This window comes from Nostoc sp. (genome assembly GCF_036917655.1).
Classification (GTDB): domain Bacteria; phylum Cyanobacteriota; class Cyanobacteriia; order Cyanobacteriales; family Nostocaceae; genus Nostoc.
Map to the genome: position 1 here is coordinate 345,669 of NZ_JBALCY010000009.1, position 57,671 is coordinate 403,339.

The following is a 57,671-nucleotide window of genomic DNA, read 5'->3' on the forward strand; positions in this document are numbered from 1 at the left end:
TTTGAACCGACATCTACGGCTAATAATCATATTCTTGAAGACGACGGAAACATATATAAAACCCGTAAGTTAAATGATAGTCAAGAATTTAAAATTGTCAAAATTTTTTATCAGCCTGAACAACTTCAAGATCAGCTAAATAAAATAGGTTTTCAGGCTGAGGTAAAGGTGACAGATAACTATTTTATCTATGCACATGGGAGAAAGATTTAAATAATTTGTAATGGGCTAAGTCGCGCTACGCTATCGGAATTCGTAATTAAATGCTACAGAACAAGCACTAAATATGCAGATTTAATGCTCAACAAGACAGTAGAGAGTTCAAACTTCCACTGATTGTAACTACAAGTTACGTTAGTGTAGCGCATTAGCAATTACGAATTCTTGTGACACACCGCTCAAGCTAAGTAGGGGATTTCATCAACTCGTAACAAATCAAATTTAAAAACTCTGCGTTCCCACCGTTCGCGCAGGGTCTTTGAAGGAGAAGTTCAGATGCCAACGGCGGAAAGCTTTGCCCTCCAACCCTGCGGGAAGGCGAAGCGCCTATGCGTTTCAGTTTCACACCTGAATTCGCTACGGTTTAACGCAAAGTTGTACCAAGTACTGATGCACCATCATGTATATATATTGGTGATAGCTATACAGATGACTTTTGTGGGGTTAAAGGAGTAGAAATGAAATGTGTTTTGATTGATAGCGAACAACGTTATCTAAAGCTAGGTGAACAGAGAGTTGAAGACCTTTTTCAAATTGAAGATAGACTATTTCTTGATCAATCATAGTTAACTAAGATTGCCGAGTAAGCACAATAAAATACACTAGCTGCCTAATAGACAGTTTGCAATGCAAATTATTAAAGTACTAACCAGAGTTTATCTTAATCCGGTAGACTTGGATGAAGCGATCGCTTTCTATGAAAACCTCTTTACAGAAAAATGTTGGTTGTGGTTTCAATATTCAGAGTCTGAGTTGGAACTCGCAGGTGTGGGTTCTATTCTTTTAATTGCTGGTTCGGCAGAAGCACTCTCTTCATTCAAGAGTACACAGGCAACATTTCTCGTTGACTCACTCAATGATTTTAAAGAAGCACTTATTCAGCAGGGTGCAGTGATTCTGGCGGAACCTAACAAAGTTCCCACTGGAGTCAATATGCGAGCGATGCATCCTGATGGAACAATTATTGAGTATGTTGAGTTTACATAATTAATTTTTAGCCAAAAAGGATCTGCTGTGAAGGCTGCAATCAGACTAGCTAATGAAAGTGATACCTTAAAAATGCTGGCAATTTATGCGCCAGTTGTGCGGGAAACTTCAATTTCTTTTGAGATAGAGCCTCCCAGCAAAACGGAATTTCAGCAACGCATCCAGAATTATCAACAGCAGATGCCTTGGCTAGTGTGTGAAATTAACGGTGAACTTCTAGGCTATGCCTATGCTACTCCCTACCGGACTCGTGCCGCTTACCAATGGTCTGTGGAATCATCCGTGTACGTAAATATTGAGCATCACAGAAAAGGAGTTGCTAAAGCTTTGTACACTTCCCTTTTTGGGTTGCTTCAACTCCAAGGATATTACAACGTTTTTGCTGCTATCGCTTTACCTAATCCAGCAAGTGTCGCTGTGCATGAGGCTGTCGGTTTTTCGCCTGTAGGTGTATTTCGCAGAGTTGGGTATAAATTTAGGGCGTGGCACGATGTTGGATGGTGGCAATTATCTCTGCAACAACAGCCACCGCTATCAGTAAATCCGCCTCTTTCTTTGCTAGAAGTTCAAAAATCGCCTCTGTGGAATGAAGCTTTAAGAAGTGGACTATTGCTACTTCGCGTTTAACTTGGTGTTGGCATTAGCTACTTAACATTTGTATATAATTTACCCTAAATTTATCTGCAATAAGACATTCTGATACCAACCATAGACAGAAAACTTGTCTCAGAAGCGTGGCTGTATTTGCTGCTTGATTCTTGCAGAATTCTATGATACTATCCGTGCAATTGAAATAATCCTGTAACTTAGTCTATTTACCGTAGTTTTAAATATGACCGAGATGATGCGCTATTTGTAAAGCTGTTTAATTAAATTTTTCAGCTACAACTTTCATTTCACTTTCCAGCTAATTGCCAGTAGCGCAAAGGGCACACATTTAGTATTAAAGAAACGAAAATATTAAAGAATTACTACTGCATTATGGTAGAAATATCGAGCAAATCTCACTTCAAGCTATTCAATTACTTTCTACTATTCTTAGTAGGTGGAGTATTCACCTTATCCACGACTTTAGTTAGTTGTAAAGCACCAAGTACACCAGAGCAAGCCGCTAACGCCTCTAATAGCACCAAGATAAAGGTCTTACACATGGGCTATATGACAGATGGAGACTTACTCAAGATTAAAGGACTGTTAGAGAAACGTTTAACTCCACTGGGTATTTCTGTAGAGTGGTCAAAATTTGCTGCTGGGCCGCAACTTCTAGAAGCGATGAATGTGGGAAGTGTCGATTTCGGCTTTGTCGGTGAAACTCCGCCTATCTTTGCCCAGGCGTCCGGCGTTCCTTTCGTTTATGTTGCTAGCAGCAAACCTGGGACTGGTGAGGAAACTGCTGTTGTAGTCGATAAAGATTCTCCAATCAAGACAATAGCTGACCTCAAAGGTAAAGGGCTTGCCTTTCAAAGAGCCACTGCACAGCAGTATTTCGTTCTGAAGGTTCTGGAAGAAGCAGGACTGAAACTGAGCGATATTAAACACATCAATCTCACACCATTAGAAACTCGTGCAGCATTTGAACGTAAAAGTGTTGAAGCAGCTGTAATTGGTGATCCCCATCTTGCCCTATTTCAAAAAACTGGTAGGGTTCGTATTATCCGAGATGGTAAGGGAATTTCGACCCAAGGAGGCTACTGGTTAGGGTCACGTAATTTCGTCAAAGATAATCCTGACCTAGTTAAAGTCATCTTGGAAGAGGTCAACAACATCGGCAAATGGGCTGAAGCCAACCCACATCAAGTAGCTGAACTGATTTCGCCCGAAGCAAAAATTGATGTTCCAACACTAGAACTGGTATCCAAACGCAGGCGTTACACATTAAGACCTCTTAGTGAACAAGTTTTGTCAGGACAGCAGAAGATTGCTGACTTGTTCTATGAGCAGAAATTCATCACTAAGAAAATCAATGTTAAAGAGGTGACACTTTCCTCTGAACAATATGCTGCTTTAACCCCACCAGGAATCAAGCCTTGAGCATTTGCAGTAAACGTTAAATTTAATAAAATTGGTAGCACATTATGGTAGCCAAAACATGCAACTTTCTAATGTTATTAATGGCTGGATATTTACAGACATGAGTAAATTAGGAGATCGTGAAAGCATCATTTTCGATTTAGACGATACGCTAATTGTCGAGGTGGGAGTTGTAGAGGCAGCATTCTTGGCAACCTGTGAGCGATCGCACGAAAAATACGGCATCAAGCCTCAAAAATTATACCATGCGGTCAAAAGTCGCGCTTGCTCAGTGTAGCAGTTGTGCCAAGCAAGACCGTCTAACGTACAATTGCAGATTATTTTTGTCCGACAGAACAACTGCTTAAAGCTTTTTGTGACATTACTGCTATATAAATCCTAGACTTGTCTAGACAATCTTTCTGCTCTCCAGCGACAAATTATTTTACTGATGAAATTGCCAGAATCTTTTTATCACCTACATCTCAGACCCTGTAAGACTTAATTCCCTCCCACTTCTTGAAAATGAGCGAACGTACAGTATGTGAACTTTTTACTACTTTGAATACAAAGACTGAATCCACCGCCATTCCTGTGTCAAACCCTCTCTCAGAGATACTTGCGGCTGATATCCCAGAATTCTCTGCGCTTTAGATACATCAGCAGCGGTGTGACGGGCATCTCCCATCGACTTTTCTATGTGGTTTCTTTTGATTGATTTCCCGACGATTTCTTCAATCGTATCCAAGACTTCTGCTAAAACTACCCTGCTACCACCACCGATATTAAAGATTTCTCCCACTGCTTGGGGTGCGGTGGCGGCGGCTAAATTGGCGGCGATGATATCACTAACAAACGTAAACTCCCGCGTTTGCTGGCCATCGCCGTAAATAGGAATTGCTTCATCCTGCAAAATCGATTTAAAGAACTTATGAAATGCCATATCTGGGCGCTGTTTGGGGCCATAAACTGTGAAATAGCGCAATGTCACACAGGGCACGCCAAAGTTTTTGTAATAAAGTTCACACAAAAACTCCGCTGCTAGCTTCGTAATGCCGTAAGGAGAAACTGGTTGAGGACAAATTCCCTCGTGGGTAGGTAATGTTTCTGCATCGCCATATACACTCGATGAAGAGGCAAACACTAACCTTTTCAGGTGTTTAGCATCCTTGGCTGCTTCTAACAAAACTTGTGTAGCATTAATATTTCGTTCTGTATAACCTCGAAAAGCTTTACCCCAACTTGCTCTAACCCCTGCTTGGGCCGCTTGATGGTAAACTACATCAACATCTTTTAGGAGTTTCTGCCAATCTAAAAACTGAATATCTCCTTCAATTAATGTAAAGCCAGGTGACTGATGTAAGTGTGCAACATTCTTAAGCTTTAACATCGGATCGTAGTAATCATTGAATTCATCAATCCCGATTACTTCTTCTCCTTGTTGCAGCAATGTTTCTGCAAGATGTGAACCAATGAAGCCGGCGGCTCCAGTAACGATAATTTTAGCCATATTGCTTATTTTTTGATATTTTCATTAATTTTCATGAACCTAATCTCACTATTCTAAAAATGCCTACTTCTTTTAATAAAATGTGCTTGGAAAGCTTGATTTTTCGTTTTTAGTCATCAATAAGCTTAAGCTTGTTAGCATAAATCTTATTATTGGATAGGTTCATATTCACAGGTTAATACTTATAATCAATGATCGTCATTATCTGAAGATAATTTTTTTACTCAATTATTTCAATGCTTCAAAAAATCATCATAAATACTTAAACCTTCTAATTATATAGAAAGAACCTCAGTATATTTATGTAATTATTGCTCTTAATAACATCTCTAATTAGACTAACTCACTAAATTGTATTATAAGAATAAATATAATATAAATTCAATAGCTATATTTCTTCTTGCCCCCTGCTCCCCAGCCTTTTTAGTCATGAGGGGGCTTGCACAAGTGTGATAATTGATGAAAAAATTGATCCGCGAGAGCTACTAAGGTATTCTCGTTTTGCAAGGGACGCACGAGGAAATCAGTGAAAGTTTTAGTTGTAGGTAATGGGGGGCGCGAACATGCTCTGGCATGGAAACTGTTGCAATCTAAGCAAATTGGGCAAGTTATCTGTGTACCAGGCAATGGGGGCACAGCAAGTATGGAACGTTGCCAGAACTTGCCCCTGGCAGTAGATGATTTTGAGGGTATGAGCCGATATGCTCTAGAACATGGGATAACTCTTGTGATAATTGGGCCAGAAGTACCCTTGGCGAAGGGAATCACAGATTATCTCCAAGACAAAGGACTGATGGTATTTGGCCCAGTCAGAGCGGGAGCGCAAATTGAAGCAAGTAAAGCTTGGGCAAAAGCTCTGATGCAAGAAGCAGGGATTGCGACGGCACGGGCTGCGGTATTTACGCAGGCAGCAGCAGCAAAATCTTACGTCAAATCTCAGGGAGCGCCAATTGTCGTCAAAGCTGATGGCTTGGCGGCTGGTAAGGGTGTAACGGTGGCTGAAACAGTTGAACAGGCAGAAAGTGCCGTTGATGCGATTTTTCAGGGACAGTTTGGCAGTGCTGGTAAATTTGTCGTCATTGAAGAATGTTTAATTGGGCAAGAGGTGTCAGTTTTAGCGTTGACCGATGGGTTAACAATTCGACCCTTGCTGCCAGCTCAAGACCATAAGCGGATTGGTGACGGCGATACAGGGGAAAATACTGGTGGGATGGGAGCCTATGCCCCAGCACCTATTGCTACGCCAGAGTTGATGGCACGCATTCAAACAGAAATCTTAGAAAGAGCGATCGCAACCTTACGAGCTAAAGGCATTGACTACCGAGGCGTGCTGTATGCTGGATTAATGATTGCACCCGATGGCGACTTGAAGGTTTTGGAATTTAACTGTCGTTTTGGCGATCCAGAAACCCAGGTGATTTTGCCACTGTTAGCAACACCCCTAGAAGAGTTGATTCTAGCCTGTGTACAGCAGCGATTAAGTGAATTGCCGCCCATTGCTTGGAAAGGAGGAGCATCTGCCACTGTCGTTGCAGCTTCAGGTGGTTATCCAGGAGAATATGAAAAAGGCCAGGTCATTACTGGCATTGGCGAGGCAGAGGCAACAGGAGCAACTGTATTTCATGCAGGTACGAAGTTGAACCAGCAACAAGAAATAGTGACAGATGGGGGTCGAGTATTAAATGTGACTGGAATCGGAGAAAATTTTGAGCAAGCGATCGCCCAAGCCTACGCAGGGATCAAATATATTCAGTTTGAGGGGATATATTACCGGAGAGATATAGGTTATAGAGTTAGGAGTTAGAAGTTGGGAGTTAGGAGTTAGGAGTGCTGAATGTGAGGGAATAACTAATACCGAATACAACTCTTGGAGAGGCTGCGCCAATAGCTTCTCTACGAGACGCACTCGCGTTCGCTCAGTACAAGTGCCCAATGCCCCATTCCCAATGCCCCTAACATGTTTGTCAAATTAACTGTTAATTTTTTAGTTGTTGGGCTTTATAACAAAGACTACTAACAACTTTATTTAAGATGCTAAGTCTGTTAAAAACAATTCGAGATGCGATCGCTAGTTGGTGGTCGGACTTCACACTCCAGACTAAACTGCTGGCAGTGGCCACAATGGTAGTTTCGTTGGTGATGAGTGGTTTGACCTTCTGGGCTGTGAATACAATTCAGCAGGATGCGCGGATGAATGACACCCGCTTCGGCCGTGACTTGGGGCTGCTGCTTGCTGCCAACGTTGCTCCCCTAGTCGCTGACAATAATCTCACTGAGGTTGCCCAATTTTCTCAACGCTTCTATAGCAGCACCTCTAGTGTGCGTTATATGCTCTACGCCGATGAAACCGGGGAAATCTTTTTTGGCATTCCTTTTTGGGACGCCGAGGTAGAAAACTCCCTCACCATTAAACGGCGGATACAACTGCCAGAAGATTACCCTGGTGATGGGGAAAAGCCGATGGTACGGCAACATACAACCCCAGATGGGATAGTCACCGATGTATTTATTCCTCTGCTCGTCAATAAAAAATACTTAGGTGTATTAGCGATCGGGATCAACCCCAATCAGACTGCTGTCATTTCCACCAATTTTACCCGCGATGTCACCATTGCCGTTTTTATTACGATTTGGGTAATGGTGATTTTGGCAGGAGTGATTAACGCTTTGACGATTACTAAGCCAATTAAAGAACTGCTGGTGGGGGTGAAGCAAATTGCTACCGGGAATTTCAAACAGCGCATTGATTTACCTTTAGGGGGCGAACTGGGGGAGTTAATTTTAAGTTTTAATGAAATGGCAGAGCGATTAGAACGCTATGAAGAACAGAATATTGAGGAACTGACCGCAGAAAAAGCCAAGCTAGAAACCTTAGTTTCGACGATCGCCGATGGTGCTGTGTTGATTGATAACAACATGCAGGTGATTTTAGTCAACCCCACAGCAGAGAGAATTTTTGGCTGGGAAGCTGCTGATGTGGTAGGACACAATGTGTTACATCACTTGCCCTCATCGGTACAAATGGAAATCACCCGTCCCTTGTACGAAATGGCAGCAGGCGAATGCGAAAGCGCCGAATTCCGAATTTTTATTAACCAACCCACCCCCCGAACGATCCGCATTCTCTTGACTACAGTACTTAACCTGCAAAGAGAAAGTATCAAAGGTATTGCGATTACTGTGCAAGATATTACCCGCGAGGTGGAATTAAACGATGCAAAAAGTCAATTTATCAGCAACGTTTCTCACGAACTGCGAACGCCTCTATTCAACATCAAAACCTATATTGAAACCCTGCACGACTATGGCGAAGACTTAGCTTTACAAGAACGGCAAGAGTTTCTCCAAACTGTCAACCATGAAACCGATCGCCTAACCCGCCTAGTTAACGATGTTTTGGATTTGTCAAAACTCGAATCTGGTCGCCAGTACAACTTCGATGGCGTAGATTTAGCCCAAGCGATCGAGCAAACACTACGTACTTACCAACTTAATGCTAAAGATAAAGGTGTTGAACTTGTTCCAGAAGTTGCTCATAATTTGCCCTTAGTAATGGGTAATTATGATCTATTAGTACAAGTGTTTGGCAACCTGATTGGTAATGCCCTCAAATTCACCAAAGCCGGTGGTAAAGTGGCAATCCGCGCCTATCAACTAGATTTCAAGCCCAGTCATACCCAATCTTCTCCAGTGCGGATTGAAATTTCCGATACTGGAATTGGCATCGCCACAGAAGATCAACACTCAATTTTTGAACGCTTCTTCCGCGTAGAAAACCGAGTTCACACCTTAGAAGGCACGGGTTTAGGTTTATCGATTGTCAGAAATATCATCGACAGACATCATAGTAAAGTCCATCTAGTGAGTGAAGTTGGCATTGGCACCACTTTTTGGTTTGATTTAGCCGCATTTGAGGAAAAAGCGCCACCGATACAAGTTGAACCTATTGCTGAAGCATCCAAAATCACCACAGTCTGAAGGTTAGGAATTGGGCATTGGGCATTGGGCATTGGGGAAGAATTCTTATAACTCCTAACTCCTAACTCCTAACTCCCCATTCCCCATTCCCCACTCCCTACAAAACACCACTCAAGACCTTAATATAACGAACAACAAACAGACCAATAATAAAGCTAATAGCAACAGCAAAGCCTGATTGCGTTTTACCCAAGTTTTCACAGTTACTGCAAAACCCTTAGTGTAACGCTGCTGTTGAAACTCTAACTTTGTCTCTTCAATATTTTGGTAGAGAGTACAGTTTTTGGCGTAGGGACGCTGGGGAAAATTGCAAGTATCATCAGCGTGATAAGTGCAGGTGTCGCACAGATACCCATCCCCAGTGGCGCGGTGCAATGGAATACCAGGATGACCGTAAGCTTTGAGTGTTGTCCGGCAATAGGGACAACTAATAGCTTGACTATCAACGAGTTGATGGCAGCGAGGACAAGATACAGTAGCCAAAACCTTTAGCGCAAATAGGTTGAGTAAACTCTTTGATTCTAGCCATTTACAGGGTTAATGGGGAAATACATACATACATAGCTTGTTAATTTTGATTATGGCTAGCTCTCAAAATTGGTTATTCTATCAGCAAAAGTAGTAATTTTATGATGATTTTTTATATTATTCTAAGTGATTTATATCACTCAAAATAATTAAGGATATGTCATAATCTAGCAAATATGAGGTTTTGTCCTAAGTCCAATAATTATTTAGAGGTATAAAAATATTGCCTTTTAATCCTGAGCTGTGCCGTAACGAAAGCGAAGTTGAAAGCAAACTCATAGTGCAATATTTGCTACCGCAGCTAGGTTATACTCCTGACACGTGGCATCAAGAAGTTGCCATTGGTAGCATCCGCTTAGATTTTTTAGCATTTGCCGCACAAGTGATTCCTTTTGTCTTAGATGCAAACTCACCTCTGAGTGTCGTCATGGAGGCAAAGCATCCCAAACAAAACTTAAATAATCATGTCCCCCGACTCAGGCATTATTTAACCAGTTTGAATGTTAGGTATGGATTGCTGACTAATGGGAAAGAAATTAGAATTTATCAAAAATTGCAGACTGATATTCAGTTAATATTTCAATGCTCTGGGAAAGATGTTGAGACTAAGTTAAAGAATATTAAAGGTTTAATTGGTAGAGATAGCCTGAAAGAAGGACACTTGGTAGATAAAGTTGAAGTTCAAATAGAAAAAGAAAATAATTTAAATTTGGAAATAAAGAGGCAACATTCAATGAAAACGATTGCAATCTACCACAATAAAGGCGGCGTTGGTAAGACTACTGTTGCAGTTAACCTTGCAGCAGCATTGAGTAAAAAAGGTAAAAGGGTACTTTTAATTGATATAGATTCCCAGGCAAATACTACTTTTGCTACAGGATTAATCAAATTTCAATTTGATGAAGATGATGATTTACGCGATTCTAATATCTATCATTTATTAGAATCAGGTGATTTTTACTTAATACCCGATGTTATCCGAAAGTCACATTATTTTAACAATCCTGAATTAGATGTTATTCCTGCACATATTAATTTAATAGAAGGACAGTATAAACTTAATCAAATTGATGCTAGTAAGACTAGATTAGTTACGAAATTAAAAAAAGTAGAGCAAGAATATGACATTGTTATTATTGATACGCCTCCATCCAGAGATTTATATGCTAAAGTCGCACTTGTCGCTGCTGATTACCTGATAATTCCTTCAGATTTAAAGCCATTTGCAAACCAAGGATTGTTAAGTGTCAGAAACTTTATTATAGAAGTTAATGAATTTAGAGAAATGATCGGAAAACCACACATTATATTAATGGGTATCCTCGCTTCAAAAATATCTACCAATTCTAAATTTTTACAATATACTTTTCCTAAGCAAAGGAGCGTGATTTCCGAACGTTACAATCTGCCTTTGATGGAAGCAGTAATTTATGATAGAACCGTATTATCCGAATGCATGAATCAGACTATAACAGTTGGAGATTTAGAATATCCTGACCCCAAATCTGTTGTTAAATATGCAGAAGAAGTAAAATCAGATGCTCAAAAATCTGCTATGGAATTTGAACTTTTAGCAGATGAAGTGTTAATAGGAATAGGGCTAAATAAATGATGAATTTTTCTTTGGTAGATGTAAAAAGTATTTCTTGTAATGAACCTCGATCAAATTTTTCAGAGGCTGATTTGGAAAACCTCGCAGACATAATTATAGAAACTGGAGGAATTATCAGACCATTAGTTGTGAAAGTGACAGGAGTAGAGAGCTATACAGTAGTTGATGGACATTTTGAATATTATGCTGCTGTCAGAGCAAGAGAAAAAAATCCTCGGCTAGGTGAAATGGTTAATGCCTTTGTCATCGCCCCAAAATTAGAGGATTTAGTAGTAAAGCAAGTTGCATCTCTCAAAGGAATTGATTCTTCTGGTAAACCAGTAACCCCACAGCCTGAAACAGCAAAGTTAGAGCCACGTCTGACAAATCTAGAATTACGTCTTGAGAAGCAATTCAATGAATTTAAGTCAGAATTTATACAAGAAAGACAGAGAATAGATAGTCAGTTCAAGCAACTTGAAAACCTTATTCCCCAAAAGGGTGAACAAAGTAATCCACTTAGTTTATTGAACTCTTTGGATAAAGACGAGTTATCTATAAAGTTACAACGCTCTAGAATTCCTGGGGCGGAAAAACTTGCAAAAGGCATATTTGATGCTCGACGCAAGAAACCGAAGCAAGAGTTTGAAGATTACCGGGATGTAGTAAAGTCTGTTAAAAACTTGGGTGATAAAACAATAAAGTTGGGTGATAAAACAATTTTGACTATTATTGATGAGTGGTCAAGAAGTTAGTAGTTATTAAAATAAGTTATTCGCGGTGTAAAAACTCTGCATAGCTTTCTCTGCGCCTCTGCGTGAGATATTTCCACCAAGTACTTGATAGAAAAAAGGCGATGCTACCTGCGGGGGGCTGGGGGGTTAGGTTTCATATCTAACCCCGCACCTGTCGCAGTGCATTAAATGCCTTACCTCGCAACCCAACTGGTAACAGCGATAATCCTAAACCAGTCCAAGCTTTAGGAGTTGAAAAAGACTTTCCTGCTAAAACTAACTCCCTGCCTTTTTGCGTTTCACCCTTTTCAATTAAACGCAAACCTAATAATAATTGCGTTTCAGTTAGACGATTTTTCCTGATTGTCTCTATTTTTTCCGACTCAAACTTATAACTTTCTAAATACTGGATTTTATCAAATAAATAAGGAATGGCTCGATTAATACCTTGCTGCTCTGCATGGTTGCGATATTCCATCAATAATTCTGGTAAATAATAACCCTTTTTTCCAGCCAAAGCTAGACGCACAAATAAATCATTATCCTCACAATTTTGCAGATTTGGCTGCATAAATCCTAACTCTTGCAATGTTTTACGGCGAAATAATGTCGCCCCAATTTGAAAGCTTTGGTGACTAAATACAACTTCCAACAAATTATCTACAACACCTGCTGCTAAATTCTTTCTACCCCAGCGATGAGAATTTTCTTGAGTTTTTGCCTCATCCCGCACATTATCAATATCAATTATCCAATGGTCTGTACCAACAAAATCAATGCTAGAGTCTTGAGCAAGAATTGCTGCGGTACTTGCGAGAAAATCGGGTGTTAGCCGATCATCATCATCAAATTTAATAAAATATTCACCACTGGCAGCATCAAACCCAGAGCGCATATTATTGCTTTTACCAATATTTTGCGGATGACGGATATATTTAATCCGGTGGTCTGTGTACTCTGATATTAACTCAGGTGTGCGATCGCTAGAACCGTCATCACAAACAATTAGCTCAAAGTCTTGCTCAGACTGATTCAGCACACTGTCAATGGCATAAGGAAGGAGATGAACACGATTAAAAGTAGGAATGCAAACAGTAATTTTAGGCATATTATATACTAATAGTTGAGAAAATAGAAAATTTATACCAATTGCTAATTTAATGCATCGCTAATAAAGCTATATTTAGCGGATAGTTCTTTGAAGTTTATTCATGGTTTTATGGAAAAGATTATTAGTTTTTGCAATTATGCTAAGTGGTCTTAGCTCTTTTGGCTTTTGTTCTGGCTGTTTGACAAAGCGATAATGTAAAAACTCATTTGCATAACAGATATTAACGTCTTGTCCTTGACATAAATAGGCAAAATCACGGGAAGAATAGCTCATATAATGGATGCGGTGAATTGGTTTTAAGCCATCTTCATTGTAAAGAACATTATTAATATTGACGAAAGGATCTGCATTGGCACAGTTGCCTGTTCTATCTTCGCCATTGGGGCTAAGTGTAAAGTTAAATAGTGGGCGATCGCACCGCAAAGTCATATAATTAAACAAAAAAGCATCATCCCACCATCCATGTCCATTAATCCATTCAACTTCCCTGTGGGTAATTAACCGCTCTTTCATTATTTCAATTTCTTTAACAGTAAATAATCCTCGTTTAGATCCAAAAAAGCTAGAACAATGCAGCTTAGAACGGATATCTGCTTCTGTATACAGTCCAGTTTGTTTTATAACTGAAATATTTAACGCTGCAACAGGTCTATCCTTAAGGTGTTCCCAATCATCAAAAATAAAATCGTATATTTCTAATTTATCAATTACATTATTGAGTGGCTTCATTGCCAAGCTATCACTGTCATAAAATACAAATTTATCAAAAATACCCTCAAACGCAACAAACTTTCTTTGTAAATGACTTTTGTACCAACTAGAGCGTGATATTTTTGTCTCTTTTTCCCTGGAATGAGCTGCCCAAACCTGATGAGCAAATTCTTCCCAGCGTTGAATTACGTCCCAATTATCAAACAGGATTACATTCTTTCGAGTATTAACTTCTTGCCTAACTAGGTCTAGTCGATCATCATAGGGAATAATACAAATAGGAATATCTGCGCTAACATTCACCTCAATGCTGTTTAGCAAAGCTACTAGTTGGTCATACACCACATCATTAGCAAGAGTGTAAATTCCGAAAGAATCCATTTTGATAAATCCTTTTTATCTTTAAGTTCCTGAGTAACGCAAATAATCTTATCGCTATTGTCTGAGCTATTATTCCCAAATAATTAATATTATACACGTCTTTACACTTTATGCTGAGAGCAAGAAGGAAGCTATTTTGGTTAGTTTGGATGATACTAACATTACCCGATGTTTGTCTGCATTGGCAAAACCCGTGTTGTTGTATCGCTTCTCTCAAAAATACCCTATACGCTTGGGCATTCGATTAAAGTACATGACAGTGTACCAGTAATGAAAGTGTCTTGGATGCTGTCTATAATGCGATAATATTTGGGGTTGTCTAAAGCAGTAGGAGTTGTCTTTCAATAAATTAGCAATAATGCACGGAGCAAAAATTTATTTCTGAACTTGCATCAACCCACAGTTAATCACTGATAAATAAATACTATTTTTAATTTAAGTATAAAAGGAGTAGCAATGTGTGACATTGAAGACAACAAAATAATTGCTCGACGGTGGCTCGAACTCATTAGCGAGCATCGGATTGAAGATATCTGCGAGATGACCGCCCCAACTTGGAGGATGCACGGTGGTTTACTTTTCCCTACAGTAGTCCTTATGATATTTCTCGTTTAGTTTCAGTCAAATCCCGACTACGCCCCGCAAGAGCGATGCCTACGGCGGTAAACTACGCTTACTTCCTCTATCCCCAGATTTCCTTTCATCAGCACCCCATCACCAATTGCCAACAATGGCAGTTGGATCGTTTAGGCGATTAGCTGCGGCTTGACGGGAAGGGGGCAATCGCGCTCTCTTGGCAGTGATAGCGATCGCCATTTGTAACATCTGCAATTTAGCACTCGGGAAAGACATATCCCCGCCCTACCCGACAGTCATAATAATATTCTCCTTTTCTATTGTTTATAATCGATTAATTGAGTCGGGTCGGTTTTTTTCTAAAACAAAGCGATCGCTCAAGGTGAATATGATGTCTATAGTTAGCTCGTTTCATCTTTATTGCGATCGCCGCACTGTGCAAACAGGAAATTGGTAATCTCTCAAACAGCTGCTTACGGTTGCAGATTACTGTTCAAAGAACTGAAGCGATCGTGTATCCCCTAACTCCCAACTCCCCTTGGTGGGGAGTTATTTGATATCACTTAACCCGCTAAAGTGAAAGATTATTGAGGATCGTCCAAGATGGAACTGTATGTTTGCGGCTCTTCGGCGCGGTGTTGCGCGTACTCCCGTCGAGCCTTTGCTAGTTCCCGATAAACCTTCTTACGAGCTAAATTGACACTACCCAGGGGTTCATGTTCAGGCAGGGTATGCCAGGGCGTGAACGAGAGTCCCTCATCCAGCCGCTTCCGCTCCTCAAAGTCGAACTTCTGAGCTGGAATTGTGATGGTTGCAAGTTTGATAAACGGTGAGTCCGGCTCTTGCCACTCTTGCATCGGATCTTCAATGGGCGTTTTCTCATCGTTAACATAAAGCTGCACTAAAAAGTCATAGGTTGCATCTTTGCCTTCTGCCGTCAGGTATTTGACGACTTCTTCACGCAAGTAAGTCTCTGAAGTAGGGGTTGAACCCGGAGTATCTTGTTGGTGAGGTCTTACAGAAAACTTGATGACCTGTGAGCCAAGTCGAAAGGGAGTCGCACTCCAGTACGGGATCAACAGCGGATTAGCAACTTGTTTGCTTTGAATTGCTTTGAGGACTTCAAACGTGGGGGCAAGCGATCGCAGATCTTCTTCGTTTGCCTGACCGACGCTCGCTTTCATCAGCTTGGCAAAGCCTTGGGCATCACGCACAAAGAAGACCGGGTGATTAATCATCAAAAAGTCTTGGGTTTGCTGCTCATCATCCAGAACTTTTTCACCCTTAACATTCAGAAGTTTGATGGCGAGTGCCCGCACATCGGGTTCAATATCTGACTTGAGCTTACCGCGCTTCTCTGGTGGGGAAGCATTGGAGAGCCTCATCCAAATCGGGTAGGTTGTCGGCTGGGCAAAGATACCCACCTGCAACGATTCAGGTAGATTGTCCTCAACTTTGAACTCTCCCCAAAGCAAGCCGTGACTACTAGGATGGTCTTTTCGCAAGTCTGGTCCCTTCTCGGCTAGAACCTTGACATCAATTTCTATGATGGTATCGGTAGCCGCTTCTTGGGTAGCAGTGGATAGATCAGATTGACTCATGGCTCTTTCTCCTTATAGGTTATAGAATAACGATTTGAGGAACCGATCAGCTCGCTTCCAAATTGTTCTAGCTTGCTCAAAATCATCCTCATATCAGCAATTATTCTAAGGCTTTGTGTAAAAATAACCTGAACAATTTTCTAGACGAATACGATGGTTCAGTGGTGCTGCCGCACTCATCGACTCGCTAGTGTAGGTTTTAGGCAGGGAAGTGAGTTGTTCAATCACCACATCTGGCTCTTGGCGGGTGACAGCAGCTTTTACAGCATCTGCATCGAACACATGTGCGATCGCGAAAAAATAGTAGCCTGTGATACAATTTTCCCCAAGTCTAAAAAAGTTGATCTCTTTTAAAGATTTATAAAGGAAACTTATGAATCACCACATTAAACTTATAAGTAAAATTGAAAAAGTTAAAGTTTTTATAGCCATAGCCTTTGGACATTTATCTTTATCGCTTAATATTATTAACTAAGTTTGCGGTAGAAAAATAGGTAATATGAGTCCTATATGACTTACACAATTTGGGATGTATACTCGCACCACAGCTAAGACGCATAAAATATCCAACGTCAATAATTTTAGATAGTAAATTAAACTTTATATAGTGAAGATAGAGATAAATTAGGTTTTCTTAAAGACAATATAAGCTTTGTCCACCCATTTTTTGAACAGGTAGACAAAGCTTTCTCAAATTACTATAAAAGCACCCATATAATTTGTATTGTGCTATTGAGAATCGGTCTGTACTTTTTTGTCTGTACAGGGTGTGATTTTCTCTGTTGGTGGAAAATACTCACCTTCAACTCCAATAGTGATTCCTCGCGTCTGACGCAGCGCATTTATAGCTTTAAGACAGTCACAGCCAAATTTGGCGTTAGCGATAGCTTACCGAAGGTATCGCAGCGTCACTTTCCTCATCTGTGATGTTTAGTTCTAAGCTGACACGCATTTAATTTTTCAAGCTGAAAAGCTCACAGTAAGCCTTTCAGTCCCCAAAAAGTACAATTTAGATGCGCCACGGCTTATCACCTTTTGATTATCTGGCTAACTTTTGGTTGCTCGAAGTAGCCATATACCATCTGAGAAACTTGACGAATAAAAGCTGTTGCTCTTTCGTCATTATTCGGTCTTCGCACGAAAATTCCTGCTAAGTAACGTTTACCTGATGGTGTTTCAATGATACCCGCATCTCCCAGTACAAATCGCAGAGTGCCTGTTTTGTGAGCAATACTTGCCCCATAACCCAAACCAGACGGGAGTAAGCTTCTATTATGGCAATGATTCATGATACCTAAAACTTGAGAACGACTTGTATCAGAAATTAACTGATTATTTGCAATCAAAGCTGACAATCGTACTAAGTCTTTCGCACTAGTTTTATTAGTTCCTTGAAAGTCTCCTAACATATTGTGAATCACAGTACTTTGTAATCCCCAAGTGTGAAACCGCTGATTTAAATTTGCCTTACCACCTAAACGGTCGATAATCATATTTGTAGCAGTATTATCGCTAATAGTCATCATTTTGGTTACAGTCTCCAAAAGACTAATCTTAGTTCCCACCCGGCGATACTGCATATCTCCAGAACCACCAGTAACGTGTTTACGTTGCATTACCAATGTTTCACTTAATTTGATTCTCCCTGCATCTATTCCCTGAAACAAAGCAATCAAAATAGGATACTTAATTGTGCTAGCGGCAGAGAAAGCTTGACCACCATTGATATTTAAATAATCCCCTGTTTGTAAGTCCATAAAAAAGATTCCGGGAGTGAGGAATCTGTAACGAGCCATTAATGCTTTAATTGGAGTTTGTAGTTCCGATATTTCTCGTCCTAGAGGAACTATACCAGTGTATTTAGGAGTATCCGTTAAATTGACAAAATCGTTTGAGGGAGTTGGGGGAATGAATTTCAGTTCTGGTAGTTGTAAATCTGATTGATTTCCACTGCCGCCATCTGCGCTGTCAACTTGATTTATATTAGGATTCGCCTTTACTGGCGACGACAGTAGAAGAATACTTGTGAAGCTAAGTAAGAGCCAGCGTAGTTTCATGTAGTGGTGTGAGAATAGGGGTGGATTTACTTACAGAGATTTTCCGGATAAGTAAATCAAATCCGGATTGATTGACATAATATTCACTAAGATTTCCCATGTCAAGATATATAGATAACATAATTTTCTGCAAGTTGGGGAATAAAAAATATGAAATAAAAGCAAAACATGAGTACGTAATTTTTCCATATATTACATCACCTAATTATATATTTATACAAATACTCAGAGATTAAGATTGCAGTCTTATTTTTGCCAGCAGTGATTTATACATGGAGACAGCAATCAAGAAAGCACCTGCAATTGAACCGATTAAAAAGCGGAAACTAAAGACCAAAAAATGACTAATATTTATTGGTTCTTTCGGATTGTCTAACTCTTGTGAAAATTCTACAGGATAATTGCCTGCAAAAGGTTTCACTCCAGCTAGAGGAATTTTATGTTGAATTAATCTTGACATATTTTTTCTCCGACTGAGGGGGTGAATATCGGTTGGAATTCTGCCCATTCTCTGCATACAGTTTTGTAACATTGCGGTGGTGTAATTGGTAAATTAGTTAAATAGAAAAACCCAGCGTTATGACCGTACTCCAACAAAAATACAACATCTTTTTGGGGATTATACTTATCTACAGCTTCGAGAATATGAGCGTTTATGAAGTGTCTTTGCAACAGTACGGTATCGGGTGCTGCTAACCAAGCATTTAAGAAAGCTGCAAGATTTTTACGCGGTATAAAATTCGCTTTAAATGTTTCGCCAGCCATACATAAATACGGATAATTGGTACTGCAAATAGCGATCGCTGGTTTGTGGAATGCGGGCACTGGGTGTCTGGTGCGACCTCCCCTAGAAGAAGTCTTATTTTTGCCCCAACGTCCTTACATAATTTTGGGAACTTTGCGTGAACAATTGCTTTATCCTAATACAAATCGCCAGATGACCAACCAGGATCTCAAAGAAGTTTTGCAACAAGTCAACCGGCAAAACTTGCTGACTCGAGTCAATGGCTTTGATACAGAAGTTCCTTGGGAGAATATACTATCGCTGGGAGAACAACAACGCCTAGCATTTGCACGACTGTTAGTTACCCATTCTAGTTTCACTATATTAGATGAAGCAACCAGTGCTTTAGATTTGAAAAATGAAGGAGATTTATATCAACAGTTACAATCAACGAAAACAACTTTTATTAGTGTTGGACATCGAGAGAGTCTGTTTGATTATCATCAATAGGTTTTGGAACTTTCACACGATTCCAGTTGGCGACTTATGACAGTACAGGATTATCGAACTCAAAAAGCAAATATTACTAAACCCTCCACAAATGTTCAAATCAAACGACAGAAGCCTATGTAATGTTGAACGACTAGGGCATGTTTTCAAACTCGTTGTATCCTAAAAAAAATAGGCGATCGCTCCAAATCTTTGTGCCGCCAAGAGTGATATCTAGCGACAGCCCTCTGGGTGACACCTACTGCGACAATTGATATAATTATGGCATTTATACCAGTTAAATCGGTATAGATGCCACAACTTACAAAGCTAACATTTGTTGTGGTGCGATCGCTGCTAACTAAGTAATTGAGTAACCGTTCACGGAGGGTAGAACATTCGCCTATTGGCACAACTACAATCCTTCTCCACAACTTGGACAGTTTTCCAATTTACACGTGAGTCTCACCCACAACAGTTTATTAGCTTGATAATTAGCTATTTATAAAGCAAATAAGACAGCAAATTTGTTTACAATATTAAGCTTAACTATTTTAAAAAGAAATAAAAATTAATTTTGTTAGTGTTTAATTACCAAATAATATGGTATTTTACTTAATAAGTTGGTATTATTTTCAGTACATTACACAGATAAACTCATCCATTTTGAGAAACGCAAATCTAATATAACAAGAGGTTTGCGGCTAATTTTGGCGAGTGATTTATTAGTTTTTAATAACTCCTATTGAAAACTAGCTATTTTGTATCGTCTGGTAAGGAGTTGAAAGTTGAACGAGAGAATCGGTTTTATTTTTTCTAACAAAATCTCTTGTCAACTTGCTCAGTTTTGGCAATAACGATACTAATTTGTGGTAAGCAAACAGCTTTGAGCAAAACCATCTAATTTTTTCAATATTCAATAGTAAACGGAGAAATGTTTTATGCGTTTTACCCGCCAGATACCCATTGCGTCTTTAATACTATCGATACTGGTTTTATGGCAGCCTACTTTAGCTGACTCAAAGAGTGGTCTTCCCTCGGATCGAGAAGAAAAAATATCATCTCTCTGGGATAAAAATAAGTGTCCTGGAGGTTTTTCGCCAAGTTTTCGCTTGGGTGGAGAACTCAATAATCCAACCACCTATAACTTGCAAAACTTCAGAAATTTGCGAGATGCTTTAAAAAAACAAAATCCAGCATTAGTTACTGAAATCACTGTGAGCTTTCAAACCAGCTCAGGTCCACGAACAGAAACATACTATGGAGTCCCCCTATGGGAATTGATTAATAATCCGAAAGCCGGAGGTGGTCTCAAACCTGGGAATTCTGGTTTGAATTCTAAAAACTCTTTTCTGAGGCAATATGTTCTAGTTGAAGCCACAGATTGCTATGGTGCAGTTATAACTATTGGTGAAATTCAACCTAACTTTGAAGGGAAAACAGTGCTAGTTGCATATGAAAAAAAAGGTAGTGATGGTACAGTCGTGTCTTTAATAGATGAAGGATTTGCTCGTTTAGTAGTTCCAGGTGACAAAGCTGGAGGCCGTTACGTTAGTAATGTGAGAAATATCCTCATATTATCAGCTCCTGCTTCTCCTTTGAAACCAAAATATTTCTGAAAACCTTTCCGATCAAAGACGCCTACAACACAGGGTTCCCACGCCACTTGCTCTACTTGGGGAAACCCAGATGCTCGCGGGAGCAACGCGATTTTGTATAAGTGCTAAAACCAAGAATGGAAATAGGCTATTTCGGGATGCGATTGCACAAAATCTACCGACTCCTCGATAATTTCTGGAAATACTACCGGAAATTATTGGCTTATCGAGATTCTCCGAATCAAGAAAAAGTAAGGGAACTCAGGCGTGATTGAAATTGTCGGGGGTAAGTCAGCGCAATTATTAACATTTTTAAATGCAGAGGGATGCATTGACATTGCCAAATTTAATTCGCTACGAATTAATGAAATGCTGTACTAACTAAGAGCTTGGTCATCTCATAACTAAGCTCTTTTGTAATAATTGTCTGTGAGGGAGCGATCGCTTGAATTTTCCTCGGTTGAATAGGAGCGATCGCTCTGCTCTCTCCTATGGTTGAAAAAGTTAAAGTTATTTGGGGTTGATAAAGAAAATTTTCGGGTCATTTTGGTGGGCAAAGATGGTGGTGTTAAGCGTCAAGACACTACACCAGTCCAAGCGACAGTAATTTTTGAGCAAATATACACTATGCCTATGCACCAGCAAGAAATGCAAATTAGAGGCAGAAAGTAGCTATAAAATTCAAAGAGTCAAAGTTGCAAAACTGCGATCGCCCTTCAATTCTGGGATCACTGCGGGCGCAGATAAGCTAATAATCATTCAAATTGCATCCCCGCGTCTCCCCTTCCCCGCGTAAGAGCGTCTTTCTGAGGCTAAGGATTATGCAACTTAAAGGCGGATTAGCTGAGCAACTTTTGCACCCTCACGGGCAAATTGCCTTGCTGTAGCTTTGCCCAAACCTTTACCATACTCAGTACTGAGTGCTGAGTGCTGAGTGCTGAGTAAGAAGAGTAATCAGTACGTTTGCGCTATGGTAAAAGCCCCGCCTCTTGTGGGCGGTCTTTTAACTCAGCACTCTTCATTAGCAGCTGTCACTAAGGCGATTTTGCCACGGAGTTGCAAATCCATAATCTTGATTCTTGTTGTTTACAGTAATTTGAAGCCGAGGTTATTGAGAGCTTCCCGCAAGCGATCGCGTCCTCTCAATGACTCAACAGTTGCGATCCTTTGGGCTGAGTGTTCTGACCAATCGCCAGGGACATTCATCTTTTGTTCAGTATAGAATTCTTTGATGATGTCGTTGTAGTGAGCGATCGCTTCTTCTTGATCTGCCAATTTATAAGTTTCGCGGTGCAGTATCGCTGATTGTGGCAACCTTGGCTTAATCGCTGCTTCTACCTCAGGATTCGGATAGCCTACACACAGCCCAAACACAGCATACACAGAGGAGGGCAAATTCAATATCTCTGCTACCTCTTGCGGGCGGTTTCTGATTCCGCCGATATATACTGTTCCTAAACCGAGTGACTCAGCTGCGACTGCTGCGTTTTGCGCCGCCAACGTTGCATCAATTGTTGCCATCACAAACATTTCCAAGTATTCCAGCGCATCATGAGATATGCCGCGACTGTCAGCAACGTAACTTAGACGCGCCAAGTCTGCTAACCAAACTAAGAATAAAGGCACTTGCTTAATATGTGCTTGGTTTCCCGCTAGCTTGGATAACTCCTCTTTGCGCTGTTGATCTTCGACTGCTACCACACTCCAGGTTTGCAAATTAGAAGAAGTAGATGCAGATTGGGCGGCTGCAATTAGTAACTCTAGAGTTCCCGGCGGTAGAGGATCGGATAAATAAGACCGGATTGAACGGTGAGATAGTAGTGCTGTCAGAGAATCATTCCATTCAATTTCGGGATTGAAGGGAATTTCACCGTAGCGCGATCGCAGTAGTTCTGTAGGATTAGTCATAATCAATTCCAAAATTGTCAGTTGAATAAAAAACTTTAGGGGCTTACAGATGTCATTAGTGTCAACTTCAGGTTTAAAATCTTGTTTCCAGGTTATACCTGGAAATGTTCTTCATTGCGCTGCTGCCGCTTTTGAATAGGAGGCGGAGCCTCACAGAGGGCATTCCTAGTCGGAGACTAGGAACGAGGCATTTGTAGGGGTATACATCTGTGTGCCCCTATAGCCGATTCATTGTACTAGCTTAAGTTTTTGGTGAGAATGCAGCGTATTGCTCTTTTGTCAATACTGCATCCTTCACATTTACCTCTTTGGGAATTAACTTCAATTTATAATATGTATCCGCAACACCTTGTTGTATATTTATTAGATTGTCATCAATTGGCACAAGTCCAAAAGTCCGTCTGTTAGTTGCTTTTTTCATCGTTTCTACATCAATTCCTAACACAGGTGCTAGAGTTTTCGCTACTTCTTCTCGATTCTGTTTAGACCATTCTTCTAGATTTTGAATTTCCTCCAGTATTACCTTCACAGTTTGAGGGTTTTCAGTAACAAATTTGCGGGTCATCAAATAATATCCACCCTGTTTATTAATTCCTGTGCCATCAATCAGGACTCTGGCTTTAGTTGCTTCTTGAGCTGCTGCATAGAAGGGGTCCCAAATTACCCAGGCATCTACACTACCCTTGACAAATGCAGCGCGGGCATCAGCTGGTGCCAAATATTTAGGTTCAATGTCAGTATATTTCAATCCCGCTTTTTCTAAAGCTTGGACTAACAATAAGTGAGCGCTAGAGCCTTTTTGAAAGGCAACTTTTTTACCTTTGAGGTCAGTAAGTTTTTGAATTTGTGAATTTTGAGGAACAAGAATTGCTGAACTAGCTGGAGTAGCCGCAATACCAACAACATAAGTTAGTGATGCTCCCGCTGCTTGAGCAAATATTGGCGGTGATTCTCCTACAGGGCCGATGTCAATACTACCTACATTCATGGCTTCTAGTAGTTGTGGCCCCGCTTGAAATTCAGTCCACTGTACAGTTATGCCCTCTGGTGACAAACGCTTTTCTAAAACACCCTTAGCTCTCAGCAAAATGGTCGATTTTTGATAGCCAAATCTTACTACTGTTGCTTTACTGGAAGTAGAATTGCTAACAGATGTGGCACTGGGATTAGGGGAATTAACAGTCGATGTCGATGAGCAGGCGGCAAATAGCACGCTTAAACACAGCCCTGTAACAAAAGCCCCCGCTATTGGCAAAACAGAAGAAGAGAAGAATAATTTATGTTGGTTGTTAAAGCGGATATTCCTGAATTTTCTCAACGATATCCACTTGGCAATGAAACGGCGAAAGATTAGGTTAATCATCAAAATAATTTCTCTGGGCTATATTAATACTATAAACTTATAGGTTTACCGGAGTATATAAATAAATTCAGGGAAATTTCTCATAAAAAATAGCGGGAAGTAGGGTAAATGGAAACTTCCCCGCCTATTAGACCAGAGCCAAAAAACACAACACTAATTCAGGAAATCGGGTTCTTCGCGCACAATCCTGTCGTAAAGTGGCTGGAAACTGAACCACCCACTTGTATGTGACCCCACTTGAGTTTGTGTTAAACGGGCTGTTTCATGTTTGATAGTAGTGGGTCTACCGGCGGCTTCTGCCAATAGTTGGGCTTGGCACGATCGCTCTAAACTAATGTACCAAAAGGCAGCTTCATCTACCGTATGTCCCACAGTTAAAATGCTGTGGTTACGCAGGATTATGGCTTTCTTTGGCCCCAAGGCTTGCGCCAGTCGTTGACCTTCAGAAGTTTCTAAAACCACACCTGTGAAATCGTCAAACAGCGCATGATCTTCGTAAAAAGCACAAGAATCTTGAGTCAAGGGGTCAAGGAGACGACCTAAACTAGACCAGGCTTTACCATAAAGTGAATGGGCGTGAGCCGCCGCTATGACATCAGGTCGAGCTTCATGAATCTGAGAATGGATGGCAAAAGCAGCTCGATTTACTTCAGCTTCGCCTTTAACCACTTCACCTTCTCTGTTAACCAAAAGCAGGTCAGAAACTCGGATGTGACCAAAGTATGTTCCTAATGGATTGACCCAAAAATGGTCTGTAAATTCTGGATCACGAGCCGTAATATGGCCTGCAATTCCCTCGCTGAACCCAAATTTACCAAACAGGCGAAAGGCAGCGGCTAGGCGTTGCTTACGGTGCAGGCGTTCGTCTTCAACTCGCTCGAATACGGGGGGTTGTGGTCTATCGTACCTGGGCATGTTCTTTTTCCTCTTCCTCTTTGCAGGGAGCGTTGGAATATCCAGAGCGAAACGATTTGACGCTCTGAGATTCTGGGATGAACTGGTGACGCAAGACGCAGCCAGTATCATTACCCAGAAGATGGATAGATACAGATGCGCTCTGGGATGTGGTTTTGACGGCGTGGATATCACCATCTGGAGGTAGGAGGCGGTAGATATCTCCTGGTTGAAGCGCTCGCACTTCAGTTACTTGTAATTGTGCGTGTCCTTGGGCATCGCCGTTATCTACACGGCGATAGACTGTTTCTTCTTGATTGCCTTTGTATAAACCAATCAATCCCCACGCTAAATGGTCGTGGACGGGAGTGGTTGAACCTGGGGGAATCACCAAACTGAAGACTGAGAGGGAACGGTCTTTGGCGCGATAAAGCAGCCACTGACCAATACCGCCGCCCATCTTGCTTTCGGGATTGATTTGGGCAAATTTTTCCGGGAGCCATTCCTGTTGGGCCAGCAGTTCTTGAAAATAGGGTTCTAATCTAGCCAGAGTTTGTGTGCGATCGTCAACAGTACTAGCCCTAATTTCACGCACTGTTGCTACAAAGGATCCTAGTTCTTGGCTCAGGGTAAACCATTGGTCTTCTGGCAATGGTTCCAAGATGGTGTGGTTCGTCATCTATATTCCTCGGTTTGGCAGGCGACTAAGATTAGCAGCAATTTTTTGATCTTTGCTGACAATAGTACTAAGCTGTCGCGTCTTTAATTTTCGAGAGTGTTCTCGTTGCAACAAGGGTTCCAGACCATAAAAAGTGCAAGTTATACGCGCGACAGCTTAGTAGTTTTAACAGCAGGATGAATCTTGAAGCCAAGTTGCTCAAGTTTTAGACGAGAAAGGGACTCCTTCAGAATGATAGTAAAGGGATATCGCTGGAATACGGTAGCTTTCCCTTGTGACAATAGCAGCCTAGCACGGCTGATACGGACTGGATATAACGGTTGTTGGTTGGCATCGAGAATCAATACTTTGGTCATGCATGATATTCCTTACGAATAAAGTTGTTAAGGGACTATCAAAAAATCAATCTCCAATCTTGATCTTAGGGATTCCAACAAATAAATTCTTCAATCTAGTGGAGTGGTCAACATGAGCGTCTTTGGCTACGGGCGGACTTTTCGCCCCACCCCACAAGATTTTTTATTTGTCAGTCCCTAAACAACGATCCCTGCTTGTCGCTCCCGGCGTTGCACTTCTGCCCGGACTAGCGGAATCACATCACGACCGTAAGCGATCGCATCTCCTAATGGATCAAATCCCCGAATCAATAGAGTACTTACCCCTGCATCATAGTAATCCACAAGGGACTCTGCTACTTGCTCCGGTGTACCAACCAGGGCGGTAGTATTACCATAAGCACCAGTAGCGGCGGCAATTGGCGTCCACAAGCGCTTATCGAAAATTTCGCTTTCTTGGGCAAACTTTAGCAAACGATTGGAACCGACTGCTTGCGGACGGGCTGAATTAAAGTAAGGAGTTATCGGTAGCTGATTTTCTGTTTTTGCAGCCCGAATTTCCTTAACCCGCGATAGAATTGAGTGTGCTTGTTCCCAAGCCTTCTCCTCAGTATCACCTAGAATTGGTCGCAGCGATACACTAAAGCGTGGCGATCGCCCTGGTGGTGTTACAGCTTTTACTTCGCGTATCCGTTCCTTAACCGCCGCAATGGGTTCTCCCCACATAGCATAGACATCACTATGCTTTGCACCCACAGGTACTGCTGCACCAGAAGCACCCCCAAAGTAGAGGGGTATGTGCGGCTGTTGTAAAGGCTTCACATCTGAGTAAGCATCTTTCACCCGGTAGAATTCGCCCTCATAGTCGAAGGGAGTATCACTCGTCCACACCCGGCGCACGATATCGAGGTACTCATCTGTACGGCGATAGCGAGTATCATGGTCAAGCCAATCACCATCGCGTTGCTGTTCGGCATCGCTGCCACCTGTAATAATGTGTACGGCAATGCGACCATTAGTAAAATGATCCAAAGTTGCTGTCTTGCGTGCGAAGAGTGTAGGAGCGACGAAACCAGGGCGGTGGGCGATTAAAAACTTCAACCGTTCTGTTGCCGCCGCCGCGAACGACGCCACAGTTAAGCCATCGGGGCCAGTTGAACCATAGCCTACCAGCACCCGATCAAAGCCACCATCCTCATGTGCCTTAGCAAACTTGCGGACATAGGCGGCGTCTATGGAACCACCGGTGAGCGAAACTGTCGGCCCATCTAACTCAGATATTTGTCGCGTTCCAATCATCCCAATAAATTCAATCGGCATAGTGCATCTCCTTAAAAATTACAAACTTTGGGCATTGGGCATTGGGCATTGGGCATTGGGACATTGGGACATTGGGCATTGGGCATTGGGCATTGGGCATTGGGCATTGGGCATTAGTTATTCCCCTTGTCCCCTGCTCCTACTTAGCCGTGGGGCAGATAGTCGCAGCAACATCTACTCTTTTCGGTAAAATCTTTTGCTCCAGCATCCAGTCAGCCGTCTTCTGAATTTTGACAACATCATTAGCATTCGGTGTGACAAGTAGCTGTGGCCCTTGATTCTCAGTTACCCGCTTGGCTACGGCTGGAGAGATTTTGATGTCCTTGACCAGAAATTCGGCTGATTTTGCCGTATTTGCATTCAACCAATCGTATTCCTCGCTTAAACCCCTGAAAGCTGCTTTTACGGCTTCTGGAGATTTAGCCGCAGCCTGATTACGCACAAGCATTACACTGTAGGTAGGCGCTGGATGGGTTGTGGTGATTCTCCTAGCACCATGCTCTAATTCAGCAACTGAGATATATGGTTCCCAAACTGCCCAAGCGTCCACAGTTCCTTGGTAGAGAGCGGGTGCGGCATCAGTTGGAGCTAAGAAGACACGCTGAACTTTTTCTTTAGGAATGTTCTCTTTTTCCAATACTTTTAATAACAGATACTCGCCTGCACCAGCCTGATTGACAGCGACTTTTTTACCTACAAGGTCAGCAGGCTTACGGATAGGAGAATCACCGCGGACTACGATCGCACTGCTCAATGATTCAGGTCTGGGACGCTGGACAGCCCCAATGCATAGATCCTGTCCGGCGGCGATCGCTGACAATCCAGGAATGTCTCCGCACCCACCGATATCGGCTTGATTAGCGCTAATTGCTTGGAGTAAGGTAGCACATCGGTCAAAGGGGCCAGCCCACTCAGTTTTGATATTTTGAGCCGCAAGCCTCTTTTCTAACTCTCCTCGTTGACGTGCAATTGGTACCACACCTCCCTTTTGGTATCCCAGGCGAATCAAACTAGTTTTCTCTTGAGTCTGGTTACTGACATTTTGGGCAGTGTTAGTATTTGCAGAGTTACTGGGAGCGCAGCCAGAAATCACCAAACCTAGCCAGGAACTAGCAACCAAAAAGGCACTAAAGGACTTGACTGAGCATTGTGGCAATAAAAATAAGAACTTTTTGAACTGATTCAACAACTTTTTTATTACTCCTTTGATTAAAGAAAAGATAAGAATGAGAGTCTAAAGGTCAACTCCAGCACTCTCGTCTTTACTGCTCATTTAGGGATTTTCAAGGAATAAATCATCCAATCTTGTGCGGTGGTTTCACAATAATTAGTTGGATATTTTTTATTGGGAAGTCTCTTAGCTGCGATATTAGTTAGGCTAAATACGGTAAATTGGTCGGATAACCGTTAAATAGACTACAAGCAGAAATTATCACATCCAAATTTAAAAAGCAATAGGCTTGCTCTTAGGGGAGACAAAGCTACGCTTTGGCTCTTTGGGATTTCCTCGTTCCCAGGCTTCCGCCTGGGAATACATTTATGTGGGCTGCTGACTCAATGTCTGACTGGAGACGGAGCCTCAAATCAGCCATTCCCATATTCAGCATGGGAACAAGAGAAATGTAACAAAACTAGAGTGAGTATTTTTGCTTAAAAAATAGCTTTGTTCGGAGACATCGCCTAGTTCCTAACAAATACAAATGAAGTATTAATCGCTGCAATTACAGGTGTTGAAATTATTGCTGCGATTACAAGACGGGCGCGTGGTGGCAGTATTAGTATTTCAGATGCAACATCTGTGTGTAATCAGTTCAAGAACGATTTATTATCTGAGTATCAGGTTGTAGAAATTACGGTTCATATCATCAACTCTGCAATGGCATTAGCTGAAATACGGGGATTACGAGGTTACGACGCAGTTCAGCTAGCAGCCGCTTGTACTATAAATGCCCTCTGCATAACTAACGGTTTACCCCCTATGAACTTTGCATCTGCCGATAATGAGTTGAACGCAGCAGCTGCAAGTGAAGGGCTAATGATTGAAAACCCCAATCAATACCCCTAACGCCTTTTAGTATAATTTAAATTGAGCATCAAAACGGGGTAATTGCTTGCAAATGCAGGGTTTTTTCTAACTGCGGATGCTCGAAGCGAAGTTCTCTAGCGTGCAGATGTAACCGATTGGTAACTGCACAGCATCCATAAAGGCGATCGCCTAAAATAGTTACCCCAAGTCCTCGCGTATCAGCTGCATGAACTCTCAACTGATGAGTCCGTCCTGTTAGCGGCGTAAATTCTACGCGGGTGTAGTCTCCTTCCCTCGCCATTACCTGGAAATGTGTCAAGCTGGGTTTACCGTGCTGCCAATCAACTTTTTGCTCAGGGCGATTTTCCGGATCTCCCCACAGTGGCAGTTCAATTGTACCTTGCTCAACTGTCACAGCACCGGAAAGGATGGCTTCATAAACCTTGTGAACCTGGCGTTGCTGAAACTGCTGGCTGAGTTGCCGATGGGTTTGACGATCGCGTGCTAATAACAAAACCCCAGAAGTTTCCTGATCTAGGCGATGCACAGATACAAGCCCCATGCCATCTGGTAACAGATGACGTAAGCGACTCAAAACACTATCTTGGCGATCGCGATAACGACCAGGCACCGAAAGTAACCCAGCAGGTTTGTTTACAGCAATCAGCCATTCATCTTCATAAATAATGGGGATCTCTCCCTTAATAGAGAAGGCTGGGAAATTACAACGTTTTTCATTGGAGTCAAACACATTGGAGCTACGCAAATGTGTTAATGTATTTACCAAGAGTGGGGTCGTTGTGTGAAAATCCCTATTAGGGATTAAAATAGGTCTTAACCCTGAGAGCAAAAACCCCATCAATGGCTGACATCGTTCGGCACATGCGCCATAAAATTCTCCCTGGATTTTATCCTGATTTACGGAAGACGCACCCCACCAAAATTCTGCCATTGCCAGTGGTTTTAGATTATGTGTTGCCGCATAATGGAGCAGCTTTGGGGCACAACAGTCTCCTGTGCCAGTGGGCGAACCTCCTGGCATCAATTCTTGCAATGATCGCGATCGCCCAGAAAAATTAGTCAGGCTGTAGCTAGCGTGCATCTGAGCTTGTAATTGACGGGATAGCGCTTTACGCTGTTGTTTCAGTTCGTTAATTCGCGCATCCGTCGCTGCAATTAACTGTTGAAGGGGCTGTAATACCGCATTTTGCTGGCGTTTAAGTTGTCGTCGCTCAATTCCCTGCTGTCGACTCTCTTCGTCGAGTTGTTCAAGGGCAATAGTGAGTGCTTCTGGAGTGAGTGGATTGCAGATTTGCTGACGTTTTTCCTGTCGTTGATGTTTGCAATGGCGATGGCGATCGCTCATTGCTTGCAACTGTTGCTCAAACTCATCAGACAGGGTTTCATACTGCTGGCGTTCGGTTAGTTGCTTCAAAGTAAGGAGTTCTTGCTTAATCGCATCCAACTGTGCCAAAGTGCGGGCTTCCTGTAAAGCAACTTCCTCTCGTCCTAGAATTGGCGGCACCCAGCCCTCAACAACACTGCAACCATTCAAAAGACCGGAAAAGGCTTTAAGTACCCTTTGTTCGCCATTAGGAAGTTCAACCACTAGTATTCCATACATCTTGCCTTCACGAGAATAACAGTCATTGTTGGCAAGATGTTGCATAAGTTCGTGAGCGATCGCTTCGGACATTGAAGTGCGGGGTAATTTCAGGCGCTCGCCACTTTGAAGACAACGCCCTTCATAGTAATAGTTGGGGGATGCATTGCTGTCTATGAAATCTGAAGGCGAATGGATAATCACCATAAAATATAGACCTGTTCTCTCGCTATTATTGACGTAAGGCAAGAATCTCCACTGACTCATTAACTACCACTATAATTGTACAAATATTGCGAAACTGTTACGTCACAATTAATTAGTTTGGAGACACAGAACAAGAAAGTATTCTGGTGCTGACTTGAGAAGTGATGACCCGATGATTTTATTTCCGGGCAAATACCTTTCATCAGTTAGTCTTGAGTTTCACATACTGATAACCATTCTCAGAATGAGAATTGCTGGCGTCTACGCATTTGGGTAATTAGGGGTGCGATCGCATTTCCTAAAAAGAGGCGATCGCTTCTTGTTTCAATTAGCTTTACGCTCTTTGAGGACTTGGTCTAGCAAATGTCTCGCAGGTTGTGCTTTAGCCAACGCTGCTTGATGGTCATTATAAGCACGAACAAGGCGAGAAAGACTGCTCACACCTGCCTTGAGTTGCTCAAGTTCTTCACCAGCAACCAGTTCCCCATCAAGCATCCGCCCGATCAACGGTTTGATGTCGCCCACTTCCTGCCGGACTTTTTGGAGCTTTTCTAGGTTACTCAGTAAGCTTTTGAGGGAGTTCAAGATGTCGTCAATATCCTGCACATCCTCCACTGGTTCGGGCAAATCTTCAATTGTCACTGTATTTTCATCTGAAATTGTCGGCAATTCCTGTGCAGATGTTTCATTTTTAACCCCGTTTGACCGTGCCATCAACGCTTCCTCAAGGAATTTTCCTTAGTGTATCGCTTATCCCAAGTTGCCCAAGTTACTAAAAATAGTATTGTTATAATTCGTTAAACTTAGTGAGTATTAATACAGTCCATAATCAGGGTCACTTTCAATCCTTCGACGAATATGGGGGGGTAAAATCTACTTCTGTTGCGGAAGAATCCACGGCTTTGTTATTCAGTTATATATCCCTCTTCTCAGAAACAGAAATGCTTCTGAGAAGAGGGATATAAAACTCCTATTTAATTTTTCAAAAAACTCAGTACAACTCGAATATCCTTGTTAGCTGTTGCCTATTGCCTGCCTATCCTATGCAAGTAAGTTTACAAATCAAAGCGGATTGCTATATTCGTCATTTTAAGCTCCGCAACGCACTGGCTCCCCTACATTTAAATTTATTAACATAGCTTGAAATATCAGTGCCGACTTACTTCCTCTAAAATAGGAGATATCTCATTGATTTGTTTGAGAGCTTTTGTTATTTATTGAGGCTAGATTAATGGGAAAATAATATATATTAATTACTCTTAATAAATCCAGCTAACAATTATTGCTAACTTTTGCCTTTGTTTTGTAATCTAAATTATTGATTTAGTTCCTCGTTATTTTTCTTAATTGCACAAAATATATCGGCAATTAGTTGAGCACTTACTATAAAATTTGGAATATGTTTCTGAGTCACTTGATCAGCTAAATTTTCAGTTTACCGAACTCATCAAATCTTCATATATTTGAAGTTTAGTTTATCTTTTCTAGGAAAAATAATGGGAATAATAAAGTAAATCGGATTAAGCAAATTAGTTAGCTATGAGCCAAATATGTCCTATCTCCAAAACCTGTGCTTGTCGCAATGTTGCACGCTGCCGGACTAAGGAAGCAGGCAGGCTCTTTCTCTGGTTTCCCGTTCCACATACTCTGAAAAAAGTCACCACCTACCTACAGCAGTTTGCTCTTGAGTATGAACTGATGCACGAGCGACCAGGTTTGAGTTTGAACTGTAGACCCGGAGAGTCCCTAGAAATTGCCCGTAACCTGGCCCAACTACTTGCACCGAGAGAATTAAAAGAGACGCAAGTCCTTTTCATTCGAGGCGCTATGCAACCTGAAATCCAGGATTTTAGTGACATAGCCTCATTACAACGCTTCATTAAGTTAAACCAATCCGACTGGCTGGTTGAAATGCTGGCAACAGAACGATTCACCAGTTACTTCCAACCAATTGTCTCAATTAAAGATACATCGCAGATTTTTGGATATGAATCGCTCTTGCGGGGAATAGATAAACAAGGCAATATATTGCTACCGAAACCAATTCTGGAGTTAGCAAGCGAAGCCGGACTTCTACCACAACTCGACGAAGTTGCTCGCCTCAGCGCAATTACTCAAGCCAGTCGCCATCAAGTAAGTGGGCACATCTTCATCAATTTTGCACTAACGTCACTTTATGACCCAGCTTTTTGCCTACGTAGTACGGTAGAGGCAATTGATGCTGCGGGCATTTCCCATGATCGGGTTGTTTTTGAAGTCGTGGAGTCACACAGTCCTCAAGATTTAGACCATCTCAAGACGGTGCTGCAATACTACCGGGATGCTGGGTTTCTAGTCGCCCTTGATGACCTGGGGTCTGGCTATTCCAGCCTAAACTTGCTACATCAGTTACGTCCAGACTTTATCAAGCTGGACATAGAGTTAATTCGAGATGTGCATCAAGACCTTTACAAAGCTTCGATTACCGAGAAGCTTCTAGAGATTACTCAAAAGTTAAATATCCAGACTGTTGCTGAAGGAATTGAGTGCATTGAGGAACTGAATTGGCTGCGAGAACGAGGTGCAACTTTTGCTCAAGGCTATTTGATTGCTAAACCCAGTGCAGTGCCTGTCACCACAACCCCTCAGTTTGATCCGATCGCATTAACTGTAGCATCGGCAAATTCTCAGCTGGTTGAGCAGCAGGTTCAACACCAAAGCGAGTCCGAGCGAATTGTCGCGGCTGTGACGCAGCGCATTCGACAATCGTTGAAGTTAGACGAGATTTTGCAAACCACGGTAGATGAAGTGCGACAACTGTTTAAGGTAGACCGAGTGGTAATCTACCAGTTTAAGCCAGACTGGAGTGGGTTAGTTGCTGTAGAATCCTTAGCAGAAGGGTGCATATCCATTCTGGGATTTCACGTCATGGATACGTGCTTTAAATCTACGCGTGCAGCTTACTACCAACAAGGCAATACTAAAGCGATTAAAGACACTCAAACGGCAGAACTATCGCCGTGTCATCTTGACCTCCTTCGCAGTTTGCAAATCCGGGCAAACCTTGTCGTACCCATTTTGCAGCAAGAGCGTTTGTGGGGACTATTGATCGCACACCAATGCCATAACCCTAGACAATGGCAGCAATCGGAGATTAACTTATTTAACCAGTTAGCGGGACAAGCTGCGATCGCTATACAACAATCAGAACTTTACCACCAATTACAACAAGCAAACCAGGAATTACAACGGCTTGCCTCTTCGGATGGTCTAACCCAAGTGGCAAATCGACGCTGCTTTGATGACAGGTTCAACGCCCAGTGGCAACGGTTGGCACGAGAGCAAGGCTCGCTATCTTTGATTTTGTGTGATGTCGATTACTTTAAGCTTTATAACGATACGCATGGACATCTGGCAGGAGATGATGCACTCAGACAGGTTGCCAAGGCAATCTCTCGGACAGTTAAACACCCGGCTGATTTAGTTGCTCGTTATGGTGGAGAAGAGTTTGCAGTCATTTTGCCGAATACTGATATGGAAGGGGCGATCGCAGTTGCAAGAGATATTCAGACCAATCTTAATGCATTACAAATACCTCATCCGCATTCTCATGTCAGTGAATTCATCACCCTAAGTCTTGGTGTGGCAACCATCACTCCTCATAGCCAATTATCTCCTGCAACCTTAATTGCTGCTGCTGATCAGGGACTCTACCAGGCAAAAGCCCAAGGAAGAAATTGTGTAGTGCAGATGGATTGTGAGGATGCTGACGTTAGATATCTCCTTTAGAGGATGAATGAACAAGTCTAAATTAATACCAGCCCTGGCGATTTCTAATCGCAGCTACACGAGACTTTACCCACCTGCGTGGGTTTAAGATCCTTGATTTTGTGTTAGTCAGCACCAGACGACTTTGCTTGTCTAGTAGCGAATTATATTCGCCCAAAACTTTTAAAAAATCCTCTTAGCACCAGTCTCTATGTTCTCTGCCAATTATCGTGAATATTGTCGATAAGATGATTATTTAATCTCAATCACAACTTTACCGAAGTGAGCAGCACTTTTAAGGTAATGATCAACTTTACGTGCCTCGGTAAAAGGAAAAACTCTATTAATAATAGGGTAAAGTTGATGTTGAGCGATCGCCTGATTTATCGCCTCAAACATTTCTCAATTGCCTATATAAATTCCCTGAACTGCTAAACTCTTGAAGAGTATTAGCATAGGATTAATCGCACTCCCTCTGCCTGATCAAATGTCAATCAAGCTAATACGTCTTTTAATTCGGACTGCTTGCAGCAATTTTGGTAGAATGCCTGCACGCTCCAGAGTTATACATTGAGAACAGTATAACCACCATGCTTGGAAGTACCTTCTTCCAATCACCTGTATCATGGAGCCATTCGTGGAGGCGTTCAAAAAATGACTACTTACAAAATCGCCTTTGAAGGTGAGGTGTTAAAAATCGGATTTGCTGAACCAGCACAAAACGATCAAATTGTCAAAGATGCGGCGGCACGTCTGGATGAGATGAGCAAAACAGGAGAGCTAGCAGGGGGAGTATTACTCAAGATTAATGGCCCGGTGTCAGTGCCTGTAGCCTTTGTATTGGCACATAAGGTAGGACATCTTTACGGTGCGATCGCATTTTTTGACCCCAAGTTAGGCAAGTATGTTGTCTGTATTACCCATAACCCAGCATACAGCCTGGGTGACTTAGTTGATTAAAGTCTTATATGCAACAGTTACCAATCAAAGTTGTTCTTTGCGGATCTCCTCATTCGGGAAAGTCTTGTTTAAGGGACGGTTTGAAGCAAGCGATGATGTCAATGCATCGAGCCGGAAAAGCGCCCTATCCCTATTTCATCACAGCTTGTCCTGATGGGGAAGGTGCATGGTTTGCGGAAACAGTAGGCAATAATGCTGCGTTAGCACAACAGTTAAAGGATGAGTATAAATCTAAATTTACTTTAGAATTTGCTCAACAAAAAGTAATACAAGTTCAAAATGCGTGTTTGCCTCTGAATATGATTGATTTAGGTGGCAAGATTGATGATAAAAATAAATTAATTGCATCTTATGCTACTCATGCGTTAATTTTATTTGGGGATATTACGCAAAATAATCCTTGGCGGGAGTTTTGTTTGGAACTCAATTTGCAAATCATTGACTGTATCTACAGCGATTATGACGGTGTTGCAGATCGCATTGATTCTGAGTCACCCATACTCACAGGTAGCGTTCATTGTTTGCAGCGTGGGGAGGATGTTTCAGAATCTCCGATGGTGTAAGAGTTGGCGCAGTTGTTGGTGGGGTTGAGTAATTGCAGTAATTTGTATAAATGAAAACAGGTAATATGGAAAATCCAAGTTCTGTGATGATTGCGATCGCTTGGTGTTTAGCTTGGGGAGAGGAGCGAAAACCTAAGTTTGATTTGACAGTTTTACAGCAAATGCGCCAAGCTTTGAAGGATGGGGAAGATGTTCCGCAAGAAGTACGATTCCTTGTCGAACAAGTGCAACAATTGCAAGGTATTGATAAAGATTACTTTCCAAAAACTCTAGATGAATTAAAGAGTAAGTATCCTGATTTATGGAATCAGACTAACCGCATTGGCTTAGTTTACGGTGGAGCAACCAAAATAAAGCAATATGTATTTGAGTCATCTAAAATTCAAGATATTGGTGGTGCATCTGCCTTATTAGATCGCATAAACCTGATTGATTTACCTGCATTATTTAATAAAAATCCTAAGTCAACCCAGTATACAATTCAGTGTAATGAAGTCAGAAAATGGCTGAATGACACTATTTCCATTGATTACAAACTCTCGGAAGCACTAATTCCAGAACTTATTATTTATTCAACAGGCGGTAATATTCTGGCATTTTGTCCGGCTATATTTGTTGATGATTTAGCGAATGCAATTGAAAAACGCTATACCGAAGAAACTTTAACAGCTAACTCCTGCGCGGTGGGAAATACATTTAGACTTCTAGAAATTCGCTTTGGTTTGCTCAGAGAACCTATTGAAAATACACTTTGGCTAGATTGGTATCGTCAGAAATATAAAGAACCACTGGTTCAAGCTTACTTTGGCAATCTGGAGAAGAATCAAGAGAATTCTAAAACAGAAAGATGTAATAATTTAGCTGTGTCTGTTGAGGATGTTTTTGCAGACCGCAAGAGTTTTAATGAACTGACAACAAAATTAGCAATTCTATTTAACCAACGTCGCAGTGGTCAAGACTTTTCTAGTCGCCCCAGTCGTTGCAATCCTCCCATGTTTGAAACGCATCCTTACTTGATGCGTGATGAGGGAGAACGTAGGTCTGCGGTGATGATTGTCCAACCGCCAAAACTACCTAGAGAATCCCATTTTTCTGAAGCTTCGGCTCGAAAACATCTAGTTGGTAACAGAGCAAAAAAAGGTTCGCCTCAAATTCCCGAATGGTATGAAGAATCTAAACTAGAATGGGAAGGAGGCATAATCGAAAGCTGGGTAGATAGATACAATCGCTTTCTCGGAAAAAATCTCAGATTACAAAAAAAATATTACGCGGCTTTGAAAGCTGATGACATTGAAATTGCTCAAAACCTCAGTCATATTGGTAATGCCAGTAAAGATTTTATTGCCTATATCTATGCTGATGGCAATAATATAGGCGGTTATATCCAAAAAATTCGGACTCCACAAAAGTATCAGGAGTTTAGTCGAGATGTAGAATTAGCGACGGAGTACGCAGTTTATTATGCATTAGCAGAGAATCTGCATCCTCACAAATTGCAAAAATTAAATTATGAAGAATCAACACTTGGCAACGGGGCTTTAATTCATCCCTTTGAAATTATTACCATTGGTGGTGATGACATTATCTTGATTGTACCAGCTAACAAAGCACTGGCGATCGCTCAAAATATTGGAGAGCAATTTGAAAAAGTTCTCCTCAAACAAGTGCCATTAACAGAAAGCATAGATAGTGAAAAGATAATCGGTGATTATAAAATAAAGCAAAACAGTAAGCCCATAGACTTAAAAAAATGCCATCGCTACAAACCGACAGAGGCTCCACCTTCCCAATGTCAACTCAGCACCTCAATTGGCGTACTAATTACAGCATATAATACCCCCATTTACTATGCCAAAGACCTGACTGAACAGTTGCTGAAATCAGCTAAAGAGCGTGCCAAGAAGTTGAAGAAAGCTGGATACTGTGGTGGGACGGTGGATTTTTTAACCATGAAATCTGTCACCATGATTTCATCCGACATAAAAGAATTTCGTAAACAGGCATTGACAAAAAACCTCAGGCCAAAGTTAAAGCTTTATGCCGCTCCCTATACCTTACATGAATTAGCAGGCTTAATCAGCGCAATAGAAGCTTTGAAAGATGCCAATTTTCCCAAGTCGCAACTTTACCAAATTCGGAGTTTATTAGAAAGAGGCAAGCAGACTGCCATTCTCAATTATCGTTATTTTCGAGTGCGACTCAAGCAAGGTAAACAAGACTTACAAGAAGAGTTTGAAGAAGCCTGGTGCAAACCTAAAGATCCAACTAATGGAGGTAATTTAGCCCCTTGGATATATGATGATGGCAAGCTGGAACCTAAAAATCCCGAAGATCCATTTTACGAAACCATTTGGCGAGATATTGTAGACCTGTATGATTTTATTGCTTCACCAGATGATGATAGTGATGTAATTGAGGCACAAATGGCAACTACCGAGGCTGAATAAAATGATCTATCTCCAGCAGTTATCAAACCCCATCACCTCATATCCAATTACGGCTGTAATTGACACTGCTTTGTGTGTTGGTGCAGGTGGTTCTTCTGGTTCACTTGCAGATAAACCAATTGTCCGTAACTCCGAAAGAAACTTACTCATTCCTGCTTCTCAACTCAAGGGTCGCCTACGCCACGAATGCGAAAAAATTGCTAGAGGGTTGCGTTGGGCGGTCTGTGCTTCTCCCAACCCGCAAACAATGTGTCCCCAAAGGGCAGGTTTGACAGGAAATTTTCAGCGCACAGAATATCAAGTATCAGGTTACGAAAGGCAGTATCATTGCCTGATTTGTCAAATATTCGGGAATCCAGTTTTGTCTTCGCGTGTAATATTTGATGACCTAATCTGCACAGAAGACCCAGATAACTTACCAGAGGTGCTGCGTCCGGGTGTAACAATTAATCGCTGCCGCCACACCGCCGAAGAACAAAAACTCTACTTTTTAGAAACCTCGCCAGCCAATGCCCAACTTAAGTTTACAGGGCATATTCACCTATTTGGTACGCCAGTCTATGCAGGGGCATTAATTTTAGCTGGACTGCGACATATTCATGCTTTGGGTGGTAGTAAATCAGCAGGCTTGGGCTGGCTGCATTGGGAATTCCCCAACTTACCGTTAGAACAAGCGGCATGGGATTTTCTGGAAAAAGGAGGTGTGCAGTGAAAAGAATTAATTTGGAAATTAAAGCGTTGTCTGCTTTAGCAATTGGGCGACAAAAGCCAGGTGGTTCTGTAAGTGAAGCCGAAAGCTACATTCCCGGTTCTGTAATTCGGGGTGCGATCGCTGCTGTAATCTTAAAGCGGGCTAATACATCTATTAGTGATGGTGACGATTTTCATGAGCTATTTTTAGGTGAAAATCCGGCAATATTTCAAAATGCCTATCCTGGCAATCTAGAAATTGAAGGTCATACTATTATTCAACAAGATGTCAGAGTATTACCTGCAACTGTACTCAGTTCTAAAACAAAATCTGGTTTTAAACCCGAAAAAAATGGTGTTTTCGATACACTAATTGACCGTTTATGTGCTGAAGGTTATAAATGGTTTTACGATCCAAATTGTCCAACTGATGGAGATAGAGCCGATAATTTCAGTGGTTTTTACAGTGAATTTAACGACGAATATTATAACCATTTGGCAACTACCCGCCTGTTAACGCGAGTTGGCATCAATCGACGCAGAGCAACTTCAGAAGAACGAGTTCTTTACAGCCTTGAAGTTTTGAATGAATCTCAAGATAACAAAGAAAAACCTATTATATACGTAGGGGCAATCCTTGTATCAGAGGATTTAGCAGAATCTCTACAAGCTTTTATTGATAATCATCAAGAAGACTTACGTTTAGGTGGTGCAACTTCACGCGGATTAGGAAGAGTCAAGATTAAGGCAAAGCTACCTGTAGAAATCAAACCAAGAGTGACCAATCCAATAAAACAGTTCAATGAGAAATTACATCAACGGTGGAATGAATGGAAGAATATTTTTGGCAATCCCATAGAATATTTACCAAACAATCGTACTTATTTCACCCTTGATCTACAAGCTGATGCCATCTTAACTCAAAACTGGCGACGCACTACTGTGATTTCCCCAGAAATGCTTCAAGAGTTAACAGGCGTTACTGATTCTTCCCTAGAACTTCACGCCGCTTATACCAGCTATGACTACCTTTCTGGCTGGAATTCTGGTTGGGGACTGATGAAAGATGTGGAGTTAATTACCAATAAGGGGTCTGTATATCTATTTAGTACGACTGAGGAAAATTTATGGATAAAAGCTTTAGAAAATTTAGAAGTAAAAGGAGTAGGCGATCGCACTTCTGAAGGTTTTGGTCATGTTCGGGTTTGTGATGAATTTCATTTAATTATGCGTGAGGAGGCAGTTTAGAAATGACAGAATTCTTGGATGATTCTTTAAAAGAAAAATTAGCTTTAAGGCTTGAAAAAGAAATCAGTAACCAAATGGATGAAGTAATCCGAAAAGTCAGACAAATATCTAAAAAATTCTCAATAGCTAGCAAAGATAAAAAATCACCTTTTAGGAACGTTCTTGCTGTTGCTACTGATTCTACTTCTTCTATTGAGGTAATAAAAAACTATATTCGTTATCAGGTCGGTCGCAATGGTTCTAGCCCTATTTGGACAACTCCCAAAGATAAGGAAGTGTTTGCCGCAGCATTAGTTGAAGACCTTAATAACTTAATTCAAGATGCCCAAGAAATTTTACAAAGACTGAGAAAAGATATTTATAAAGGTAATGTTTTAGAGCCGTATATAGAAGATAAGCAAAATCAAGAACGGCTTAAAAAAGATATTCACCTTAAACTTGCACAACTCTATTTAGGCTATCTAGCGCGAGAACATACGGCCTTGGTAGGGGAAAGTAATTTAAATAAATAAACAGAAATATTGGCTTAAATGTAACGCAAAAGAAAAAATTATGCCCCGTCTTGTTATTTCAACTGTTGGCACGAGTATACTTACTAATCAAATTCGTCAAAGGATTGATCCGAAAAATTGGATAGAATCTTTAGAGATAACTGCTAACTGTACCCATGAACAAATTAATAGTGATTATTCAGAAGTTACAAGTATCGTTACAGAGTTAAAGAATAGGGCTGAAAAGAAGCTTAATGATAGCAACACTCTAGAAATTAGAGAGGCTAGTGCTGAACTCAATGGTATTTATGGCTTGTACAACGAGCAACTAAATCAAGGTAGTAATGATATGCACTGGCTAATCACTACTGATACGGCGCAAGGTCTAATTGCAGCAGCAATTGTTAGAGATTTTTTACAAAGCAAAGGTCTTATCGTTGATATTTTTTCACCTAAAGAACTTTCAACTGAAAGTACAGAAAAATTTACTAACGGTATTGATGAATTACTCAAATGGATGGATGAAATAATTCCCGGCTATAGGGAGTCTGATTATAGAATCTGTTTTAACCTTGTTGGTGGTTTTAAAGCTTTACAAGGATACGTCAATACAATAGCAATGTTTTATCAAGCTCATGAGATGATTTATATATTTGAGAATAGTTCAGAAGTTATTAAGATTCCCCGTCTACCTATTCGTATTGATGAATCTGTAGTTAAACCAGTTCTTTTTAGTTTAATGGCATCACAAGTAGGTATATGGATTAAACTATCAGAACTTCAAGATGTGCCTGAAACATTACTTTTCATAGATGGAGAAGAAGCAACCTTGAGTCACTGGGGGAGATTGATTTGGAATAATTGTAAACGTAATTTATTACCAGGAGAATTACTCCTTTTTCCTTATTTGGTATATGAAAAATCTTTCCATAATGATTATACGAAAAATAATGTTAATGAGCAGAGAAAAATAGATTTACAGGAAACACTGGCTGAAGTATCTGCCTCAATTATCAAGTTCAATGGTGATACAACTCGTTTTGATAGAAGATTGAATTTTACTAGGTATGAAGGAGGAAAAAGTAATCATATAGACCATTTTTATGTTAAAAATACTGGTTGGCGTGTAAGTTGTATTGCTAAAGATAACAAACTCCATTTACGCCATTATGGAGAGCATGATTATGTCAACGACAACCCCTAATAATCTTATGTTTGACACATTCATAAATCGCCTAGAAATTACAGGTGCACTCACCACAATTACAGCATTACGTATTAGTGCAGGTCGCTCCAGTGAGCCGATAGGGTCTGATTTACCTGTAATTAAAGATGCCTTGGGTAATCCATTAATACCAGGTTCTAGCTTTAAAGGAGCATTGCGATCGCGCTTAGAAAGTTTCCTCCGAGGTATTGTGGGAAATAATCGCAAATTGGTTGCAAATCCAGCAATTGAAGATGAATGGTCAATCACATCCCAGGAAATGAAGCAGTTAAAAGATAATTACAATAATGACGAAGCGTTGACTGCTGAAATTCTTAAGCATACAGATTTAGTATCTCACCTGTTTGGTTCTCCCTGGATTGCTAGTAAGTTCCAAGTCCGGGATTTAACAGTAATACCTGATACCTGGTTTGGACAATACCAAGAAAGAGACGGTGTAGCAATTGATAGAGACACCGAAACAGCCGCAGATGGTAAACTTTACGATTTCCAAGTAGTTCCGGCTAGTACACAGTTTGACTTTAAGGCTGTAGTAGAGAATGCAGAACCTTGGGAACTGGGTTTATTGATGATTGGTTTGCACCAGTTTGAGACAGAACAAATACCTCTGGGTGGAGGGCGATCGCGTGGCTTGGGTGTGGTTAAACTAGAAATTAACAAAATGCACTGGTTTGATGTCAACAACGACCCAGAAAAGTTACTGACATACCTACAAGAATTAGTCAGCAGTAATACAATTGATGACATATCGAGTTATAAAGACGGTAAGCAGTCTAAGCAGACTTGGACTAATGCTCTTATCACTCATTTAAGAGAGAATGTAACTAATAATTCCACAGTTGAAGCAACATAAAAATCTTGAGGAGGTCAATATGGCTTTTAGTAGTTACAAAACCATCGGGGAAGTCCTCAAAGCATTTCAGGTTTTCTACACAGAAGCTAATTTTATCGCTGAAGCTGAGTTTAATGTCTCTGACTACTTCCGGGAAGATTTAGAAACTATGATGCGGGACGGTGTTGTTGATAACTCAGAGTTTTCTATTTGTGAAAATCTGATTTATCCAGTCCTTAAAGAAGTTTGGAAGTGCTACCGCAGTCAGTTTATTTTATGGGGTCATCATTCATTAAATTATGACGAAAAATTATCAGGTTTTCCTGAGTACATTTTGGCTAAAAAATCCCCTTTAGGAAAAGTGGTATTTGATAAGCCATACTTCATATTAGTACAAGCAAAACAGGATAAATTTGAAACTGGTTGGGCGCAATGTTTAGCAGAAATGATTGCTGCTCAAAGGCTTAATGCTGAATTAAAAATAATTATCTTTGGCATTGTTTCTAATGGAGCTTCATGGCAATTTGGCAAGCTAGAAGCAGAAGTCTTTACTAGAAATATCGTACCATATACCATTTATGAATTAGATAAACTCTTTGCTGTTGTCAATTTCATATTTCAACAATGTGAATTGCAGCTTAAGAATCTCGTAGCTGCTTAATATTCTAGCTTTATCTCTACTCAATTTATTTATGCATAAAAGATTTGTAAATCATTGCACGATTCATTTAACCTTAATCCCCGACGGGCCAATTCTGATTAAATCTGGTAAAGAAGGGGCTGATCCGACTAAGCCTGATATGGAATTTGTGGAAACCTATCATGCTGGTGGACGTTCTATATATTTACCTGGAAGCAGTTTAAAGGGAGCAATCCGCGCCCATGCAGAACGCATTGTTAGAACAGTTGGTAAAGACAGACGCGATCCAAATAGTTCGGATATACTTTGGGCTAATGATCCGTTGAGTGATAAATACGATTATCTCCAGCAAAAATCAGCACCAGAGATTTACAAACTCTCTAGTTTTACAGACAAAATGTTTGGTAATACTTCCATTGCTAGCCGTGTGAGAATTGAAGATGCATATCCTGATAAATCTCAGCCTCTCAAAATTGAAGAACGTAATGGCGTAGCAATTGATAGAGTGTTTGGTTCTGTAGCTGTTGGGCCTTTTAATTATCAAGTTTGCACGGCTGGAGAATTTCAGACCAAAATTCATCTGAAGAATTTCACTTTGGCACAATTAGGTTTAATTGGTTTAGTATTGCGAGATTTAGATGATGGCTGGTTTGGTTTAGGTTTTGCAAAATCTCGCGGATTAGGTACTGTGCAGGTGAAATTAAACTCAGCCGTTGTGCAATATCCAGGTTGCGTTTTGTCGGAAGATAAACGACAAATTCACGCCCTTGGTAGTCAAAAGCAATGGAATAAGACTTTTCTGTTAGGTGCTGGAGAGTTTTTAGAACCAGAAGAAGCAAAATTATATAGTTTCCCTAAACCAGATAGCCAAGATACACCTGTTGCTGCACAAGAAATGGATTTGGGTTTTGGAGTGCAACTTACTTGGCAAGAAGGTACAGTTAATGATTTGTTTGAGCGAGGCGTTAGGTCTTGGAGTAGTCTACTTGTGGGGTCAAAATGAAACCTTTTGTTGGTTATAAAAAAGAACATTTATCAGTAGCTAAACTGCTAGAGTTAATCGTAAAATTGGCAACTGAACCTAGTTACTATTTTTTGCGTTGGACTCATCAAGTTAGTGGAATTCAAGAACAGCCGCCTACAGAAGCTAACTTTCCCATGACTGAAGGGCAGATGTTCAATCAAAAGTGTGAATTGAGATGGAAGTACAAGTGCCAAAATACTTATGAAGTCTTGTTACTGACAATTGCTGACAACCATGATGATTTTATTCCTCTCAAAGAAAGAATTAAAAAAGCAGGTAAAGAAATAGAAGCTTGGAAAATTGAGCCTAGTAATCCTAAAGTTTTTCCATCTTATGGATATCCCGCTTATGGATATCGTCCCGATGAAACACGATTTCCTAAAAAGCTGATTTTCCCAAATGGCTTAGACATTCGGCTGCAACAAGAAAAGAACAATAAGCCCAAATTAGCTCAACGTTATTTTATAGATAATGAAACCTCGACTGTGCAATTTGTTGCTCTAACCGTAGAGGAGGCGACCCAAAAATGACTGCTAATCGTCCTCAAAGACCTCAGCCACCAAGTAGACCTAACCGTTCTAGTGGTGGGAGTTCATCGCCGGAACTTGCACCGAAACCTTATGAATTTGTATCTTTCCCTAAAGAAAAACCTAATTTACAGCGTCCTGTTGGACATCATAAATATTTTAGCGATCGCTTGCATGGCACCCTATATCTTACCCTAAAAGTGCAGACATCGCTCCACGTCTCCACCGGAGTAGTTGTCATGGGTAGCGATATTGGCAACAACCGCATTCCCTTAATCAAAACAATGGTACAGGGTGTTGACCAAAAGCTCTCCATTCAAGGTAGTTCCCTCAAAGGGTGCATCAGGTCTGTATATGAAGCGATTACTAACAGCACTTTGGCAGTAATTACTTCTAAGTATAAAAGAGATAATAAATATCCAAATGAGCGTTTACCTTGTAATGATAAGGAAAAACTTTGCCCAGCTAGTAGAGTATTCGGGGCGTTAAATTGGCAAGGTTTGCTTGATTTCAACGATGCCAAATGTGAAGGTATAGGCTTTTCTACAGGATTTATGCCTTCGTTATATCGTCCCCGTCCAGATGAAAGTAGTGCATACTTTATTCAAGGTAGACTTGCAGGACGTAAATTTTACTACAACACTATTAGAGCAATTGATAAAGGGCAAAATTCTGGTATTCCTGTACAGCAAGCGGGAAGAGAATACATCTTCAAAACTAAATTAAACTTCAAGAATTTGCTACCAGAAGAGTTAGGAACTTTGTTGATTGTATTAGGACAAGATTCTAAGTGTCCCATTGCTTTAAAAGTAGGTGGCGGTAAGCCGATTGGGATGGGAACGATGACAGTAACTATAGACAAAATTGCCCGATCGCAAAGTCTGCAAAAGCGATATTCTGCCTATCAACTCAATGAATCTGATGAGTTAATCGGGGATACTTTACAACCGTTTATGCAAACACAAATCCAAGCGGCTTACTCGCGCCTGATTCAGCAACCCCAACTAGACGAACTTACGGCTGTGCTGCGCTACCCAAGCGATCGCGAACCCCCATCTGGAATGTACTAATCATGACTATCGTTGAATTTACCTCAGAAACCCTGACAGATGCACAGTGGGAAATTGCTCATGCGATCGCTCAAACTTTGGTCAAAGAAAATACAGATGTAAACGAGTTAGGGAAAACAGTTGCTTATCTCCGTGCATCCATTCACCAACCAGATGCTACTTCCAGGTTTTTCAAGTATCTGAAAACCTTAGTGAGTAATGGTAGACAAATTGGGCACAGTGGTAGAACTACAGATTATTACCGCAGTATTGATAAAGCTTGTAGTGATTATCTCAAAAATGCTCAAGATGCCTACACAATACTGCAAATATTGGGCTGGGTATCTCGTTTGATGCGTTACTACAAAGACGCAGGCCCAATTGGGGAAATTCAACCTCCATCTGTAGAGTCAGTGCGACAGGCGGAAATTAGCAAAGTTGCTCAATCCCAAGACTTTAAAGTTGACCAGATATTAGAGGCAAAAGTTACCAAAATAAATGGTAACAAGGTTACTTATGAGATACTGGGAACAATTAAGCTAACCGAGAAAGAACCTAAGAAAGCTACTTTCCTTCAGGAAGGGCACACAGTTAAGGTGAAAATCATATCTCTAAAGGAAGATGGCAGCATTAAAAGTGTTAAGTGTGTAGGATAGTTCAGTATTCAGTTTTGTAGTACATGTGTTTACAACTACTACAAAACTGCCAAAATATGCTACAATGAAAGCTAAACTTATAAAGGGAATTGATGCTGTATGAATGAATCAAGGTCAAACTTCACAGTACTAGACTTATATTCTGTATCGACGACTTCTGAATCTTTTCCAAAGCAGTATTATTCTTTTACTCAGTATATAATTACACCTTTTTTACCAGCTACTCAGCCAATCACTCAACTGTCAACGACTATGCCCTTTAAAGTGTAGGCTGTTCGTAGGGACGAGTTGACTTATAGGCAAGCTCTACTTTGAGTAAAGCTGCCTTAAAATAAAGGAGATTGCTAAAATCAGTGCCAACTGACTGCATTTCCGCTCCCCTGTTCACACACAGAAAAGTAAATAAGGTGAAAGAACAATTCATGAGTGAGCAAAGTAAGAGCAAAGTATACTTAGTCACTGGTGTAAGAGTAGCAATTGATAGTGAGAATGGAATTTTAATAGCAGGAATGCTATCAGAAACCCCATTTACGGATGGTGAGCCAGATTCAACATCACCAGCACTTCCGATAAGTAACTTTGCATTTACTCGACAACAGGCTGCCTTCTTGAAAGACCGTTTAAATGAATTTTTAAAGGATGAAGGATGATTTTAAGCAGGAACTCAACAAAAAAGCGTTTGGTACAAATCTTCAAGACAAATACGATTTGGCGTACAGTTCGTTCATCTGATTTACGCTTAATTAAATCAGACAAATCAACAAGACCTGATATAGTTCCTGAAATACAAGAATTGGCACAGAAATTAGCTGAAGTAGCCAATGTAAAAAGAGTAAGGGCTGTAGCCCCAAGATTCCCAGACCTCCACAATATTGATTTTGAACTAGAGTTGCAGCCAGAAACTGAATTATCGGCTGAATTATCATATGAAGTCTGGGAGCAAGTGCAAAATATAGTGATTGACTATGAATGGAAGTTACGAGATGACTCTGGTGAAAAGTGGTATTTTCATGCTGAAGTAGTAAGTAAACTTTCTCTACTTAGAGACACTAGCAAGGTAATTGTGGATTCCCATAACAGACAACGTGCAGAGGTAATTATACGAACTTGGTCAAGTCCTCCTCTAAAATTAGTTGAGCATTAAATTACCTCTAGCCAAGATTTGACACAAAAATGACTTGTGACCGCTACCTTGAGCAAGCTAAAAGCAATGAAAAAGCAGCACGTAGTATTGAAAGCAATTATCCAGATTGGGCAATAATCATGTGCTTTTATGCAGCGTTGCATTGGGTAGAACACTATGGTTGTGTTAAGGGGTGTGACATACACCAAGAATACCAGGAAGAAGATAATGAATCCCGCCATACAACTCGCCGAAGATATGTTGATGACCTTACCAAAAGACTAGGTAACTCAAATTTACGTGTAGCCTATCTTTACTTAGAACGTGAGAGTCGAAAAGCTAGATATCTACAAGGTCTACCTACCAATGCAAAAATGTATTATAGTGAAAATAAATTTGCAGTTAGAGAATCCTTTCAGAAGTTACAGCAACTTAAGCAACTATTAGGTAGCTAACTCGAAAAAATCCTTGTAAGGGGACGGAAACTAACACCCGTCACATGCTGACTAACAGTCAAGTACTGTTGCCAGACTGGCTCCATAGGGAGACGGAAACATTAATCCGTGAGATGCTATATGATTGAGATATTCAATCTCTCATCTCTCTTCCCCGCAAGGGGACTAAAACTCCAGATAAGCTTTGGCAGATACCTTCCAAGTTGTAATCTTTCCCCTAACAAAATCCCCGCAAGGGGACGCAAATAATAAGATCAACGCTCTTTCTCCCCCCAAGGGGACGGAAATTGAGTACAATATTTCACATCGTTTGCATAGCAATCAGCGATGCCAAAAGCAGCTACATCTACTAGACGCAAAACCGAGCCACAGTCAGAGTCCCTTCCCACATGGGCGGATGATACTGAACTGGTAGGATTGGTGTTTGACCTTGAGCCAACCACTTCCACTTGCCTATACTCTCAGTACACGATTGGACTCCATGCCTGGTTTCTTGACCAAGTACGGCAACTCAACCCAGAACTTTCTGCATATCTGCACAATGGGGAGTCGGAAAAGCCCTTCAATATTTCGGCGCTGTCAGGTCAACTCCTCGCCAGTGGTAGACAACTCCAACTGCAAGCCAAGCAAATTTACCGCTGGCATGTCAATGCTTTATCTCCTAGAGTGGTGCAGTTTCTCAAGCGATGGTTAGCCCAACTGCCCCAAATATTGGACTTAAGAGATGCTCCCCTTCAGATAAAACAGGTGAGTATCGCCCATTCACCTACTACTTACGCGCAACTATTGCAGTTACTACCAGAGAAACCCTCTAACGTCAATTTCAGCTTTGTCTCACCTACCAGCTTTCGCCGCAAGGGTCATCATTTTCCCCTCCCGGTGCCGATTAATCTCTTCCATAGCTACTTGCGTCGCTGGAATGACTTTTCGGGAATTCCAATCGAACAAGAACCTTTTCTCGACTGGATAGATGAAGGGGTAATTATCCATCAGCATCGCTTGGAATCGATGAAGGTAGCAGCTGGTAAGCGGGGTTCGGTGACTGGGTTCACAGGGGTAATGTCCTGTGGTTTGAGTAAGGCAGCTTTGGCTAACTCTGAGTTTACCCGGTTGTTTTATGCTTTGGCTCAACTCGCTCCCTACTGCGGTACGGGACACAAAACTACTTTTGGACTGGGACAAACTCGCTTAGATTGGGTGGAACCAGAGGTAAGCTTACCCACTCAAGTGCTAACAAATCTGCTGGGAGAACGCATTGATGAATTGACAGCGCTATTCACCGCACAACGAAAACGCACAGGAGGCGATCGCACTGATAAAATTGCTTGTACTTGGGCAACTATCTTAGCACGCCGGGAGATGGGAGAATCATTGCAGGTTATATCTCAAGATTTAGAAATGCCTTACGCTACTGTGAAAACTTACGTAAAGTTAGCTCGGCGGGCGCTCAAGGATAATGTCAATCAACCTTAATAGCAAGTACGCTTTTCTTCTGCACCGAAGTTTACTTGGGCAAAATACAGACGATACAATTCACACGAAAAGTTAACGCGATCGCCCCCCAGTTTCACTAAACCTATACTTTCTAATTTATAAGCGAGTATGGATTCTAATTTTATATGATATTGTACAGCAATTAACTGTTTAACCACAGCACCCAGTTCTGGCTCATCTTGAAGTGCTGCTAAGAGTCGCCGTAAGTGGTCGTTATAAATTCCCGACTCAGTGGCGGCCTGTTGCAATAGCTGCTTTAGGGTGAATTTTCCTTGAGAAACGTGATACAAAGCCAGCGTAAAAATTTATCGAGGTTGGCAAACACTGCTGAATCTGATTGGTGTCGTGCATTCTGATTGTTAGTGCTAATAGTTATCTAGTTTATCGCGGCGAAAACCTTCAGCAATACACGCTCTTATTGCTTGAGCGTATCTCATCAGGATTTTGGGTAACTCTAGGAATTGGCATAGCTCAGAGCATTGGCACTTTAATTTTAGGGGCGATCGCACTGAAATTCCTGAAATATTGGCTGAAGGTAGCGAACACTCGCGCCAAGAACTTAGAAAAAAATACTGCCGATGATGAAAGTATTGATGCTTTCTTTACCGCCCTCTATCACAGAATCAGCAGTGGAATCTGGCTGTGGGCTGTCATTTTGTGTGCCCAGTTTCTCAAGTTGCCAGCAACGGTTTCGGAATATCTGTACATCGCGCTGGGAATCTATCTAATTATTGCCGTCGAGTTGCTTATACTCAAAGCAGTCACTGCGATCATTGATAGTCTAGATGCTCTCAGCATCAGATACTCAAACCCTGATAACCTTTTGAGATACTACGATCGCCTCCGACACCTGATACCCTTTTTAAAGCGGTGTCTAGAATTTGTAATTTATGTCTGCATGGCAACATTGGTGATTCAGCAGGTGCAGTTAATCGCCAATGTCGCAATTTTTGGTTCGCGAATTATCAAGCAATATTTCTTCAACAACTTATTTGAAATTGCAATACTTGAAGTAGACACCAATGAATTATACCCTCATCGCCGAAGCGGCAAAATCTACATCAACTAGCGTCGTACCACCACCCCCGACTTTACCAACGGGCGCACAAATTAGCTTTTTCTTCTATACATTCGGCGCATCCATAGTTGTTTTCTTCATCCTCTACATATTACTGTTCTATCTATTGCGATCGTTTTTTCGGCGCACAGAAAAAGATACAGCCCTGTTCATCCTTGGTATTTTACAAATCCCTGCGATCGCTATTTTTATCCTTGCCAGTCTAAAACTCTCGCTGACTCAACTAGGATCAGGGGGAATTATTACTTGGATTGATCGAGGACTCACGGCTTTCCTAATTCTTGCTTTCACTTACGGGATAACTTTGTTATTTACGGAAGTAGCAGTCTACTACTTAAAAGACTACGCTCGGAAAACTGAGGCTGTTTGGGATGACGTATTAATCCCACTCCTACAAAATTTTATCCCAGTCATCACTTACGTAATTGGAATATCTCTGTTTTTCAGCACCATTGGGGTTGATTTAACAGGAATCGGGTTAGCAATAGGTAGTATTACTATAGTGTTGGGATTGGCAGTAAAAGATATTTTAAGCGATTTTTTCAGCGGGTTAGTTTTGTTAGTTGATACACCCTTTAGATTTGGAGATGTCATCTCCATGCCAGATGGTTCGATTGCAATTATCAAACACATTGGCATCCGGGTGACAAAGCTGTATCTGATTAATGAACATTGCGAAGTATATACACCAAACACGACTTTGGGAGGTCAAAATATAGTCAATCTTAGTCGTCCTACAACTCACTACGCTTATACAATTAAAGTATCAGTTAGAGTTGATGCTGATGCAGTTGTAGCAACAAACATTCTACAACAAATTATCGTCGGACATCCAGACACATTGGGTGATCTTGATGAAAAAATTCAGTACTTAGACAGTTTTGCTGCATTGAGAGAAGCAGAGGGCGATAAACTATCAAAAAAAGAAGCTGGACGGCTGCGTTTATTAGTTGAAAAAGATGTGAACAGCCAACTGCAAAAAGTTGAACAAGCATTTGGAGATTTTGTGAGAGAAGTTAAGAAGCTAGAAAAGGGTGGATTGAATTCAGAAGAACTGATAATTCTCCAGAAAAATTATCTAGAAATAATGAGTCTTGTGGGGCTGGTAGTCATTACAGAACGGAAGGGAAAACGGCTGCGATCGCGTCTAGAAGAAGAACAAGAACAGACTGGAAAACAAACCCTGATTAGCTTAATTCGCCAATGGTATCAAACTTGGTTAAAAGATCCTGATTTAGTAATTGAAGACCAACATCTTTTACCAGATGAATGGGAACAAAAAATTGACCTTTTGAAAATAAAACTGAATAAATTATTTCAAAAAATATCAAATCCAGGAGTAGATGAAACCAGATTAGATGACTATTCAGTAAAATTTGTCGAATGGCTAAATGATAGTTTTAAAGAGTCTAATACTGCTTGGAAAGAACCACAAGTTCAGCTAACTGATATCCAAGGATCTGCTATACAATTTTCTGTGAGGTTCTACGTTGATAATATTCAGTTAGAACACTGGCGGCGGGGAAACCGCGTCCAAAATGAGGTGCGTCGAGAAATGGTACGGCGCTTGAGACAAGCTTATATCTATACACTAGGGTGATGAATTTTAGGTATAAAATAATTTGCCTATCGATAATTTAAAGACGTTACACTGCAACGCCTTTACTGTGGGTGGTAGAAACCGCTAGTACAGCTTGGCAAAAATCCAGCTACCATCCCAATTAACAAGACAAGTTGCTCTGAGCAACTGCTTAAAGGTAGGCAAACTTCCGCCATGTAATAGGCTTGATATGATATCGAGTCTGGTTGAATAATTATCATCCTGATCGCCGGGGGGACGCGGAGAGTTTTTTAACAAGTAATGATCTGGACAGAATATGACATAGGAAAGAAATTTTAAACCCAGAAAAATTGTGTCCACTTATACAACAAAGTAGTAACAATTGCTATACGCTTGAAAAGCCCTTTACTTTTATACTTTTGGCGAAACTTCACCGCCAAAAAAGCACCAGAGCGATAGGAAATTACCTGTTACCAAGTCCGATTGATACTTATCAAACGCAAACCTGGTTAAGTTGAACATATTCCTGTCAGCAGCATAGGTGACTTCCTACGCCCTGGTTACTTCTTTTAATTATTTTAGGTCAACGGCTTCAAGCGTTTATTTTCCAGCAATTGATTGACTTGCTGTCCCCGACGACTAGTTTTGATTTCATAGCGCAATAGGTTGACCTTGATTTTTTGGCGTTGTATATTTACGAGATGATTTAGCAACTTCCAAAATTCCCCCCCTGCTTTCCCCAATTCATCCCACTGTTCTGCAACGCCGATTTTTTTATGCACCCTGATGTCAAATTTTTTGTAGAACTATTGATTTCGCCAAAATAAACCGGGTTTATGAACTCCAAATCTACTAGTCTGTGAAGTTTGCTTTGATAAGTTCTTAGTTGGGGCTGTCTTCGCTAAAGCCCCAACTAAGAACAATACTTACCCCTCAATCTAACCAATTAATTTCTGCCAGCTAGCAGGCCCAATAATGCCATCGGCATCTAAACCATTTTGCTTTTGAAAGTTCTTAATTACAACCTCTGTTTCCGGCCCGTAGACGCCATCAGGCTCAACACCTAAACGGTATTGTAAGTATCTAACAACCGCACCACCAGCATGGTTTGGTCTGATAATTCGTTTTGCCAAAATTATATTTATGGCATTCCATGTAGTTTCATCAGCAATTCCAGTCGGCTGAACCCCGATGATGGTCTGAAATTTTTCTACGGCAGATTTGGTGTTACCCCCGGTGAAGCCATCTTCCACTAATGTCTTACCATTTTTATCAGTTATTTTGAGTCTATTTAAGGCTTTTTGCAGTCTGAGAACAGTTGTATCTATGTTCTCCTCTTCATCTGGTACAGGCTTAACAGGAGTACTTGGCACTTTACCAGTTAAGCCTTTAACGATCGCATTAGCCGTTGCTTCTGGATTAAAAAGATTCATATCTTTTTGCGAATCGAGGAAGCAACATTCTACAAGAATTGCAGGCATATCTGTGTTTTTGAGAACATACAAGTGAGAACCACTTTTAACACCACGATTAAAAAATCCTAACTTGACGATTTCATCTAATACAGGTTTAGCGATTTTTGTCCCTGTATCGCTAGTTGCATATACTTCTGTGCCATTAGCTTGTCCGTTAAAACAGTTAAAATGAATCGAAACGTAAATATCTACTTTACTACCATTCGCTGTCGCACATCTTTTTGAAAGTGATTCAGTTACTGTCCGAGCACTACTTGGTTTACATACTACGACTTCATTGCCTAAAGCTCTTAACTTGGCTATAACTCTATTACCGACATCTAGAGTTAAATTATCCTCAAATTTAATCCCGTTGGCTCCTGTGTCTGGTGGACAATTGTGCCCGCTATCAATTCCAAATTTCATGATTTTATCCTCAACTTACTTACTTTTTACACTAGTTCAAAACTCATCCAATTATAGAGACAAAGTTTTGTTAATAAATTTGTTGAAGTACTTGTTAGCAATGTCCGCATTATTTTAAGTATTACTACGCTGGTAAATAAAATAAGTTTTTTTACGAACTTTTTCAGCAGATTTTATGTGGTAAAACCCGCGTTATTGCAAGGTTTTTTGGAATAAAAAACACAACCCTCATAATTTATCAAAATCGAGAATAATCCGGTGATTGTTGCAATAAATTGAAATGCAGCAATTACCCCCATTGTTAAGATAATAGCGCTTCGTAAAAGTAGAAAGCTATGACAAATGTACTTAGTGCAAGAAGGCAGAAGGGCACAGAAGCAGAGGGGTAGAAGGAAGAAAAGCGATAACATAGGCTTTTCAGCCTGATCGAATGGCATATTTATTTCCGCGATTCTGTACTAGTACGCCTGAATGACCGGAATCTGTGGGTAGATATTTAACAATCAGCCTGAAAGCACGTTTAAGATTTAAGTAAAGAAATATTTCGTAGCTAACAGGCATGAAACGCATCGTCTTGGTTGCTGGGTTTGAATCGTTCAACGCTGACTTGTACAGGAAAGCAGCTTTTTTGGCTAACTCTCGCTGTCCACAGTTGGATATTCGAGTATTTAGCGATCGCGATCTTACCAACAAACGCACCGAGGTAGAAGCAGCACTTCATGAAGCTGATGTGTTTTTCGGTAGCCTGCTATTTGATTATGACCAGGTTGTGTGGTTGCGCGATCGCATTGCTCAAATTCCCATCCGTCTGGTGTTTGAGTCAGCCTTGGAATTGATGAGTTTAACCAAGCTGGGTATTTTTGCCATTGGCGACAAACCCAAAGGAATGCCCAAACCAATTAAATTCATCCTCGACAAATTTAGCAACGGAAGAGAAGAAGACAAACTCGCTGGTTACATCAGCTTCTTAAAAATTGGCCCCAAACTACTGAAATACGTGCCAGGGCAAAAAGTCCAAGACTTACGCAACTGGTTAATTATCTATGGTTACTGGAATGCTGGCGGTTCAGAAAACGTCGCTTCCTTATTCTGGACACTGGCAGAAAAATACTTGGGTTTAAAAGTCGGCGACATTCCCCCGCTAGTCGAAACCCCCAACATCGGATTACTCCATCCCGACTATCAAGGGTTTTTTGAATCGCCCCGCGAGTATCTGGAATGGTATAAAACCCATTGTAGAGACGCGATTCATCGCGTCTTCCCTAATCGCGTTTCCCCAGTTATCGGAATTCTCCTCTACCGTAAACACGTCATCACCAAACAACCCTACATTCCCCAACTAATTCGCAGTTTTGAATCAGCCGGGTTAACTCCTTTGCCCATTTTCATCAACGGCGTGGAAGGACATGTGGCGGTACGAGATTTGATGACAACCGACTATGAAATTCAGCAACGACAACTAGGTAATATAGAGACTCTTTCACTTTCTAGTGAAGCAGTAAAAGTGGATGCGATCGTTTCGACAATTGGCTTTCCTCTGGTGGGTGGCCCGGCTGGTTCAATGGAAGCAGGGCGTCAGGTGGAAGTAGCAAAGCGCATCCTCACTGCCAAGAATGTACCTTATATTGTTGCTGCACCACTGTTAATTCAAGATATTCACTCGTGGACGCGCCAAGGTGTCGGCGGATTGCAAAGTGTAGTATTGTATGCTTTACCAGAACTGGATGGGGCTATTGATACCGTTCCCCTCGGTGGTTTGGTGGGCGAAAATATTTATCTAGTTCCCGAACGGGTGCAGCGATTAATTGGTAGGGTGAAAAGTTGGGTGGCTTTGCGGCAAAAACCTGCATCGGAACGCAAGATTGCGATCATTTTATATGGGTTTCCTCCAGGTTATGGTGCTGTAGGGACAGCTGCATTATTAAATGTCCCGCGTAGTTTGCTGAAGTTTCTCCACGCACTCAAAGAACAAGGTTACACCGTTGGGGATTTGCCGGAAGATGGGGAAGAATTGATTCGCTGGGTGAAAGAGGCAGATGAATCTAATCCTCTTCTGGGGCAGGCGAGACGACTGCCCCTAGATAATGGCGCTCATGTTGCCCACCCCACAAGTACTGTAAATGTCCGCACATTAGAAAAATGGTTGGGATATCTGCAAACCTCCCGCATTGAAAAACAATGGAAATCTCTAACGGGAACTGGAATTAAAACCTATGGCGATGAATTCCAGATTGGTGGTGTGCAATTAGGAAATGTGTGGATAGGTGTACAACCACCTTTAGGCATACAAGGCGACCCGATGCGCTTAATGTTTGAACGAGATTTAACGCCCCATCCCCAATATGTCGCTTATTATAAATGGCTGCAAAATGAGTTTCAAGCTGATGCTTTAGTTCACTTTGGAATGCATGGGACGGTGGAATGGTTGCCTGGTTCCCCTTTGGGTAATACGGGTTATTCTTGGTCGGATATTCTGTTAGGAAATTTGCCTAATCTATATATATATGCGGCGAATAATCCTTCGGAATCGATGTTGGCAAAACGTCGCGGTTATGGTGTGTTAATTTCTCATAATGTACCGCCTTATGGTCGTGCAGGTTTGTATAAGGAATTGGTGGCATTGCGAGATTTGATTTCGGAGTATCGGGAAGATCCGCAAAAGAATTATGTCTTGAAGGAAGGGATTTGTAAAAAAATTGTGGACTCTGGTTTAGATGCAGATTGTCCGTTTGAGGATGCTAAACGGTTGGGGATTGCGTTTACTCCCGAAAATGTGCGGATGTTTAGCGATCGCGCTTTTGATGATTATTTGGTAAAGTTGTATGAATATTTGCAGGTTTT

At 41.1% G+C, this 57,671-nt stretch carries 57 protein-coding genes and 1 pseudogene (2 of these 58 cut by a window edge); 34 read left to right on the plus strand and 24 right to left on the minus strand.

What is annotated here, in order from left to right:
• The 5 genes from V7K30_RS05890 to V7K30_RS05910 form a co-directional block, all read left to right on the plus strand.
• On the plus strand, positions 1-213 hold the 3' portion of the coding sequence (locus V7K30_RS05890) for a class I SAM-dependent methyltransferase (protein ID WP_334998001.1). The gene continues 477 nt to the left of window position 1, outside the view; 213 of the gene's 690 nt are visible here — the last part of the coding sequence; the start codon falls outside the window, past its left edge; it ends in the stop codon at positions 211-213.
• A gap of 633 nt (positions 214-846) precedes the next feature.
• The gene (locus V7K30_RS05895; protein WP_334998003.1) at positions 847-1,206 is read left to right on the plus strand and encodes a VOC family protein; all 360 of its coding nucleotides are present in this window, start codon (positions 847-849) and stop codon (positions 1,204-1,206) included.
• A gap of 27 nt (positions 1,207-1,233) precedes the next feature.
• The gene (locus V7K30_RS05900; protein ID WP_334998005.1) at positions 1,234-1,833 is read left to right on the plus strand and encodes an arsinothricin resistance N-acetyltransferase ArsN1 family B; all 600 of its coding nucleotides are present in this window, start codon (positions 1,234-1,236) and stop codon (positions 1,831-1,833) included.
• A 354-nt stretch (positions 1,834-2,187) separates the two neighbouring features.
• Positions 2,188-3,237 carry an aliphatic sulfonate ABC transporter substrate-binding protein gene (locus tag V7K30_RS05905; RefSeq protein ID WP_334998007.1) on the plus strand — a complete coding sequence of 350 codons (1,050 nt, stop codon included), beginning with the start codon at positions 2,188-2,190 and terminating at the stop codon, positions 3,235-3,237.
• A gap of 58 nt (positions 3,238-3,295) precedes the next feature.
• The gene (locus V7K30_RS05910; protein WP_334998009.1) at positions 3,296-3,514 is read left to right on the plus strand and encodes a hypothetical protein; all 219 of its coding nucleotides are present in this window, start codon (positions 3,296-3,298) and stop codon (positions 3,512-3,514) included.
• Positions 3,515-3,772: 258 nt separating this feature from the next.
• On the opposite strand, the gene V7K30_RS05915 is transcribed toward V7K30_RS05910, so the two are convergent.
• Entirely contained in the window at positions 3,773-4,726 is a 954-nt protein-coding gene (locus V7K30_RS05915; protein WP_334998011.1) for an NAD-dependent epimerase/dehydratase family protein, read from the minus strand.
• Between the two features lie 526 nt (positions 4,727-5,252).
• Here V7K30_RS05915 and purD point away from each other — a divergent pair.
• Together purD and nblS are read left to right on the plus strand one after the other, a co-directional pair.
• Complete coding sequence (gene purD, locus V7K30_RS05920; protein WP_334998013.1) at positions 5,253-6,530, plus strand: phosphoribosylamine--glycine ligase; 1,278 nt, start codon at positions 5,253-5,255, stop codon at positions 6,528-6,530.
• A 227-nt stretch (positions 6,531-6,757) separates the two neighbouring features.
• Positions 6,758-8,704, plus strand: coding sequence for a two-component system sensor histidine kinase NblS (nblS, locus tag V7K30_RS05925; RefSeq protein ID WP_334998015.1), 1,947 nt, complete (start codon positions 6,758-6,760; stop codon positions 8,702-8,704).
• Between the two features lie 111 nt (positions 8,705-8,815).
• Here nblS and V7K30_RS05930 read toward each other — a convergent pair whose 3' ends face one another.
• Positions 8,816-9,187 (minus strand): zinc ribbon domain-containing protein, encoded by a 372-nt coding sequence (locus tag V7K30_RS05930; protein ID WP_334998017.1) that lies wholly within the window; start codon positions 9,185-9,187, stop codon positions 8,816-8,818.
• Between the two features lie 268 nt (positions 9,188-9,455).
• Between V7K30_RS05930 and V7K30_RS05935 the strand changes: the two genes are divergently transcribed.
• Positions 9,456-10,844: an AAA family ATPase gene (locus V7K30_RS05935; RefSeq protein WP_334998019.1), complete on the plus strand. Its 1,389-nt coding sequence runs from the start codon at positions 9,456-9,458 to the stop codon at positions 10,842-10,844.
• Entirely contained in the window at positions 10,841-11,578 is a 738-nt protein-coding gene (locus tag V7K30_RS05940) for a ParB N-terminal domain-containing protein (protein ID WP_334998021.1), read from the plus strand. Before V7K30_RS05935 ends, V7K30_RS05940 begins: the two co-directional genes overlap by 4 nt.
• Positions 11,579-11,717: 139 nt before the next feature.
• On the opposite strand, the gene V7K30_RS05945 is transcribed toward V7K30_RS05940, so the two are convergent.
• The 8 genes from V7K30_RS05945 to V7K30_RS05980 all read right to left on the minus strand — a co-directional run bounded on the left by V7K30_RS05945 (position 11,718) and on the right by V7K30_RS05980 (position 18,759).
• A complete protein-coding gene (locus tag V7K30_RS05945) occupies positions 11,718-12,665 on the minus strand; it encodes a glycosyltransferase family 2 protein (protein ID WP_334998023.1) in 948 nt (315 codons plus the stop codon).
• 75 nt (positions 12,666-12,740) lie between these two features.
• Positions 12,741-13,760: an Npun_R2821/Npun_R2822 family protein gene (locus V7K30_RS05950; protein WP_334998025.1), complete on the minus strand. Its 1,020-nt coding sequence runs from the start codon at positions 13,758-13,760 to the stop codon at positions 12,741-12,743.
• Between the two features lie 714 nt (positions 13,761-14,474).
• Positions 14,475-14,612 carry a hypothetical protein gene (locus V7K30_RS05955; protein ID WP_334998027.1) on the minus strand — a complete coding sequence of 46 codons (138 nt, stop codon included), beginning with the start codon at positions 14,610-14,612 and terminating at the stop codon, positions 14,475-14,477.
• Positions 14,613-14,920: 308 nt separating this feature from the next.
• Positions 14,921-15,937 (minus strand): catalase family protein, encoded by a 1,017-nt coding sequence (locus V7K30_RS05960; protein ID WP_334998029.1) that lies wholly within the window; start codon positions 15,935-15,937, stop codon positions 14,921-14,923.
• Positions 15,938-16,042: 105 nt separating this feature from the next.
• On the minus strand, positions 16,043-16,219 hold the full coding sequence (locus V7K30_RS05965; protein WP_334998031.1) for a hypothetical protein: 177 nt from the start codon (positions 16,217-16,219) through the stop codon (positions 16,043-16,045).
• Between the two features lie 746 nt (positions 16,220-16,965).
• A complete protein-coding gene (locus V7K30_RS05970) occupies positions 16,966-17,994 on the minus strand; it encodes a serine hydrolase (protein ID WP_334998033.1) in 1,029 nt (342 codons plus the stop codon).
• A gap of 232 nt (positions 17,995-18,226) precedes the next feature.
• Positions 18,227-18,454, minus strand: a complete 228-nt coding sequence (locus V7K30_RS05975) for a hypothetical protein (RefSeq protein ID WP_334998035.1) — start codon at positions 18,452-18,454, stop codon at positions 18,227-18,229.
• Positions 18,442-18,759, minus strand: a complete 318-nt coding sequence (locus V7K30_RS05980; RefSeq protein ID WP_334998037.1) for a hypothetical protein — start codon at positions 18,757-18,759, stop codon at positions 18,442-18,444. Before V7K30_RS05980 ends, V7K30_RS05975 begins: the two co-directional genes overlap by 13 nt.
• 31 nt (positions 18,760-18,790) lie before the next feature.
• On the opposite strand from V7K30_RS05980, the pseudogene V7K30_RS05985 reads away from it, so the two are divergent.
• Positions 18,791-19,351, plus strand: a pseudogene (locus tag V7K30_RS05985) (ATP-binding cassette domain-containing protein); the annotation flags it as partial.
• Between the two features lie 23 nt (positions 19,352-19,374).
• Here V7K30_RS05985 and V7K30_RS05990 read toward each other — a convergent pair.
• Positions 19,375-19,620, minus strand: a complete 246-nt coding sequence (locus tag V7K30_RS05990) for a hypothetical protein (protein WP_334998039.1) — start codon at positions 19,618-19,620, stop codon at positions 19,375-19,377.
• A 528-nt stretch (positions 19,621-20,148) separates the two neighbouring features.
• On the opposite strand from V7K30_RS05990, the gene V7K30_RS05995 reads away from it, so the two are divergent.
• Positions 20,149-20,826: a hypothetical protein gene (locus V7K30_RS05995; protein WP_334998041.1), complete on the plus strand. Its 678-nt coding sequence runs from the start codon at positions 20,149-20,151 to the stop codon at positions 20,824-20,826.
• Positions 20,827-21,300: 474 nt separating this feature from the next.
• Positions 21,301-21,477 (plus strand): DUF4174 domain-containing protein, encoded by a 177-nt coding sequence (locus V7K30_RS06000; protein ID WP_334998043.1) that lies wholly within the window; start codon positions 21,301-21,303, stop codon positions 21,475-21,477.
• Positions 21,478-21,891: 414 nt separating this feature from the next.
• Here V7K30_RS06000 and V7K30_RS06005 read toward each other — a convergent pair whose 3' ends face one another.
• The 7 genes from V7K30_RS06005 to V7K30_RS06035 form a co-directional block, all read right to left on the minus strand.
• Positions 21,892-22,713 carry an NADPH-dependent oxidoreductase gene (locus V7K30_RS06005; protein ID WP_334998045.1) on the minus strand — a complete coding sequence of 274 codons (822 nt, stop codon included), beginning with the start codon at positions 22,711-22,713 and terminating at the stop codon, positions 21,892-21,894.
• Between the two features lie 241 nt (positions 22,714-22,954).
• A complete protein-coding gene (locus V7K30_RS06010) occupies positions 22,955-24,076 on the minus strand; it encodes a sulfonate ABC transporter substrate-binding protein (protein ID WP_334998047.1) in 1,122 nt (373 codons plus the stop codon).
• A 153-nt stretch (positions 24,077-24,229) separates the two neighbouring features.
• Positions 24,230-24,991 (minus strand): class II aldolase/adducin family protein, encoded by a 762-nt coding sequence (locus V7K30_RS06015; protein ID WP_334998049.1) that lies wholly within the window; start codon positions 24,989-24,991, stop codon positions 24,230-24,232.
• Positions 24,975-25,649 (minus strand): cysteine dioxygenase family protein, encoded by a 675-nt coding sequence (locus tag V7K30_RS06020; RefSeq protein WP_334998051.1) that lies wholly within the window; start codon positions 25,647-25,649, stop codon positions 24,975-24,977. The genes V7K30_RS06015 and V7K30_RS06020 overlap by 17 nt, the downstream gene beginning before the upstream one ends.
• Positions 25,650-25,789: 140 nt before the next feature.
• On the minus strand, positions 25,790-26,005 hold the full coding sequence (locus V7K30_RS06025) for an RRXRR domain-containing protein (protein ID WP_334998053.1): 216 nt from the start codon (positions 26,003-26,005) through the stop codon (positions 25,790-25,792).
• A gap of 177 nt (positions 26,006-26,182) precedes the next feature.
• Positions 26,183-27,304 (minus strand): LLM class flavin-dependent oxidoreductase, encoded by a 1,122-nt coding sequence (locus V7K30_RS06030; protein ID WP_334998055.1) that lies wholly within the window; start codon positions 27,302-27,304, stop codon positions 26,183-26,185.
• 139 nt (positions 27,305-27,443) lie between these two features.
• Positions 27,444-28,493 carry an aliphatic sulfonate ABC transporter substrate-binding protein gene (locus V7K30_RS06035; protein WP_334998057.1) on the minus strand — a complete coding sequence of 350 codons (1,050 nt, stop codon included), beginning with the start codon at positions 28,491-28,493 and terminating at the stop codon, positions 27,444-27,446.
• A 609-nt stretch (positions 28,494-29,102) separates the two neighbouring features.
• Here V7K30_RS06035 and V7K30_RS06040 point away from each other — a divergent pair.
• Positions 29,103-29,369: a type II toxin-antitoxin system VapC family toxin gene (locus tag V7K30_RS06040; protein ID WP_334998059.1), complete on the plus strand. Its 267-nt coding sequence runs from the start codon at positions 29,103-29,105 to the stop codon at positions 29,367-29,369.
• 28 nt (positions 29,370-29,397) lie between these two features.
• On the opposite strand, the gene V7K30_RS06045 is transcribed toward V7K30_RS06040, so the two are convergent.
• Both V7K30_RS06045 and V7K30_RS06050 read right to left on the minus strand, forming a co-directional pair.
• A complete protein-coding gene (locus tag V7K30_RS06045) occupies positions 29,398-31,140 on the minus strand; it encodes an RluA family pseudouridine synthase (RefSeq protein ID WP_334998061.1) in 1,743 nt (580 codons plus the stop codon).
• A 324-nt stretch (positions 31,141-31,464) separates the two neighbouring features.
• A complete protein-coding gene (locus V7K30_RS06050; protein WP_334998063.1) occupies positions 31,465-31,854 on the minus strand; it encodes a hypothetical protein in 390 nt (129 codons plus the stop codon).
• 825 nt (positions 31,855-32,679) lie between these two features.
• On the opposite strand from V7K30_RS06050, the gene V7K30_RS06055 reads away from it, so the two are divergent.
• On the plus strand, positions 32,680-34,908 hold the full coding sequence (locus V7K30_RS06055) for an EAL domain-containing protein (RefSeq protein ID WP_334998065.1): 2,229 nt from the start codon (positions 32,680-32,682) through the stop codon (positions 34,906-34,908).
• A 231-nt stretch (positions 34,909-35,139) separates the two neighbouring features.
• On the opposite strand, the gene V7K30_RS06060 is transcribed toward V7K30_RS06055, so the two are convergent.
• Positions 35,140-35,286: a zinc-binding dehydrogenase gene (locus V7K30_RS06060; protein ID WP_334998067.1), complete on the minus strand. Its 147-nt coding sequence runs from the start codon at positions 35,284-35,286 to the stop codon at positions 35,140-35,142.
• A gap of 255 nt (positions 35,287-35,541) precedes the next feature.
• On the opposite strand from V7K30_RS06060, the gene V7K30_RS06065 reads away from it, so the two are divergent.
• The 17 genes from V7K30_RS06065 to cas6 all read left to right on the plus strand — a co-directional run bounded on the left by V7K30_RS06065 (position 35,542) and on the right by cas6 (position 50,290).
• The gene (locus tag V7K30_RS06065) at positions 35,542-35,847 is read left to right on the plus strand and encodes a CRISPR-associated protein Csx3 (RefSeq protein WP_334998069.1); all 306 of its coding nucleotides are present in this window, start codon (positions 35,542-35,544) and stop codon (positions 35,845-35,847) included.
• An 8-nt stretch (positions 35,848-35,855) separates the two neighbouring features.
• The gene (locus V7K30_RS06070; RefSeq protein ID WP_334998071.1) at positions 35,856-36,410 is read left to right on the plus strand and encodes a hypothetical protein; all 555 of its coding nucleotides are present in this window, start codon (positions 35,856-35,858) and stop codon (positions 36,408-36,410) included.
• 50 nt (positions 36,411-36,460) lie between these two features.
• Positions 36,461-38,857: a type III-B CRISPR-associated protein Cas10/Cmr2 gene (cas10, locus tag V7K30_RS06075; RefSeq protein ID WP_334998073.1), complete on the plus strand. Its 2,397-nt coding sequence runs from the start codon at positions 36,461-36,463 to the stop codon at positions 38,855-38,857.
• 1 nt (position 38,858) lies between these two features.
• Entirely contained in the window at positions 38,859-39,569 is a 711-nt protein-coding gene (locus V7K30_RS06080) for an RAMP superfamily CRISPR-associated protein (protein ID WP_334998075.1), read from the plus strand.
• Entirely contained in the window at positions 39,566-40,795 is a 1,230-nt protein-coding gene (gene csx10 / locus V7K30_RS06085; RefSeq protein ID WP_334998077.1) for a type III-D CRISPR-associated RAMP protein Csx10, read from the plus strand. Before V7K30_RS06080 ends, csx10 begins: the two co-directional genes overlap by 4 nt.
• A 2-nt stretch (positions 40,796-40,797) precedes the next feature.
• Positions 40,798-41,307 (plus strand): hypothetical protein, encoded by a 510-nt coding sequence (locus V7K30_RS06090; RefSeq protein WP_334998079.1) that lies wholly within the window; start codon positions 40,798-40,800, stop codon positions 41,305-41,307.
• Between the two features lie 40 nt (positions 41,308-41,347).
• A complete protein-coding gene (locus V7K30_RS06095; protein ID WP_334998081.1) occupies positions 41,348-42,490 on the plus strand; it encodes a putative CRISPR-associated protein in 1,143 nt (380 codons plus the stop codon).
• A gap of 7 nt (positions 42,491-42,497) precedes the next feature.
• Positions 42,498-43,364, plus strand: coding sequence for a type III CRISPR-associated RAMP protein Csx7 (csx7, locus tag V7K30_RS06100; protein ID WP_334998172.1), 867 nt, complete (start codon positions 42,498-42,500; stop codon positions 43,362-43,364).
• A gap of 19 nt (positions 43,365-43,383) precedes the next feature.
• A complete protein-coding gene (locus V7K30_RS06105) occupies positions 43,384-44,004 on the plus strand; it encodes a hypothetical protein (protein WP_334998083.1) in 621 nt (206 codons plus the stop codon).
• A gap of 31 nt (positions 44,005-44,035) precedes the next feature.
• Complete coding sequence (locus V7K30_RS06110) at positions 44,036-44,986, plus strand: RAMP superfamily CRISPR-associated protein (RefSeq protein WP_334998085.1); 951 nt, start codon at positions 44,036-44,038, stop codon at positions 44,984-44,986.
• On the plus strand, positions 44,983-45,537 hold the full coding sequence (locus V7K30_RS06115; protein WP_334998087.1) for a hypothetical protein: 555 nt from the start codon (positions 44,983-44,985) through the stop codon (positions 45,535-45,537). Before V7K30_RS06110 ends, V7K30_RS06115 begins: the two co-directional genes overlap by 4 nt.
• Positions 45,534-46,604, plus strand: coding sequence for an RAMP superfamily CRISPR-associated protein (locus tag V7K30_RS06120; RefSeq protein WP_334998089.1), 1,071 nt, complete (start codon positions 45,534-45,536; stop codon positions 46,602-46,604). Before V7K30_RS06115 ends, V7K30_RS06120 begins: the two co-directional genes overlap by 4 nt.
• Positions 46,605-46,606: 2 nt before the next feature.
• Positions 46,607-47,239: a hypothetical protein gene (locus V7K30_RS06125; protein WP_334998091.1), complete on the plus strand. Its 633-nt coding sequence runs from the start codon at positions 46,607-46,609 to the stop codon at positions 47,237-47,239.
• 407 nt (positions 47,240-47,646) lie between these two features.
• The gene (locus V7K30_RS06130) at positions 47,647-47,889 is read left to right on the plus strand and encodes a hypothetical protein (protein ID WP_334998093.1); all 243 of its coding nucleotides are present in this window, start codon (positions 47,647-47,649) and stop codon (positions 47,887-47,889) included.
• A complete protein-coding gene (locus V7K30_RS06135; protein ID WP_334998095.1) occupies positions 47,886-48,383 on the plus strand; it encodes a hypothetical protein in 498 nt (165 codons plus the stop codon). Before V7K30_RS06130 ends, V7K30_RS06135 begins: the two co-directional genes overlap by 4 nt.
• 29 nt (positions 48,384-48,412) lie before the next feature.
• Positions 48,413-48,817 (plus strand): hypothetical protein, encoded by a 405-nt coding sequence (locus tag V7K30_RS06140; RefSeq protein WP_334998097.1) that lies wholly within the window; start codon positions 48,413-48,415, stop codon positions 48,815-48,817.
• Between the two features lie 327 nt (positions 48,818-49,144).
• Positions 49,145-50,290 carry a CRISPR-associated endoribonuclease Cas6 gene (gene cas6, locus V7K30_RS06145; RefSeq protein ID WP_334998099.1) on the plus strand — a complete coding sequence of 382 codons (1,146 nt, stop codon included), beginning with the start codon at positions 49,145-49,147 and terminating at the stop codon, positions 50,288-50,290.
• On the opposite strand, the gene V7K30_RS06150 is transcribed toward cas6, so the two are convergent.
• The gene (locus V7K30_RS06150) at positions 50,287-50,601 is read right to left on the minus strand and encodes an AAA-like domain-containing protein (protein WP_334998101.1); all 315 of its coding nucleotides are present in this window, start codon (positions 50,599-50,601) and stop codon (positions 50,287-50,289) included. The genes cas6 and V7K30_RS06150 overlap by 4 nt on opposite strands.
• A 50-nt stretch (positions 50,602-50,651) precedes the next feature.
• On the opposite strand from V7K30_RS06150, the gene V7K30_RS06155 reads away from it, so the two are divergent.
• Both V7K30_RS06155 and V7K30_RS06160 read left to right on the plus strand, forming a co-directional pair.
• Complete coding sequence (locus V7K30_RS06155; protein ID WP_334998103.1) at positions 50,652-51,380, plus strand: hypothetical protein; 729 nt, start codon at positions 50,652-50,654, stop codon at positions 51,378-51,380.
• A complete protein-coding gene (locus tag V7K30_RS06160; protein WP_334998105.1) occupies positions 51,334-52,989 on the plus strand; it encodes a mechanosensitive ion channel family protein in 1,656 nt (551 codons plus the stop codon). The genes V7K30_RS06155 and V7K30_RS06160 overlap by 47 nt, the downstream gene beginning before the upstream one ends.
• Before the next feature lie 539 nt (positions 52,990-53,528).
• Here the strand turns inward: V7K30_RS06160 and V7K30_RS06165 are convergent.
• Positions 53,529-53,732 carry a hypothetical protein gene (locus tag V7K30_RS06165; RefSeq protein ID WP_334998107.1) on the minus strand — a complete coding sequence of 68 codons (204 nt, stop codon included), beginning with the start codon at positions 53,730-53,732 and terminating at the stop codon, positions 53,529-53,531.
• Between the two features lie 156 nt (positions 53,733-53,888).
• Positions 53,889-54,830: an N-acetylmuramoyl-L-alanine amidase gene (locus tag V7K30_RS06170; RefSeq protein WP_334998110.1), complete on the minus strand. Its 942-nt coding sequence runs from the start codon at positions 54,828-54,830 to the stop codon at positions 53,889-53,891.
• A gap of 559 nt (positions 54,831-55,389) precedes the next feature.
• Here V7K30_RS06170 and bchH point away from each other — a divergent pair.
• A protein-coding gene (gene bchH / locus V7K30_RS06175) for a magnesium chelatase subunit H (protein WP_334998112.1) crosses the window boundary here: on the plus strand, positions 55,390-57,671 show its 5' portion. 1,450 nt of this gene lie beyond the right edge of the window; the window shows 2,282 of its 3,732 coding nt (coding positions 1-2,282); the start codon lies at positions 55,390-55,392; its stop codon lies beyond the right edge, outside the window.

Bases quoted from the DNA above. Each gene is read 5' to 3' on its own strand.
- csx7 (WP_334998172.1), top strand. From the start codon at position 42,498: ATGTTTGACACATTCATAAATCGCCTAGAAATTACAGGTGCACTCACC.
- V7K30_RS05960 (WP_334998029.1), bottom strand. From the start codon at position 15,937: ATGAGTCAATCTGATCTATCCACTGCTACCCAAGAAGCGGCTACCGAT.
- V7K30_RS05910 (WP_334998009.1), top strand. From the start codon at position 3,296: ATGCAACTTTCTAATGTTATTAATGGCTGGATATTTACAGACATGAGT.
- V7K30_RS06110 (WP_334998085.1), top strand. From the start codon at position 44,036: ATGCATAAAAGATTTGTAAATCATTGCACGATTCATTTAACCTTAATC.
- V7K30_RS06020 (WP_334998051.1), bottom strand. From the start codon at position 25,649: ATGACGAACCACACCATCTTGGAACCATTGCCAGAAGACCAATGGTTT.
- V7K30_RS06170 (WP_334998110.1), bottom strand. From the start codon at position 54,830: ATGAAATTTGGAATTGATAGCGGGCACAATTGTCCACCAGACACAGGA.
- V7K30_RS05995 (WP_334998041.1), top strand. From the start codon at position 20,149: ATGCGTTTTACCCGCCAGATACCCATTGCGTCTTTAATACTATCGATA.
- V7K30_RS06030 (WP_334998055.1), bottom strand. From the start codon at position 27,304: ATGCCGATTGAATTTATTGGGATGATTGGAACGCGACAAATATCTGAG.
- V7K30_RS06105 (WP_334998083.1), top strand. From the start codon at position 43,384: ATGGCTTTTAGTAGTTACAAAACCATCGGGGAAGTCCTCAAAGCATTT.
- V7K30_RS06095 (WP_334998081.1), top strand. From the start codon at position 41,348: ATGCCCCGTCTTGTTATTTCAACTGTTGGCACGAGTATACTTACTAAT.
- V7K30_RS06055 (WP_334998065.1), top strand. From the start codon at position 32,680: ATGAGCCAAATATGTCCTATCTCCAAAACCTGTGCTTGTCGCAATGTT.
- V7K30_RS06090 (WP_334998079.1), top strand. From the start codon at position 40,798: ATGACAGAATTCTTGGATGATTCTTTAAAAGAAAAATTAGCTTTAAGG.
- V7K30_RS06025 (WP_334998053.1), bottom strand. From the start codon at position 26,005: ATGACCAAAGTATTGATTCTCGATGCCAACCAACAACCGTTATATCCA.
- V7K30_RS05905 (WP_334998007.1), top strand. From the start codon at position 2,188: ATGGTAGAAATATCGAGCAAATCTCACTTCAAGCTATTCAATTACTTT.
- V7K30_RS06070 (WP_334998071.1), top strand. From the start codon at position 35,856: ATGCAACAGTTACCAATCAAAGTTGTTCTTTGCGGATCTCCTCATTCG.
- nblS (WP_334998015.1), top strand. From the start codon at position 6,758: ATGCTAAGTCTGTTAAAAACAATTCGAGATGCGATCGCTAGTTGGTGG.
- V7K30_RS06010 (WP_334998047.1), bottom strand. From the start codon at position 24,076: ATGATTAACCTAATCTTTCGCCGTTTCATTGCCAAGTGGATATCGTTG.
- V7K30_RS05895 (WP_334998003.1), top strand. From the start codon at position 847: ATGCAAATTATTAAAGTACTAACCAGAGTTTATCTTAATCCGGTAGAC.
- V7K30_RS05940 (WP_334998021.1), top strand. From the start codon at position 10,841: ATGATGAATTTTTCTTTGGTAGATGTAAAAAGTATTTCTTGTAATGAA.
- V7K30_RS06135 (WP_334998095.1), top strand. From the start codon at position 47,886: ATGATTTTAAGCAGGAACTCAACAAAAAAGCGTTTGGTACAAATCTTC.
- V7K30_RS06005 (WP_334998045.1), bottom strand. From the start codon at position 22,713: ATGACTAATCCTACAGAACTACTGCGATCGCGCTACGGTGAAATTCCC.
- V7K30_RS06060 (WP_334998067.1), bottom strand. From the start codon at position 35,286: ATGTTTGAGGCGATAAATCAGGCGATCGCTCAACATCAACTTTACCCT.
- V7K30_RS05975 (WP_334998035.1), bottom strand. From the start codon at position 18,454: ATGTCAAGATTAATTCAACATAAAATTCCTCTAGCTGGAGTGAAACCT.
- V7K30_RS05980 (WP_334998037.1), bottom strand. From the start codon at position 18,759: ATGGCTGGCGAAACATTTAAAGCGAATTTTATACCGCGTAAAAATCTT.
- V7K30_RS06115 (WP_334998087.1), top strand. From the start codon at position 44,983: ATGAAACCTTTTGTTGGTTATAAAAAAGAACATTTATCAGTAGCTAAA.
- V7K30_RS06125 (WP_334998091.1), top strand. From the start codon at position 46,607: ATGACTATCGTTGAATTTACCTCAGAAACCCTGACAGATGCACAGTGG.
- V7K30_RS06140 (WP_334998097.1), top strand. From the start codon at position 48,413: ATGACTTGTGACCGCTACCTTGAGCAAGCTAAAAGCAATGAAAAAGCA.
- V7K30_RS05950 (WP_334998025.1), bottom strand. From the start codon at position 13,760: ATGGATTCTTTCGGAATTTACACTCTTGCTAATGATGTGGTGTATGAC.
- V7K30_RS06015 (WP_334998049.1), bottom strand. From the start codon at position 24,991: ATGCCCAGGTACGATAGACCACAACCCCCCGTATTCGAGCGAGTTGAA.
- V7K30_RS06050 (WP_334998063.1), bottom strand. From the start codon at position 31,854: ATGGCACGGTCAAACGGGGTTAAAAATGAAACATCTGCACAGGAATTG.
- V7K30_RS05955 (WP_334998027.1), bottom strand. From the start codon at position 14,612: ATGTCTTTCCCGAGTGCTAAATTGCAGATGTTACAAATGGCGATCGCT.
- V7K30_RS06065 (WP_334998069.1), top strand. From the start codon at position 35,542: ATGACTACTTACAAAATCGCCTTTGAAGGTGAGGTGTTAAAAATCGGA.
- V7K30_RS06160 (WP_334998105.1), top strand. From the start codon at position 51,334: ATGAATTATACCCTCATCGCCGAAGCGGCAAAATCTACATCAACTAGC.
- V7K30_RS05970 (WP_334998033.1), bottom strand. From the start codon at position 17,994: ATGAAACTACGCTGGCTCTTACTTAGCTTCACAAGTATTCTTCTACTG.
- V7K30_RS06080 (WP_334998075.1), top strand. From the start codon at position 38,859: ATGATCTATCTCCAGCAGTTATCAAACCCCATCACCTCATATCCAATT.
- cas10 (WP_334998073.1), top strand. From the start codon at position 36,461: ATGAAAACAGGTAATATGGAAAATCCAAGTTCTGTGATGATTGCGATC.
- V7K30_RS06120 (WP_334998089.1), top strand. From the start codon at position 45,534: ATGACTGCTAATCGTCCTCAAAGACCTCAGCCACCAAGTAGACCTAAC.
- V7K30_RS05915 (WP_334998011.1), bottom strand. From the start codon at position 4,726: ATGGCTAAAATTATCGTTACTGGAGCCGCCGGCTTCATTGGTTCACAT.
- V7K30_RS05945 (WP_334998023.1), bottom strand. From the start codon at position 12,665: ATGCCTAAAATTACTGTTTGCATTCCTACTTTTAATCGTGTTCATCTC.
- V7K30_RS06045 (WP_334998061.1), bottom strand. From the start codon at position 31,140: ATGGTGATTATCCATTCGCCTTCAGATTTCATAGACAGCAATGCATCC.
- cas6 (WP_334998099.1), top strand. From the start codon at position 49,145: ATGCCAAAAGCAGCTACATCTACTAGACGCAAAACCGAGCCACAGTCA.